This is a genomic window from Phyllobacterium sp. 1468, from assembly GCF_031455525.1.
Lineage (GTDB): Bacteria > Pseudomonadota > Alphaproteobacteria > Rhizobiales > Rhizobiaceae > Phyllobacterium.
In genome coordinates, this window is the sequence record NZ_JAVDSX010000003.1 from 460,964 (window position 1) to 516,521 (window position 55,558).

At 57.4% G+C, this 55,558-nt stretch carries 61 protein-coding genes (1 of these 61 only partly in view); 38 read left to right on the top strand and 23 right to left on the bottom strand.

The window, feature by feature from the left end; genetic code table 11:
- The first annotated feature begins 64 nt into the window (after positions 1 to 64).
- From J2X72_RS11360 to J2X72_RS11370, 3 genes are read left to right on the top strand one after another with little or no spacing between them, the layout of a single operon-like run.
- The gene (locus J2X72_RS11360) at positions 65 to 1,354 is read left to right on the top strand and encodes an RsmB/NOP family class I SAM-dependent RNA methyltransferase (protein ID WP_310072216.1); all 1,290 of its coding nucleotides are present in this window, start codon (positions 65 to 67) and stop codon (positions 1,352 to 1,354) included.
- 41 nt (positions 1,355 to 1,395) lie between these two features.
- Positions 1,396 to 1,851, top strand: coding sequence for a TspO/MBR family protein (locus J2X72_RS11365; protein WP_209997784.1), 456 nt, complete (start codon positions 1,396 to 1,398; stop codon positions 1,849 to 1,851).
- Between the two features lies 1 nt (position 1,852).
- Complete coding sequence (locus J2X72_RS11370) at positions 1,853 to 2,491, top strand: 5'-methylthioadenosine/S-adenosylhomocysteine nucleosidase (RefSeq protein ID WP_310072218.1); 639 nt, start codon at positions 1,853 to 1,855, stop codon at positions 2,489 to 2,491.
- Positions 2,492 to 2,527: 36 nt separating this feature from the next.
- On the opposite strand, the gene J2X72_RS11375 is transcribed toward J2X72_RS11370, so the two are convergent.
- A complete protein-coding gene (locus tag J2X72_RS11375; protein WP_310071940.1) occupies positions 2,528 to 3,157 on the bottom strand; it encodes a hypothetical protein in 630 nt (209 codons plus the stop codon).
- A gap of 3 nt (positions 3,158 to 3,160) precedes the next feature.
- Positions 3,161 to 3,385 carry a DUF2188 domain-containing protein gene (locus J2X72_RS11380; protein ID WP_310071943.1) on the bottom strand — a complete coding sequence of 75 codons (225 nt, stop codon included), beginning with the start codon at positions 3,383 to 3,385 and terminating at the stop codon, positions 3,161 to 3,163.
- 125 nt (positions 3,386 to 3,510) lie between these two features.
- On the opposite strand from J2X72_RS11380, the gene guaA reads away from it, so the two are divergent.
- Positions 3,511 to 5,073: a glutamine-hydrolyzing GMP synthase gene (guaA, locus tag J2X72_RS11385; RefSeq protein WP_209997783.1), complete on the top strand. Its 1,563-nt coding sequence runs from the start codon at positions 3,511 to 3,513 to the stop codon at positions 5,071 to 5,073.
- Between the two features lie 180 nt (positions 5,074 to 5,253).
- Here guaA and J2X72_RS11390 read toward each other — a convergent pair whose 3' ends face one another.
- Positions 5,254 to 5,853 (bottom strand): NAD(P)-binding domain-containing protein, encoded by a 600-nt coding sequence (locus J2X72_RS11390; RefSeq protein ID WP_310071948.1) that lies wholly within the window; start codon positions 5,851 to 5,853, stop codon positions 5,254 to 5,256.
- Between the two features lie 123 nt (positions 5,854 to 5,976).
- Positions 5,977 to 6,711 (bottom strand): SDR family oxidoreductase, encoded by a 735-nt coding sequence (locus J2X72_RS11395; RefSeq protein ID WP_310071950.1) that lies wholly within the window; start codon positions 6,709 to 6,711, stop codon positions 5,977 to 5,979.
- 277 nt (positions 6,712 to 6,988) lie between these two features.
- On the opposite strand from J2X72_RS11395, the gene J2X72_RS11400 reads away from it, so the two are divergent.
- Positions 6,989 to 7,885: a LysR family transcriptional regulator gene (locus J2X72_RS11400; RefSeq protein WP_310071952.1), complete on the top strand. Its 897-nt coding sequence runs from the start codon at positions 6,989 to 6,991 to the stop codon at positions 7,883 to 7,885.
- Here J2X72_RS11400 and J2X72_RS11405 read toward each other — a convergent pair.
- Entirely contained in the window at positions 7,843 to 8,565 is a 723-nt protein-coding gene (locus J2X72_RS11405; RefSeq protein WP_310071955.1) for a hypothetical protein, read from the bottom strand. The genes J2X72_RS11400 and J2X72_RS11405 overlap by 43 nt on opposite strands.
- 205 nt (positions 8,566 to 8,770) lie before the next feature.
- Here J2X72_RS11405 and J2X72_RS11410 point away from each other — a divergent pair, with 205 nt between their 5' ends.
- Positions 8,771 to 9,403 (top strand): DUF1326 domain-containing protein, encoded by a 633-nt coding sequence (locus J2X72_RS11410; protein WP_209997777.1) that lies wholly within the window; start codon positions 8,771 to 8,773, stop codon positions 9,401 to 9,403.
- Positions 9,404 to 9,411: 8 nt separating this feature from the next.
- Positions 9,412 to 10,272 carry a DUF2182 domain-containing protein gene (locus J2X72_RS11415; protein ID WP_310071960.1) on the top strand — a complete coding sequence of 287 codons (861 nt, stop codon included), beginning with the start codon at positions 9,412 to 9,414 and terminating at the stop codon, positions 10,270 to 10,272.
- Positions 10,273 to 10,319: 47 nt separating this feature from the next.
- Here the strand turns inward: J2X72_RS11415 and J2X72_RS11420 are convergent, their stop codons facing one another.
- A complete protein-coding gene (locus J2X72_RS11420) occupies positions 10,320 to 10,709 on the bottom strand; it encodes a nuclear transport factor 2 family protein (RefSeq protein WP_209997774.1) in 390 nt (129 codons plus the stop codon).
- A 61-nt stretch (positions 10,710 to 10,770) separates the two neighbouring features.
- The gene (locus tag J2X72_RS11425; RefSeq protein WP_209997773.1) at positions 10,771 to 10,956 is read right to left on the bottom strand and encodes a DUF3606 domain-containing protein; all 186 of its coding nucleotides are present in this window, start codon (positions 10,954 to 10,956) and stop codon (positions 10,771 to 10,773) included.
- A 414-nt stretch (positions 10,957 to 11,370) separates the two neighbouring features.
- Between J2X72_RS11425 and J2X72_RS25075 the strand changes: the two genes are divergently transcribed.
- Positions 11,371 to 11,691: a GCG_CRPN prefix-to-repeats domain-containing protein gene (locus J2X72_RS25075; protein ID WP_405044694.1), complete on the top strand. Its 321-nt coding sequence runs from the start codon at positions 11,371 to 11,373 to the stop codon at positions 11,689 to 11,691.
- A gap of 511 nt (positions 11,692 to 12,202) precedes the next feature.
- Positions 12,203 to 12,583, top strand: coding sequence for a nuclear transport factor 2 family protein (locus tag J2X72_RS11430; RefSeq protein WP_310071969.1), 381 nt, complete (start codon positions 12,203 to 12,205; stop codon positions 12,581 to 12,583).
- An 86-nt stretch (positions 12,584 to 12,669) separates the two neighbouring features.
- Here J2X72_RS11430 and J2X72_RS11435 read toward each other — a convergent pair whose 3' ends face one another.
- Positions 12,670 to 12,903: a hypothetical protein gene (locus J2X72_RS11435; RefSeq protein WP_209997771.1), complete on the bottom strand. Its 234-nt coding sequence runs from the start codon at positions 12,901 to 12,903 to the stop codon at positions 12,670 to 12,672.
- 285 nt (positions 12,904 to 13,188) lie between these two features.
- On the opposite strand from J2X72_RS11435, the gene J2X72_RS11440 reads away from it, so the two are divergent.
- The 4 genes from J2X72_RS11440 to sbmA all read left to right on the top strand — a co-directional run bounded on the left by J2X72_RS11440 (position 13,189) and on the right by sbmA (position 17,761).
- A complete protein-coding gene (locus tag J2X72_RS11440) occupies positions 13,189 to 14,205 on the top strand; it encodes a phosphoglycerate dehydrogenase (RefSeq protein WP_310071972.1) in 1,017 nt (338 codons plus the stop codon).
- A gap of 157 nt (positions 14,206 to 14,362) precedes the next feature.
- Complete coding sequence (locus tag J2X72_RS11445) at positions 14,363 to 14,953, top strand: SAM-dependent methyltransferase (RefSeq protein ID WP_310071975.1); 591 nt, start codon at positions 14,363 to 14,365, stop codon at positions 14,951 to 14,953.
- Positions 14,954 to 15,042: 89 nt separating this feature from the next.
- A complete protein-coding gene (locus J2X72_RS11450) occupies positions 15,043 to 16,203 on the top strand; it encodes a YbfB/YjiJ family MFS transporter (protein ID WP_310071977.1) in 1,161 nt (386 codons plus the stop codon).
- Between the two features lie 307 nt (positions 16,204 to 16,510).
- Positions 16,511 to 17,761, top strand: coding sequence for a peptide antibiotic transporter SbmA (sbmA, locus tag J2X72_RS11455; RefSeq protein WP_310071979.1), 1,251 nt, complete (start codon positions 16,511 to 16,513; stop codon positions 17,759 to 17,761).
- 35 nt (positions 17,762 to 17,796) lie between these two features.
- Here sbmA and J2X72_RS11460 read toward each other — a convergent pair whose 3' ends face one another.
- Positions 17,797 to 18,834, bottom strand: coding sequence for a polysaccharide deacetylase (locus tag J2X72_RS11460; RefSeq protein ID WP_209997763.1), 1,038 nt, complete (start codon positions 18,832 to 18,834; stop codon positions 17,797 to 17,799).
- A 149-nt stretch (positions 18,835 to 18,983) separates the two neighbouring features.
- On the opposite strand from J2X72_RS11460, the gene J2X72_RS11465 reads away from it, so the two are divergent.
- The 9 genes from J2X72_RS11465 (at position 18,984) to J2X72_RS11505 (ending at position 26,684) form a co-directional block, all read left to right on the top strand.
- A complete protein-coding gene (locus J2X72_RS11465) occupies positions 18,984 to 19,565 on the top strand; it encodes an NnrU family protein (protein ID WP_310071984.1) in 582 nt (193 codons plus the stop codon).
- Positions 19,566 to 19,708: 143 nt separating this feature from the next.
- Complete coding sequence (locus J2X72_RS11470; protein WP_310071987.1) at positions 19,709 to 20,389, top strand: tetratricopeptide repeat protein; 681 nt, start codon at positions 19,709 to 19,711, stop codon at positions 20,387 to 20,389.
- A 14-nt stretch (positions 20,390 to 20,403) separates the two neighbouring features.
- Positions 20,404 to 21,873: a ribosome biogenesis GTPase Der gene (der, locus tag J2X72_RS11475; protein WP_209997760.1), complete on the top strand. Its 1,470-nt coding sequence runs from the start codon at positions 20,404 to 20,406 to the stop codon at positions 21,871 to 21,873.
- Positions 21,874 to 22,105: 232 nt separating this feature from the next.
- Positions 22,106 to 23,164, top strand: a complete 1,059-nt coding sequence (locus tag J2X72_RS11480; protein ID WP_310072221.1) for a cell wall hydrolase — start codon at positions 22,106 to 22,108, stop codon at positions 23,162 to 23,164.
- Between the two features lie 607 nt (positions 23,165 to 23,771).
- On the top strand, positions 23,772 to 24,182 hold the full coding sequence (locus tag J2X72_RS11485) for an AtpZ/AtpI family protein (RefSeq protein WP_209997759.1): 411 nt from the start codon (positions 23,772 to 23,774) through the stop codon (positions 24,180 to 24,182).
- Positions 24,183 to 24,231: 49 nt separating this feature from the next.
- On the top strand, positions 24,232 to 24,984 hold the full coding sequence (locus J2X72_RS11490) for a F0F1 ATP synthase subunit A (protein ID WP_209997758.1): 753 nt from the start codon (positions 24,232 to 24,234) through the stop codon (positions 24,982 to 24,984).
- Positions 24,985 to 25,054: 70 nt separating this feature from the next.
- Entirely contained in the window at positions 25,055 to 25,282 is a 228-nt protein-coding gene (locus J2X72_RS11495; RefSeq protein WP_008125314.1) for a F0F1 ATP synthase subunit C, read from the top strand.
- Between the two features lie 266 nt (positions 25,283 to 25,548).
- A complete protein-coding gene (locus tag J2X72_RS11500) occupies positions 25,549 to 26,187 on the top strand; it encodes a F0F1 ATP synthase subunit B (RefSeq protein ID WP_310072001.1) in 639 nt (212 codons plus the stop codon).
- A gap of 11 nt (positions 26,188 to 26,198) precedes the next feature.
- Entirely contained in the window at positions 26,199 to 26,684 is a 486-nt protein-coding gene (locus J2X72_RS11505) for a F0F1 ATP synthase subunit B (protein WP_209997756.1), read from the top strand.
- Positions 26,685 to 26,884: 200 nt separating this feature from the next.
- On the opposite strand, the gene J2X72_RS11510 is transcribed toward J2X72_RS11505, so the two are convergent.
- Together J2X72_RS11510 and J2X72_RS11515 are read right to left on the bottom strand one after the other, a co-directional pair.
- Entirely contained in the window at positions 26,885 to 27,544 is a 660-nt protein-coding gene (locus J2X72_RS11510; RefSeq protein WP_310072005.1) for a ribonuclease HII, read from the bottom strand.
- Between the two features lie 164 nt (positions 27,545 to 27,708).
- Complete coding sequence (locus tag J2X72_RS11515) at positions 27,709 to 28,860, bottom strand: PA0069 family radical SAM protein (protein WP_209997754.1); 1,152 nt, start codon at positions 28,858 to 28,860, stop codon at positions 27,709 to 27,711.
- Positions 28,861 to 28,975: 115 nt separating this feature from the next.
- On the opposite strand from J2X72_RS11515, the gene J2X72_RS11520 reads away from it, so the two are divergent.
- On the top strand, positions 28,976 to 29,524 hold the full coding sequence (locus J2X72_RS11520) for a glycosyl transferase family 2 (protein ID WP_310072007.1): 549 nt from the start codon (positions 28,976 to 28,978) through the stop codon (positions 29,522 to 29,524).
- On the opposite strand, the gene moaB is transcribed toward J2X72_RS11520, so the two are convergent.
- From moaB to J2X72_RS11555, 7 genes are all read right to left on the bottom strand, one after another.
- Positions 29,521 to 30,072 carry a molybdenum cofactor biosynthesis protein B gene (gene moaB, locus J2X72_RS11525; RefSeq protein ID WP_310072009.1) on the bottom strand — a complete coding sequence of 184 codons (552 nt, stop codon included), beginning with the start codon at positions 30,070 to 30,072 and terminating at the stop codon, positions 29,521 to 29,523. The two genes, J2X72_RS11520 and moaB, sit on opposite strands and share 4 nt — an antisense overlap.
- Positions 30,056 to 30,958 carry a 4-(cytidine 5'-diphospho)-2-C-methyl-D-erythritol kinase gene (locus J2X72_RS11530; protein ID WP_405044698.1) on the bottom strand — a complete coding sequence of 301 codons (903 nt, stop codon included), beginning with the start codon at positions 30,956 to 30,958 and terminating at the stop codon, positions 30,056 to 30,058. The genes moaB and J2X72_RS11530 overlap by 17 nt, the downstream gene beginning before the upstream one ends.
- Before the next feature lie 61 nt (positions 30,959 to 31,019).
- Entirely contained in the window at positions 31,020 to 31,166 is a 147-nt protein-coding gene (locus J2X72_RS11535; RefSeq protein ID WP_310072012.1) for a hypothetical protein, read from the bottom strand.
- A 63-nt stretch (positions 31,167 to 31,229) separates the two neighbouring features.
- Positions 31,230 to 31,415 (bottom strand): hypothetical protein, encoded by a 186-nt coding sequence (locus J2X72_RS11540; RefSeq protein WP_112525800.1) that lies wholly within the window; start codon positions 31,413 to 31,415, stop codon positions 31,230 to 31,232.
- An 80-nt stretch (positions 31,416 to 31,495) separates the two neighbouring features.
- Positions 31,496 to 32,353: a S49 family peptidase gene (locus J2X72_RS11545; RefSeq protein WP_310072018.1), complete on the bottom strand. Its 858-nt coding sequence runs from the start codon at positions 32,351 to 32,353 to the stop codon at positions 31,496 to 31,498.
- 249 nt (positions 32,354 to 32,602) lie between these two features.
- Positions 32,603 to 33,373, bottom strand: coding sequence for a methyltransferase (locus J2X72_RS11550; protein WP_310072020.1), 771 nt, complete (start codon positions 33,371 to 33,373; stop codon positions 32,603 to 32,605).
- Positions 33,374 to 33,376: 3 nt separating this feature from the next.
- Positions 33,377 to 33,598, bottom strand: coding sequence for a DUF2007 domain-containing protein (locus J2X72_RS11555; protein ID WP_209997746.1), 222 nt, complete (start codon positions 33,596 to 33,598; stop codon positions 33,377 to 33,379).
- A gap of 180 nt (positions 33,599 to 33,778) precedes the next feature.
- Here J2X72_RS11555 and J2X72_RS11560 point away from each other — a divergent pair, with 180 nt between their 5' ends.
- The 4 genes from J2X72_RS11560 (at position 33,779) to glyS (ending at position 40,122) form a co-directional block, all read left to right on the top strand.
- Positions 33,779 to 34,795: a polyprenyl synthetase family protein gene (locus J2X72_RS11560; protein WP_209997745.1), complete on the top strand. Its 1,017-nt coding sequence runs from the start codon at positions 33,779 to 33,781 to the stop codon at positions 34,793 to 34,795.
- A gap of 133 nt (positions 34,796 to 34,928) precedes the next feature.
- Positions 34,929 to 36,731 carry a tetratricopeptide repeat protein gene (locus J2X72_RS11565; protein ID WP_310072022.1) on the top strand — a complete coding sequence of 601 codons (1,803 nt, stop codon included), beginning with the start codon at positions 34,929 to 34,931 and terminating at the stop codon, positions 36,729 to 36,731.
- 161 nt (positions 36,732 to 36,892) lie between these two features.
- Entirely contained in the window at positions 36,893 to 37,828 is a 936-nt protein-coding gene (locus tag J2X72_RS11570; RefSeq protein ID WP_405044699.1) for a glycine--tRNA ligase subunit alpha, read from the top strand.
- Entirely contained in the window at positions 37,828 to 40,122 is a 2,295-nt protein-coding gene (gene glyS / locus J2X72_RS11575) for a glycine--tRNA ligase subunit beta (RefSeq protein ID WP_310072026.1), read from the top strand. Before J2X72_RS11570 ends, glyS begins: the two co-directional genes overlap by 1 nt.
- Before the next feature lie 35 nt (positions 40,123 to 40,157).
- On the opposite strand, the gene J2X72_RS11580 is transcribed toward glyS, so the two are convergent.
- Positions 40,158 to 40,535: a hypothetical protein gene (locus J2X72_RS11580; RefSeq protein WP_310072027.1), complete on the bottom strand. Its 378-nt coding sequence runs from the start codon at positions 40,533 to 40,535 to the stop codon at positions 40,158 to 40,160.
- Between the two features lie 171 nt (positions 40,536 to 40,706).
- Here J2X72_RS11580 and J2X72_RS11585 point away from each other — a divergent pair, with 171 nt between their 5' ends.
- The 3 genes from J2X72_RS11585 to J2X72_RS11595 all read left to right on the top strand — a co-directional run bounded on the left by J2X72_RS11585 (position 40,707) and on the right by J2X72_RS11595 (position 43,900).
- A complete protein-coding gene (locus tag J2X72_RS11585) occupies positions 40,707 to 41,699 on the top strand; it encodes an L-threonylcarbamoyladenylate synthase (RefSeq protein WP_310072028.1) in 993 nt (330 codons plus the stop codon).
- Positions 41,696 to 43,111, top strand: a complete 1,416-nt coding sequence (locus J2X72_RS11590) for an FAD-binding oxidoreductase (protein WP_310072030.1) — start codon at positions 41,696 to 41,698, stop codon at positions 43,109 to 43,111. Before J2X72_RS11585 ends, J2X72_RS11590 begins: the two co-directional genes overlap by 4 nt.
- A 219-nt stretch (positions 43,112 to 43,330) precedes the next feature.
- Positions 43,331 to 43,900, top strand: a complete 570-nt coding sequence (locus J2X72_RS11595; RefSeq protein WP_310072032.1) for a DUF6101 family protein — start codon at positions 43,331 to 43,333, stop codon at positions 43,898 to 43,900.
- 160 nt (positions 43,901 to 44,060) lie between these two features.
- Here the strand turns inward: J2X72_RS11595 and ubiA are convergent, their stop codons facing one another.
- Entirely contained in the window at positions 44,061 to 45,056 is a 996-nt protein-coding gene (ubiA, locus tag J2X72_RS11600; protein WP_310072036.1) for a 4-hydroxybenzoate octaprenyltransferase, read from the bottom strand.
- A 136-nt stretch (positions 45,057 to 45,192) separates the two neighbouring features.
- Between ubiA and purD the strand changes: the two genes are divergently transcribed.
- Positions 45,193 to 46,473 (top strand): phosphoribosylamine--glycine ligase, encoded by a 1,281-nt coding sequence (gene purD, locus J2X72_RS11605; RefSeq protein ID WP_310072038.1) that lies wholly within the window; start codon positions 45,193 to 45,195, stop codon positions 46,471 to 46,473.
- On the opposite strand, the gene J2X72_RS11610 is transcribed toward purD, so the two are convergent.
- Positions 46,468 to 47,637 (bottom strand): GH25 family lysozyme, encoded by a 1,170-nt coding sequence (locus tag J2X72_RS11610; RefSeq protein WP_310072042.1) that lies wholly within the window; start codon positions 47,635 to 47,637, stop codon positions 46,468 to 46,470. The genes purD and J2X72_RS11610 overlap by 6 nt on opposite strands.
- 243 nt (positions 47,638 to 47,880) lie before the next feature.
- On the opposite strand from J2X72_RS11610, the gene J2X72_RS11615 reads away from it, so the two are divergent.
- Together J2X72_RS11615 and J2X72_RS11620 are read left to right on the top strand one after the other, a co-directional pair.
- The gene (locus tag J2X72_RS11615; RefSeq protein ID WP_310072044.1) at positions 47,881 to 49,656 is read left to right on the top strand and encodes an acyl-CoA dehydrogenase family protein; all 1,776 of its coding nucleotides are present in this window, start codon (positions 47,881 to 47,883) and stop codon (positions 49,654 to 49,656) included.
- 8 nt (positions 49,657 to 49,664) lie between these two features.
- Entirely contained in the window at positions 49,665 to 50,417 is a 753-nt protein-coding gene (locus tag J2X72_RS11620) for a crotonase/enoyl-CoA hydratase family protein (protein ID WP_310072047.1), read from the top strand.
- A gap of 3 nt (positions 50,418 to 50,420) precedes the next feature.
- Here J2X72_RS11620 and pdxH read toward each other — a convergent pair whose 3' ends face one another.
- Positions 50,421 to 51,032, bottom strand: coding sequence for a pyridoxamine 5'-phosphate oxidase (gene pdxH / locus J2X72_RS11625; protein WP_310072049.1), 612 nt, complete (start codon positions 51,030 to 51,032; stop codon positions 50,421 to 50,423).
- 50 nt (positions 51,033 to 51,082) lie between these two features.
- Between pdxH and J2X72_RS11630 the strand changes: the two genes are divergently transcribed.
- From J2X72_RS11630 to J2X72_RS11645, 4 genes are all read left to right on the top strand, one after another.
- The gene (locus J2X72_RS11630; RefSeq protein ID WP_310072225.1) at positions 51,083 to 51,553 is read left to right on the top strand and encodes an RT0821/Lpp0805 family surface protein; all 471 of its coding nucleotides are present in this window, start codon (positions 51,083 to 51,085) and stop codon (positions 51,551 to 51,553) included.
- A 126-nt stretch (positions 51,554 to 51,679) separates the two neighbouring features.
- Positions 51,680 to 52,603 carry a J domain-containing protein gene (locus J2X72_RS11635; RefSeq protein ID WP_310072052.1) on the top strand — a complete coding sequence of 308 codons (924 nt, stop codon included), beginning with the start codon at positions 51,680 to 51,682 and terminating at the stop codon, positions 52,601 to 52,603.
- A gap of 92 nt (positions 52,604 to 52,695) precedes the next feature.
- Entirely contained in the window at positions 52,696 to 53,514 is an 819-nt protein-coding gene (fabI, locus tag J2X72_RS11640; protein WP_114432770.1) for an enoyl-ACP reductase FabI, read from the top strand.
- Between the two features lie 13 nt (positions 53,515 to 53,527).
- Positions 53,528 to 54,118, top strand: a complete 591-nt coding sequence (locus J2X72_RS11645; protein ID WP_310072227.1) for a histidine phosphatase family protein — start codon at positions 53,528 to 53,530, stop codon at positions 54,116 to 54,118.
- Here the strand turns inward: J2X72_RS11645 and J2X72_RS11650 are convergent, their stop codons facing one another.
- The gene (locus J2X72_RS11650) at positions 54,119 to 54,373 is read right to left on the bottom strand and encodes a DUF1344 domain-containing protein (protein ID WP_209997721.1); all 255 of its coding nucleotides are present in this window, start codon (positions 54,371 to 54,373) and stop codon (positions 54,119 to 54,121) included.
- A 168-nt stretch (positions 54,374 to 54,541) separates the two neighbouring features.
- Here J2X72_RS11650 and aroC point away from each other — a divergent pair, with 168 nt between their 5' ends.
- Positions 54,542 to 55,558, top strand: partial view of a chorismate synthase gene (aroC, locus tag J2X72_RS11655; protein ID WP_310072056.1) — the 5' portion only. 78 nt of this gene lie beyond the right edge of the window; 1,017 of the gene's 1,095 nt are visible here — the first part of the coding sequence; it begins with the start codon at positions 54,542 to 54,544; its stop codon lies off the right edge, out of view.

A 55,558-nucleotide genomic window follows, 5' to 3' on the forward strand; every position in this document is an offset into this window, starting at 1 on the left:
CTCCGGCTTTCTTTTCTTGCCGAGCCCATGTATGCGACACTCTTGATTGAATAAAGGAATGCATATGCGACTTGGTGGGCGCCTGCAGGCGGCAATCGAAGTTCTGGACGATATTGAAAATCGCAAGCGGCCGGCTTCCGACGCGTTGAAGGATTGGGGATTATCACATCGCTTTGCCGGTGCGGGTGATCGCGCCGTCATCGGCAATATTGTTTATGATGCTCTCAGGCGGAAACTGTCGCTTGCCTGGCGCATGGATAGCGAGGCAGCGCGTCATATAGCCTTTGGTGTTCTGCTTTCCGATGCGGAACTCGACATCGAGGATATCAATGTCGCTCTCGAAGGCGATAAATTCGCGCCGGAACCGCTGGAAGCCGAACGCCTGGCAGTCTGGGCGAACCGCGATCTCAATTCCGCGCCGGATCATATTCGCGCCGACGTTCCGGAATGGTGCATTCCGCATTTCCAGGCAATCTTTGGCGACGGATGGGTCGAGGAAGCGGCGGCCCTCAGCGACCGCCCGCCGGTTGACTTGCGGGTCAATACGCTCAAAGCCGACCGCGACAAAGTCTTGAAGGAACTGGCGCGTGCGGGTGCCAATCCCGCACCCTTGCTGGAAACGGCCGTGCGCGTCCCACCTTTGCGCGCCATGGGTCGCCACCCGAACGTGCAGGCCGAACCTGCCTTCCAGCGCGGCCTGTTCGAGGTCCAGGATCTGGGCTCGCAGCTCGCAGCGAAACTCTCAAACGCCAAAGCTGGCGAACAAGTGCTCGATTACTGCGCCGGGGCGGGTGGCAAGACCTTGGCGCTTGCGGCAGAGATGGGCAACAAGGGGCAGATCCATGCCTATGATGCCGAGCGCGCCCGCCTTGCACCCATTTTCGACCGGCTGAAGCGGGCAGGGGTGCGTAACGCACAGGCTCATGCCAATGTTGGTGATCTTGCCCCGCTCGAGGGCCAGATGGATATGGTTCTGGTCGATGCGCCTTGCACGGGTTCTGGCACATGGCGGCGCAGGCCCGACGCCAAGTGGCGCCTCAGCGACCAGCAGCTCGAGCGCCGCGAAGTGGAGCAGCGCGAGGTGTTGGCTGCGGCGAAGGCTTACGTGAAACCAGGCGGCCGGCTCGTCTACATAACCTGTTCCCTGTTCGCGCCAGAAAACGGCGACCAGGTCGCAGCTTTTCTTGATGCCAACAGCGATTACAGTTTCGTCGATACGCAGCCGTTATGGGAGCAGGCAGTCTCCAAAGAGTCGGGGTTGAAGCCGCTGTTCAGAGACGGGACGGCCATCCTTTCCCCCTTATCCACGTCAACCGATGGCTTCTTCATTTCTGTTCTCAGGCGCGAAAAATAAAGCTACAAACGGCTGCGACCTTCGTTGAAGAGAGGATATGCATGTCCCGTTCCCAAGCGCTTCTGTTGTTTCTCGTACTGGTTATCGGCGGCGGTCTCGCCATTGGCTACATCACTCTTCCCGGCGAATGGTACGCCGGTCTCGCCAAGCCCTCCTTCAATCCGCCGAACTGGATTTTTGCGCCGGTGTGGACAATCCTTTACATCCTGATAGCCATCGCCGGATGGCGGGTGTGGGATCGTGGATTGAGCGTGCCCCAGGAGTTCTGGTGGGCGCAACTGGCGCTGAACTTCCTCTGGTCGCCGGCATTTTTCGGCTTCCAGCAGATGGGTCTTGCGCTCGTCGTCATCGTCCTTCTACTGATAACCATCATCGGCTTCATCAAGGTGACGTGGAGTTCTGAACCGGTATCGGCGCTTTTGTTCGTGCCTTACCTGTTGTGGGTGGCGTTCGCGTCGCTTCTCAATCTGTCGCTTTGGAGGCTGAATGCAGGCTGATATGTTTGAGGATGTAACGATGATTGGCGGGAAACGTGTCCTCTTTGTCATGGCCGTCGACGCGGAATACGGGCCGCATCTGCAGCGGCTTTTTACACCGCTGATCACCGGCGTGGGTCCGGTGGAGGCAGCTGTAAGCGTGTCGGCAACGCTGGCGAGCCTTGCGGCAAATGGTGCGCTGCCGGACCTCGTCGTGTCGCTCGGTTCAGCTGGTTCGCGCACGCTCGAACAGACTGAAGTTTACCAGGTCACCAGCGTTTCGTACCGCGACATGGATGCTTCCGCGCTTGGGTTCAAAAAGGGCGCAACTCCCTTTCTCAATTTGCCGATTACGGTCCCGCTTGGCTATCGCATACCCGGTGTGAAAGAGGCTTCGCTATCGACCGGCGCGAACATCGTCACCGGCAGCGCCTATGATCAGATCGATGCGGATATGGTGGAGATGGAAACCTTCGCCGTGCTGCGCGCATGCCAGCGCTTCGAGCTGCCGCTCATCGGACTGCGCGGCATTTCCGACGGCTCGGCAGACCTTCGTCATGTGGATGACTGGAAAGAATATCTGCACGTCATCGACGAGAACCTGGCGCGGGCGGTAGAGGCAATGGCGGTGGGCATCGAAACAGGCACGATCAGCATTTGATTTTTATTGAAAGGACAATGACGACTTCGCCTTGAGTTAAATCGGGTTGCCGGACGCCACCCAGCTTTTCATCGCATCCAAAAGCTCCTTCGTGGGATAGTCCTGGATGTCGTCTTCAGAAAAGCCTGCTGCAAGTTGCCGTTCGTAGTGCCACTCCTGAAAGTCGGTGTATGCGAACAGTATCTTGCGGGCTCCCTCGGCCACAATGTTTGCCTCGCTTACCAGCCAGTTGCGCACTTTCCTCACAGCAACTTGAAAATCGGCCGAATGTGCCTGGATATCGCAGCCGGCCAGATCCGATATTGCTGCCTGATAACGGTACGGTTTCTCTTCGAGGATTAGAATTCGCTTATCCTCCCGACCATTGCCGAAATACTGCCTGCAACCATAATCGATGCCCAGCTCAAACGGCATGTTCAGGCGATAGTGCTCGCCTCCTTTGGAAGCCTGGCATCTGCTCAAGTCATGGATGGAGAATTTCGAAATTTCGATGAGGCCGCGTATCTTTTCGAGGCGCATGTCTCCCGAATTATTGCTTTCGGTTGCGAGCCTTGGAGAAAACCCGAGATACACAACACTGAAAAGAATTGCTTGAAGGATGGGCGCGTAATCTGCATCGAATGGACAGTTTATGAAAATATTCTTTGCTGAAAATAATTCGGCCAATGGCTATCCCTTCGGTGGAAAAGGATCTTTTCCAAATGAATTTCGCTCCCGGATACGCCCATCCCGGCCGTGTATGTACAATTCGGTTTTTTGTGCGCGAGCCAAGTCCGACGCTCGGTCGATCGCCTCTTTTTGTGTGCTGAAGGTCCCGGACACCTTTGAGGCGCCCGCCCGCCTTACGCTCCACTTGTTTCCGTTAGGTACAACGTGCTGGCCCTTCTTTGACATTGCCGGCCTTTCCGATTCTCGCTATTTGGCGGCTATGATATCGCACGATCTTTAGGGCGCCAATGATACTTTGATTGAAGCACCAACCCATTGCGCCGACTCGACATTTGCTTTAAAGGCCCGCCATGAACACACCCACTCATCCCGATACAGTCCTCATCGTCGATTTCGGCAGTCAGGTGACACAGCTGATTGCACGGCGCGTGCGTGAAGCCGGCGTCTATTCCGAGATCGTTCCCTTCCAGTCCGCAGGCGAAGCCTTCCATCGCATCAATCCGAAAGCGGTCATCCTCTCGGGCAGTCCGCATTCCACTGTCGATATAGGCAGTCCACGCGCACCGCAGGAAGTCTTCGACGCCAATATCCCGGTTCTCGGTATCTGCTATGGCGAACAGACCATGTGCGCCCAGCTTGGTGGCAAGGTCGAGGCAGGCCATCACCGCGAATTCGGCCGCGCTTTTCTCGACATTCAGGAAGAATGCGCGCTGTTCGAGGGCGTGTGGGCAAAAGGCACACGCCATCAGGTATGGATGAGCCATGGCGACAAGGTTATGGAAATCCCCGATGGCTTCAAGGTCGTCGGCACTTCCACGGGCGCGCCCTTCGCGGCGATCGCCAACGAGGCCAAAAAATACTACGCCGTGCAGTTCCACCCGGAAGTGGTGCACACGCCGGATGGGGCGAAGCTTCTTGAAAACTTCGTCCATCGCATTGCCGGAATTGAAGGCGACTGGTCGATGTCGGCCTACCGCGAAAAGGCGGTCGATCTCATCCGCAAGCAGGTCGGCGGCAAGAAAGTCATCTGCGCATTGTCTGGCGGTGTCGACTCTTCGGTTGCGGCCTTGCTGATTCATGAAGCAGTAGGCGACCAGCTGACCTGCATCCTCGTCGATCATGGCCTGATGCGTAAGAACGAAGCCGCCGATGTCGTCCAGATGTTCCGCGAGCACTACAATCTGCCCTTGATTCTCGTCAACGCGCAGGATCGTTTCATCAACGCGCTCGAGGGCGAAGCCGACCCTGAAAAGAAGCGCAAGACGATTGGCAGGCTTTTCATCGAAGTCTTTGAAGAAGAAGCCAAAAAGCTTGGTGGTGCTGATTTCCTCGCACAGGGCACGCTCTACCCCGACGTCATCGAAAGCGTGTCCTTCACCGGCGGTCCTTCGGTCACCATCAAGTCGCATCACAATGTCGGGGGCCTTCCCGAACGTATGAACATGCAGCTGGTCGAGCCGCTGCGCGAACTCTTCAAGGATGAAGTGCGGGTGCTCGGCAAGGAGCTTGGCTTGCCGGACCATTTCATCGGCCGTCATCCCTTCCCGGGGCCTGGTCTCGCGATACGCTGCCCAGGCGGCATCACGCGTGAGAAGCTGGAAATCCTGCGCGAGGCCGATGCGGTTTATCTCGACGAGATTCGCAAGGCCGGTCTCTACGATGTCATCTGGCAAGCTTTCGCCGTGCTTCTGCCGGTGCAGACCGTCGGCGTCATGGGTGATGGCCGTACCTACGAGTTCGTCTGCGCCCTGCGTGCTGTGACCTCGGTCGATGGCATGACCGCCGATTTTTACCACTATGACATGAGTTTTCTTGGTCAGGCGGCAACGCGCATCATCAATGAAGTCAAGGGCATTAACCGCGTTGTCTACGACGTCACGTCCAAGCCGCCCGGGACGATCGAGTGGGAATGAAGCGGAGTACCGTGGAGTAGTATCGGGTAGCAGCGGGCGCTCGAGCGCTTGAGCCATCCATACGCCGTCAGGCCCACCCCAACCTTCGCGACTTTGTGGCCTTAAATATCCGGTCGCGCGCTGCTCGAGACGTTAGCGCGCGCGACCAGTTCTCGGCGTCGATCACACGTCGTAGATTGACTACTGCTCCTTCTTGAACAGATCCTGGAAGATGAGCGGGCCCCAAGTGCGGCCGCGTGCGTGCACCAACGCGCCACCCTCGTTGAGCTTTCCCAGCTTGACGGGTGCGAACCCGAGTCGTTTGGCCAAGGCAGCCACGGGAGCGATCGCGTCCTCGTCGTCGCTCGACAGAAAGACGACCCGGTGCCCGCCCTCGACGATCGGATCGGTAGCCAGGGTGGCCGCAACCAGGTGATTGAAACCCTTCACGAGCTTGGCGCCGGTGTACACCTTCGCGACGAAGGCGGAGGACGGGAGGCCGTCCAGCTCTTCAGGCTCTGGAAACGCGTTCGTCGCGTCGATGACAGTCTTGCCTTCCCAACGCGGCAGGGCCTTCGCAACCTCGCCATGCTCCCCGAACGGGACCGCCAGGAGGATGGTGTCGGCCCCGAGTGCATCCTGCAGCGACTTGGCGACAACCGTGGGTCCAATCGCCCGGGCCTGCGGCGCCAATTCCTCGGGCGGCCGGCGGCTCGCAACCGTCACGTTGATATTCCTACGGGCGAAGGCGTGGGCGAGAGCCTGGCCTATCTTACCGAATCCTACAATCGCATAGCTCATAATATCTTCTCCGATACGTGTTGATATTGAAGTCCGGCGCTCAACCGCGCTGGGTTATCCGTGCCTTGACCATGGACATGCTAGTTCCCGCCGAGCGGCCGCTTCCCGCGCTCCGGCCCGGTTTCAGATGGCCGAAAAGCCGCCGTCGACAGACAATTCCACCCCATTCACGAAGCTCGAATCGTCTGAAGCAAGAAACAGCGCGGCCGCTGCAATTTCTTCAGGACGCCCCATCTTTCCCCGCGGGATCAGGGATTCGAACATCTGCTTCGCCTCCTCGGTGAGGACTTGGTCTTGCATCGGTGTGGCGATCGGCCCCGGGTGCAACACGTTCACCCGGATAGTCCTGCTCTTCAGCTCATTGAGCCAACCACGTGCGAATGCGTGCAACGTCGCCTTGCTCGCCGCGTAAACGCTGTAGCCAGGAAAACCTTTGATCGAAGCAACTGACCCGGTCATGAAGATGGATCCGCCATCGTTGAACAGCGGCAACGCCTTCTGAACCGTAAACAGCGTGCCGCGCGCATTCAGGTTGAAGGTCGTATCGAAGTGCTGCTCGGTAATCTCGCCCAGTGGGACGGCTTCGCCCATGCCGGCGCTCGCGTACAGGATGTCGATCCTGCCCTTTTCCCGCTTGACCGTGTCGAACAGACGGTCGAGGTCTTCAAGATTAGCCGCGTCGCCGCGCACGCCGGTCACGTTCCGGCCAATCAGCTTGACCGCCTCGTCGAGCGCAACCTGCCTTCGACCCGTGATGAAAACATAGGCGCCTTCTTCAGCGAACCGCCTGGCGCTCGCCAGCGCCATACCGCTCGATCCGCCCGTGATGACTGCAACCTTACCTTCAAGCTTTCCCATGACTACTCCTGTCAAACTCTGTCTTTCGTCGATCGGGGAGGCCCCGAGAACCTCAACATAGGTTCGCCGGATTGAGGCGTTGAGTGCGGAAGAGCGCACATCGGTGGTGCAAAATCGATCCGGCTGGTCGACTGACGCCGGCCCCCGCGACGATCGGTCTTCGCCGTTCGGAATTGGGCGGCGCCCGTCGACATAAGCTATGATCACCGCGCGTACTGCTATACCATGTGTTGGATAGGGGCTTTGGAAGGCGCACCGCGCGGTGCTGGATTGCACCATGATCGACTGGGATGACATCCGCTACTTTCTTGCCGTGGCGCGCGGAGGTTCGGTGCGGGCTGCCGCCGAGCGCCTCGGGGTTTATCACTCGACAGTGCTGCGACGCATCGCTCAGCTCGAGGAACGCCTCGGTGCGCAGATGTTCGAAAAGCTGCCTTCGGGCTACCGCCTGACGGCCGGGGGCGAGGAGGTTCTCGAGCTCGCGAACCAGATGGAAGCGTCGTCGCACCAGCTGGAGACGCGCGTCTTCGGGCGCGACCAGAGCGTGCGCGGGCGTCTGCGGGTGACGTTGGCTCCGCCCCTCGCCACACACCTGCTCATGCCGGACTTCGTCGATTTCGCGCGTCTGCATCCTGACATCGAGATGGAAATCCTGTCGTCCGGCGATCTGGCAAACCTGACCAACCGCGAGGCCGATGTGGCGATCCGCGTCGTTTACGACCGCAAAACCCTGCCGCTCAATCTTCACGGACTGAAGGGGCCGGAGGTGTTCGGCGGCGTCTACATGTCCCGCGATCGGCTAGCCGCATGGCGTGCAGGCGTGCCTGATCCCATCCGATGGATTGTCATAAGCATTCATGGAATTCCGGATTGGGCCAGCGAGGGCGAGATTCGCACCACCGGGGTTCCATTCAGGGCCACGGACGGCGAGGCCCAGATCGTTGCTGTACGCCAAGGGCTCGGGATCACGACGCTGCCTTGCTTCGTCGGCGATGCCGACCCCCTGCTGGTGAGGGTGCCGGGCACCGGCCTGCACATGTACGGAACGCTCTGGCTTCTCACCCAGGGGGAGACACGCAAGACGAAGCGCGTGCGGCTCTTCACGGAGTTCGTATCCCGCAGGTTTGCCGCCTACGTTCCGCTTCTTGCGGGGTTGTCCATTTCGCGAGACTGACCCTGGGGACCACTCAGCATCTGATCCGCCAGGCTGTAGCAGTGGCTCGCCTGATAGGCGTTCCGCCCCCGGTTCATGTGCGTCAGGTTGAACGCCCGGATGGCCCGCAACGCATGGGGCGACGCGAGGAATTTGCTGATCGAGGAGCAGCCGCGGACCTTGATGGCGAAAATATCCTCGCCGCGCGGGAAGAAATAGCCGACGTCTTCCGGCGTCCCGACACAGCGCTCAAGCAACGCTTCGTCCACCTTGCCATGATCGAGTGAGTGGTCGGTGGTGAAATCGGAAAGGTGTACGAGGAATAGCGCGCGGATGCCTCCGCCGTCCGGATAGAGCGAGAAGAGCTCCATCCAGCTCGCATTGACGCGAACAAGCGCCTTTCCCGGAGTCGATGGCAGACAGGAGACCGACCAGTAGTGCCGCTCGGTCCGGCGCGGGATCGGGATGCAGTCGCGGCCGTAGCGCCCGAGAATTTCCAGGACCTCTCGCGCCTGCGGTCGCGTCAGCAACTTCTCAAACCGGGCGACGTATCTGAGACGCAGTTCCAGCGACTCCGAACGTTCGTCGGCATCGCGCAGGATCGTCCTGCCGTGCATCCAGTCACGCTGCTCCTGGAGATCCAGGAACCGGCGCAGACCAGTGGTGTTTGGGCGGCGAGCAGCGCTCGTTGCGGGTACCATGCCTGTTGATTTCCACCGAGAACCACCCCGGCATTCCACCGGGAATTTACCGCCTTTATGTATGTTCCGGTCGGGGCGGTGGTCAAGCTCCTGTTCTTCCAAATGCGCGTCGGCGGCTGTCTCCTCCATGGACGCGGCGGGATGGCGGCGCTGCCGGCACAGGTGTATGATGCCGGTTTAATACTTCGAGGTCAGGGAGGACAGCATGACTTCATGGGAGATCAAGGGACGCGAACTCGTTAATTGCACTTGCGAATATGGCTGCAACTGCCAATTCAATGCACTGCCCGACAAGGGCCATTGCCACGCCGTTGCGGGCATCCAGATCGATGAGGGTCATCATGGCGAGACCGTTCTCGATGGCCTCCGGCTTGCTGCAATTTTCAAATGGCCTGGCGCCATCCACGAAGGCAACGGCGAAGCCATCGCTTTCGTCGACGAGCGCGCAACCGACCGGCAGCGGGAAGCGCTGCTGCGCATCATGACCGGCCAGGACACCGACCCGTTCGCGACGATGTTCGCGGTCTACAGCTCAACCGTGACAAAAATGAATGACCCGGTTTTCACCAAGATCGACCTCGAACTCGACATCGACGGCCGCAGGGGCCGCATTTTCGTCAAGGACTACATCGAAACGGCCGGCGAACCGATCCGCAACAAGGTAACCGGTGCGGACTCGCGTGCTCAGATCGTGTTGCCGAACGGCTTCGAATATGCCGTTGCCGAGATCGGCAGTGCTTCGAGCAATACCACCGGGCCGGTCCAGGTGACCATGAAGGACAGCTACGGCCAGTTCGCGCGGCTGCATCTCAACAATCACGGTGTCGTACGAACCTGACGCGCCGCATGGACAGTGCGTCGCCACTTGAACGTTTGCTCAAACGCGACCGGCTCATCACGATCGCCGGTCTGGCAGTTCTTTGCCTGCTGGCCTGGCTTTATATAATCGCGGGTGCAGGACTCGGTATGAATGCGTGGGAGATGTCGAGGCTCGCGTTTTTCCCGCACTTGCAAACTGGCGACATGACCTCCGACATGCCCGGCATGGATATGAGCGGGATGGCCATGGAGGCCGAACCTCGCATTTGGGGGCTGGCACTATGGACGCTGATGATCGCCATGTGGTGGATCATGATGATCGCCATGATGTCGCCGAGCGCCACGCCGGCTGTCCTGCTTTATGCGCGCGTGCACCGTCAGGCGCTCACACAGGGTCAGATCCAGGACAAGCTGGCGCCTACTGGCGTGTTTGTGGCAGGCTACCTCCTGGTCTGGCTGGCATTCTCCATTGTGGCAGCTACCCTGCATTGGCTGCTCGAGCGCGAGGCATTCGTCTCATCGACGATGAGTTCGCAAAGCCGCTGGCTTTCGGGCATCGTCCTCATCGCCGCGGGCCTGTATCAGTTTTCGCCGCTCAAGAGCGCCTGCCTGTCGCATTGCCGGGCGCCGACGGCATTCCTTTCCAGCCACTGGCGTCCCAACGCGCTTGGCGCGCTGCGTCTGGGCGTACTGCACGGGACCTTTTGTGTCGGATGCTGCTGGATGCTGATGGCGTTGTTGTTCGTGGGTGGGGTGATGAATTTGGTGTGGATAGCCGCGCTTGCCATTCTGGTGCTGGCTGAAAAGGTGTTTCCTGCCGGCAAGTGGGTTGGTCGCGCCGCCGCACTCGCCTTGATCGCCTGGGGCAGCGCAACGCTTTTGATCTGACGACCAGAGCCGCCGCAACAGTATTGCGGGGCTCTAGTGACGATGTATCAATTTAAAAGTGTCTCGCTATGGGCGTGACACTCCCATCCATTCGAGCCGCGTATCCAGACGGAACTATCGGCTGCTTTCATATCTTGCGCCTTGCCGTCCATCTTGACGCGCTGCCGAACCGTGTATGCAATGAGCGCGATATCCGGGGAAGGCGTCGATACTTCGACATCTTCGAAGTCATAGGATTCGAGGCTCCATTTTCCTTCCTCGGTCATCTTGCCCATTTTCTCTTTCTCGATACGCATGACGCCTTGCGTGCCGGTGACGAGGGCAGTCTTTCCCGAGAGTTCTGAAGTACGGCGGCCGTCTTTCGCCTTCATCGCGTCCCAATAGGATTTCTCGAGGGCCACGATTTCGTCCTTTGTGGGTGTGGCATGAGCGTTCATCACGTCCTCCTAGGATGTTGTATCACTGGAAAACGCGCCACATCTCCCACAAGTTCCTAACCTAGATGTCGATGGCCTCCAGCTCTCTCTCGATTTCCCTGCGGCTGTGATTATGTTTGATGATCAGTTCGAGGGCCCGGTTCCTGCTCAAATCGTATTTGGTCATAAGGTACTGGACCTCATAGTCCTCGCTGGACGAGACTTTCGAGCGATCCCGATTATCCTGTTTTGATTTGTCGTCTGCCATTTGAGTACACCTCCATTGGCTGATGTGGGCAAAAACTGTGTTCGGCCATTTTCGTTCCATGCCCAGGGGAGGAAGGGTTACCCCGCCTGGTCGATTACGACGGTAGAAAGGAAAAACTCGCGGAGAGAAGCACAATAAGGATGATTGCAAACACAATGATTTCAAGAAGCCATGATCTGTTGTTGTTCATTACCATTTCTCGAGCCGCGCTTTCACCGCACGGCCCATTGCTAAAACCGTATAGTCTACCTTCTCGTGTTCCAGCGCATCTTAAAACTGTGGCCCTATCATCGAAGCAGTCCGTCGGGGTTCATGGCTTTCAACAAAGCGCGATCCCGGGCTCCTGTTCATTTCCCATTCATGTTGACGATTTATCTCTTGAGGGACGGGGCATGTTGAAAAGGAGGTATTTGCATGTCACTTAAATCAGGCCTTTCTGCGCTCGTCCTTATCGGTGGATTGTTCTCTTTCGGTGCACCAGCCATGGCGGCTCCGATACCACCTGCAGGCGGATCTCCGGAAGTATCCACTTCGGTCGAACAGGTTGGTTGGCGTTGTGGTCGCGGATGGCACGTGAACCGGTGGGGACGCTGTGTTCCCAACCGAAGAGTTATGCGGTGCGGCCCCGGCTGGCATCTGAACCGCTATGGAAATTGTGTACGCAATCGTCCCGTATACCGGGCATGTCCACGCGGATTTCACTTAACCCCACGCGGTTTCTGCGTCCCTAATTAACAGCATATCTGCCGGCGTTCTGATGAAGGGCGCTGGCTTTCGCCAGCGATCATAGAATTTCGGGGAACCATATTGTCGTTGATCGGTTCATCTTTCGTAGTGAAAGGATGGCGCAATGGTCAATAAACCTTCAGAATCCCCGGTCCGTGAAACAACGAATCAAGCGCGCCAGGGGCCACTTGGACGGCCGGTACTAAATGTGCTGATCGTAGCGCTCCTCCTTGCGCTTGTCGCATGGGGCGCGGCCGAACTGTATGGCGAGCGCGTTGACAACGCGGCAGGCGTTGGAAACACCGGTAGTACAGAGCAGAGCGCACCCCCGGCAGCACCGTCGGCAGATCAGCCTGTCACGAATGCTCCGGTCGACCCCAACCCCAAGCCTCAAACGGGCTCGGGAGGAGATACTCAAACGAACCCGGCTCCGGCAAATTAGTGACCCTCCGGTCCGGGTACGATGCTGATCTGCTGTGGGTGAGACGAAACGATCGCTTCGCTTGAGAAGGATTGATCGATGACGAAAGATATAGTCGGGATTGCCCGCGCCAGCTATGCGGCCTATGTCGCGAAGGATCGCGCGGCGATAGAGGCGCTGATTGCCGACGACTTCCACTTCACCAGTCCACTCGACAACCGGATTGACCGCGCCACCTATTTTGCGCGTTGCTGGCCGAATAGCGAGACGGTCGAGGGTTTCGAGTTCATTCATCTCTTGCCCTGCGGCGACAAGGTCTTCGTTACTTATGAAGGACGCAACACCGATGGCCATCGGTTTCGCAACACGGAGATCCTGGTGGTGCGCAATGGCCAAATCACCGATGCGGAAGTCTATTTCGGCTGGTCGATTCCGCATGACGCAAGGCCCGGGGGATTCATTGACGGCACGCAGGCGTGAGCACCTGTCAATGGAACAACCATCCTAAACCTGCCGCAAGCGCAACGCCGATAAGGAACACGGGGCCATAGACATGATATGACCAGTCATTGTGGCGCATCTCTTGCCGCTTCCCCCTTGATTGGCGCGTCGCGCATTCCGAACCCGTCATTTTGGCCGCTATCGGCAATAAAGGACGCCGCCGTCTGCAGCCAGGTTCCCAAGGTGCTGCCGCACATGCTGCAGTGGATGACCGTCGAATTCATTATGCCATGGGGTATGTGGAGATAGATTTCTCCGCAGTCGGGGCATGAAAGCTTGAAATTGGGTCTTTGGGGCATGTCCGTGCTCCCACCTGGCTGGAGCACATGGGCTCTCAATCGCCGGAATGCCGTTGATTGGTCCAGCGACGCAGCCATTAAAAAACTCATTTGCGCTCGCGTCAACTGCCCGTCTTGCAGCGGACCGTTGGTTGGGAGCAGAAGCGGCCGATCGACGGCGACGGATGGCGGAACCGCGAAATCGTCTTTCGGACCGATTTTTTCTTTGAAAGCAGCAGGAGTGGCGATAATGTCGAGGCCCTGCTGACCAGCAGGGTTCCAAATCCCCTCAATCGATATGAGATCATGAAGAGTTCGCCTAGACGCGTCATTGTTACCTCGCCTTTCTTTGATGAAGAGGCGCACGCCTACCTTAAACAGCATGGGTGCGAGGTTGATATCGTCCAATGGCAAAAGGGTGAGGGCGACGGCAGCCTGGCAACGCGGCAATTGGCCAGCCTGCTTGAAGGCGCCTCCGGCTGGATCGTCGGGCAGGCTTATGTCACACGCGAACTGCTGACCGCTCTGCCGGATCTGCAGGTTCTGGCCCGGCGCGGGGTGGGTTATGACCGGGTCGATGTCAATGCCGTCAGAGATCTCGGCCGTGTCCTCACCATCGGCGCCGGCGGGAACGATGCTTCGGTCGCCGACCATACGATCGGCCTGATGCTTGCCGTTGCCCGGCGCCTACGCGAATCGCAGAACCGTATGCTGGCGGGCAACTGGTCCATTCTGACAAGTTCCGACCTTTCCGGAAAAACCGTCGGCGTCATCGGTCTTGGCCGTATCGGCAAGAGCCTCGTGCAACGCCTGAAGGGTTTTGAGGTGCGCATTCTTGTCTGCCATCCGCGTCCTGACCGGGAATATGGCGAAGCCAACGGCATCACCTATGTCGATATGGAGACGCTGCTCCGGCAGAGTGATGTCGTGAGTGTGCACGCTCCGTTGTCGCCGGAAACCCGGTTTCTCATCGATGGCGCAGCACTTGCGCTCATGAAGCCTACGGCCATTCTGGTGAATACAGCGCGAGGCGGGCTTGTCGATGACCGGGACCTTCTGGATGCGTTGAAGAGTGGCCGGATCGCCGGGGCCGGGCTGGATGTCTATGTCAGCGAAGGCGATACCGCCTTCAAGCCGGTTTCGGACGAACTTGTCGCACTGCCCAATGTGATCGCAACGCCGCATTCCGCCGGCTCGTCCGTGGAGGCTCTCGCCCGAACCAACATGATTGCGGCAAAAACCGTCATTTCAGTCTTCGATGGTGAAAAGCTGCCTGAAGCCTGTGTCATAGCCGATGGGCGGAAACCCGCAGCAGCAGGGTGACGTCGACCGGGGGCGCCATGTTCGATTTGGAGATAATTGGGAAATTTTCTAACCTAATTTAAGTGCAGTTGCCAAAAGCCGTAATATTTGCGCAATTGGGGTCGCTGATGCCCGCACCGCTGGCCGAATCAGGCAGTGAGCATGGTGGAACAGTTTCATGACGACAAGCGATGTATGGACTTTTATTCGCGCCCTGATCACCAATCCATCGAGAGTCAGCGCGATCGCTCCCTCCAGTGCCGCTTTGGCAAGGCTCATCACCAGCGAAATCGGTGCTGCTTCCGGTCCCGTCCTGGAACTTGGCCCGGGCACAGGCGTCTTTACCGATGCCTTGCTGGCGCGCGGTGTCAGTCCCGGTAATCTGACGTTGATCGAATACGGCGCTGAATTCGCAAGATTGTTGCAGACGCGGTTCCCCGGCATGCGGATTCTGCAGATGGATGCCTCACAGATCGGCGGACAGGATTTGTTCAAGGCTGAACCAGCGGGTGCCGTCGTCAGCGGACTGCCGTTCCTGAGCATGCCTGACAAGGTGGCGGCTATTCTCGACGGGGCCTTCAGCAATCTGCGCAACGACGGCGCGTTTTACCAATTCACCTATGGCTTTCGCTGCCCTGTACCAGCAGCCGTTTTGAACGGACTTGACCTCGAGGCCGTGTGCATAGGCCGCGCTTTCTGCAATTTGCCCCCGGCAGCAGTCTACCGCATCACGCGCCGCGGTGTGGAGATCAAGCAAACGATTGGATAATGAACTGCTCCCCAACCGATCACACAAAATCACGTAACGATCAAATTTATTGGCTTGTCACCGGATGATGCGGCGATAATGTCCCGCCGATGATCCAACCTGCCGCATCTCCCGTTCGTTTCGCTCTTGGCGGCCTGGTGGCCATGGCGGTCGGCATGGGTATCGGCCGGTTCATCTTCACGCCGATCCTGCCCGGCATGATGAGTGAGCTCGGCCTGACACCGGGCGACGCGGGCCTTATCGCCTCTGCCAATTATTTCGGTTATCTGCTCGGCGCCATCATTGCCGGCTTCGGCTGGGCGTCGGGCATCGAGCGGCCTCTGGTCTATGTGTCTCTCGCCGCGAGCGCTGCGCTTTGTTTTGCCATGAGTGTCAGCGACGGAGTGATGCTCTTTTCCGTCATCCGTTTCTTTGCAGGCGTTGCCAGCGCCTTCATGCTGGTATTCACCGCAACGATTGTGTTCAGTCATCTCGCCGCTGCCAACCGGCAGGATTTGCAGGCGATGCATTTCGGCGGCGTTGGCACTGGCATAGCGATTTCCTCTCTGCTCGTTGCCGCAAGTTCCGCCAGCGGTCATGGCTGGCGGGAAGACTGGATCGGAGCGGCTGTCCTTTCCGCTCTCGGCCTCGTCGCCGTCTTCGCGCTGATACGGCAAGGCCCGGTGCGTAGCGGTTCGGCTGCAGCGGAGCCGCCCATCGTCTGGACGCCGGAATTCATCAAGATCAACATTGCCTATGGCCTGTTCGGTTTCGGCTACATTATTACCGCAACATTTATCATCGCCATCGTTCGCTCAAGCCATGGCAGCCCGTGGATGGAAGCGCTGGTCTGGTTCGTGACAGGCACTGCAGGGGCTATATCTGTCTGGCTCTGGACACCACTCTTGAGGCGTGCGGGTCCGTTTGTCGCGCTCGCTCTGGGGTGTGCTGTTCAGGCTGTCGGCGTCGCAGCAAGTGTCGTCCTGCCATCGCCGGTCGGGCCCTTGCTGGGCGGTCTTCTGCTGGGGCTGACCTTCATCGTCATCACCGCCTTCGGCTTTCAGGCGGGGCGGGTGCTTCTGCCGGACTCACAGCGCCGCGTCATGGCGGTGATGACCGCGGCATTCGGTATCGGTCAGATCATTGGACCGCTGATCGGCGGATATGTAGCCACCATCACCGGCGATTTCATCATTGCCACGCTTGCTGCGGCAGCGGGTCTGTTGATCGCTGCGCTTTTCGCGTTTTCAGCGGGCGCAAGCAAGCGCTGATAAGCAACTGATTGCTTGATTGCATTGACATTGTGCATGGTTCGACAGGCTTGGTTTGATTGCAGGAGCCAAGAGATTGCAGGCTGCAAATCATCGGGTCCTGCCGGCTATCTCTGCAACCACCAACCTCTTCATGGTCAGCCGTCGAACCACGCACAACTGTTGCGCGGCAATGTCAGCGCCAATATCTACAAATCATTACAGCAATTTAATTACCACGGTTCCCTCTTTGCCCTATTCATGCTGTTAAAGTCGTGCAACTCGTAACACCACAAAATTACAAGACTTTTCACTCGAGGAACCTGCCGTGTTTGTCTCATTTTTTCCCAGGCCAAAGCTCTTCTTCACTTCCGCGGTACTTTGGGCATTGGCGGCCATCTTCCTTTGGTACTTTGGTGGCCAGCAGTTTGGCGGCGTTTTTGGTCTGCCACCCGCTGCCCCGGGTACGCCGGCGATTGTCGGCGTTGCCCTCTTCGTGTCGAAACCTTTTCTCTGGTTCTACATTTACTACGCCGCCGCAACGTTGCTGTTCTACGCGTTCTGGGCCTTTTTCAGTCCGCACCCATGGCAAAATTGGTCCGTCCTCGGCTCCGCATTGATCATCTTTGCCACCTATTTTTCCGTTCAGGTTAGCGTCGCCTTCAATGCATGGTATGGGCCGTATTATGATCTTATTCAGGCGGCGCTCGCCAAGACCACGCCTGTCACCACTGAGCAATTGTATCTCGGCCTTGTCGATATTTCGGGTATCGCCTTTGTGGCGGTCACAATTGGTTCGATAAATTCCTTTTTCATCAGCCACTATATCTTCCGCTGGCGCACGGCGATGAACAATTTCTATATGCAGCATTGGGAACAACTTCGGCATATTGAAGGTGCCTCGCAGCGTGTTCAGGAAGATACGATGCGGTTCTCCACGACCGTGGAAGGCCTCGGCGTCAGTCTGGTTCGCTCTGTGATGACATTGATCGCTTTCTTGCCAGTGCTGTTCACCCTTTCCAAGGAAGTAACCGAACTTCCGATCATCGGCGAAGTACCCTATGCGCTGGTATGGGCCGCGGTAGGCTGGTCCCTGTTTGGAACTGTTTTTCTCGCTGTGGTCGGCTACAGATTGCCGGGGCTAGAGTTCCGCAATCAGCGTGTCGAGGCGGCATATCGTAAGGAGTTGGTCTACGGCGAGGACAATGAGAGCAGGGCGCAGCCCCCGACGATGGCCCAGCTGTTTTCGAATGTCAGGAAAAACTATTTCCGTTTGTACTTCAACTATCTGTATTTCAATGTCGCCCGCATCCTCTATCTCCAGGCCGACAACATCTTCTCGCTGCTGGTGCTCATTCCTTCGATCGCTGCGGGCAAACTTTCTCTCGGGCTGATGACGCAGATATCCAACGTGTTCGACCAGGTGCGCGAGTCGTTCCAGTACCTTGTAAATTCATGGTCTACAATCGTCGAATTGCTGTCGATCTACAAACGCCTCCGCGCGTTCGAATCGGTCATCTACGACGAACCCTTGCCTGAGATCGATCAGCATTTTCTGCAGACCCAATCCGAAGCGTGATGATCGCATAGTGGGCAGCTAGAGTAAGACTCGTTCTAGATCCCGCCGCTCACGGCCGGTTTCAAAAGGTCCGCGCCGGCGACTGGCATCGTTCCGCCAGTCTCCTTCAGATATTCGCTGTACGTCGTGCAGCGCACGTCCGCCTTGATGCAAACCTCGCTGGTAAAGCGCTCCAGCGCGCGCCAATAGGCATCGCCATTCATCAGCGTAAAGTGCAGGCCGATCTGGAACGGAATGCGCTTTCCCTCATACTGACGCTCGAAGGCACCCTTGAACGCGTCATAGGCACGGTTCTCGAATTCGTCGAGGTGATCGGGGCGCTCCACTGCTCCCGAATGGCGCACGAAGAGATTGTAGTCCATGGCGATGACCGGCTTGTTCTTTGGCCCCTCGTCGATCGTGGGGAGTCCGAACTGATAGAGACCGCCGGCATGCAGCGGCAGAGCCGGACCGCGCGATACACCGCTGCCGTCGAAGACATAGCCCTTGTCCCTCAACGCTGAAAGCAGTGCCGGACCTTCCGAAAGATAAGGCGCGCGGAACCCGCGTATTTCCGTATCGACAAAGTGTTTCCAGCCTTGCGGTTCGGGGTCGGTACCATATTTGCTCCAGGCATTGCCGAGCACCTGTTTATATGTCGTCAGTTCCTGTTCCCAGTCTGCCTTCGACCAGGTCCTCCCGTCGAAATGCCCGCAGGCATGGCTGGCGATCTCATTGCCCTCGTTGCGCGCCCGCCAGATATTGTCGAGGCGCTGGGCAATATCCTCCTTCGAAGTGGCAAAGCCGATGTTGGAGCGCCCAGCCGGTTCATTCGGCGCCTGGTAGGACTTCCGGTCATCGCGGTCGATCAGGAACACGCAGGAGAGGAAATAGGTGAATTTGGCGTTTGAACGCTGTGCCAATGCCCGGCTGCGGTCCCAAAGCGCGTTGCTGCCGGAATTGTCAAACGAGATCAGGACGTATTGCGGCTTGGCGCCAATCGAACCGCGCAGCTCCACCCCGCTTGTTGCCAGGGCGGGCACGGATAAGGAGAACGCGAGGGACGCGGCGAGAACGGTACAGATCGAACGCATGATGCGGGATACGCAGCTCCGGGGGAGGGATGTTCGTCGCTACAGGTGAAATGTGGCGATGATCGGACGCGGCGATCCACCGCAAGCAATACACCTTCTAACCCATGCCGCATGGGTCTATCTTCCCGCCAGCATTGAGGGAGGCGGTCATGCTGATACTGATTCTTGGGATCATCGTTTTTCTTGGAATTCATTCGGTACGCATCGTTGCGCCGGAATGGCGTCTCGCCAAGATGGAGCAGTGGGGCGAGAACACGTGGAAAGGCCTTTACTCGGTCATTTCGCTCGTCGGTTTCGTGCTTCTCGTGTGGGGCTATGGCCTGGCCCGGCCCGACGCTCCTGTGCTCTACGAGCCGCCAGTCTGGATGAAACACATCACCGCACTGCTGATGCTGTTCGCCTTCATTTTCCTCGGGCTTTTCATCGCAAAAGCCGGCCGCATGAAACCCACCCTGAAACATCCGATGCTGATCGCCATCAAGACCTGGGCGCTGGCGCATCTGCTCGCCAATGGCGATCTCGCATCGCTCATCCTGTTTCTGTCGTTCCTGGCCTGGGCTGTCGTTGACCGCATTGCCATCAAGCGGCAGGCGCGGGCAGGGCTCGCGGCGCCGTATATCGTTCCCGGCCCGGTCTCCAACGATGTGATCGGCATCGTCATTGGTCTCGTGCTCTACGTGCTCTTCGTATGGAAATTGCATGCGCTTTTGATTGGCGTATCGCCGATGTGAGCTGATCTAGGGGCTATTTTCAACTTAGCCCTTACATCGCGTCACTTTTCCGACTAAAAGCCCCTGAACTCCATGCGCGGACGGCGAGAGCTGCGCCGCGTTTTATCAATTGATCCGGTGGCGCAAGGCTACCCAGAGGCACCATGACTGACGACGGCTTTTTCCGTGAGGTAAATGAAGAACTGCGCTCCGACAAGGTGAAGGCATTCTGGAAGCGCTATGGCTCGCTCCTGATTGGCGCGGTTGTGGCGCTTGTTGTCGGCACGGGCGTCTTTGCCTTCTACGAATACTGGACGGAAAAGCAGGCTTCGCAATCCGGCGATCAGTTTCTCGCCGCGCTCAACCTTGTTCGCGACGGCAAGAACGACGAAGCGTTGAAGACCCTCGACCAGCTCGAAAAGGATGGTTACGGCGCCTATCCGGTGCTCGCCCGCATGCGTGCAGCCGGCGTCATCGCCCAGAAGGGCGATCTTGCCGGTGCGGTCGCCGCCTTCGACAAGGTGTCCGCCGACACGTCCATTCCGCAGGCCATCCGCGATCTTGCCAAGCTTCGCGCCGCCTTCATCCTCGTCGACACCGGCTCTTATGATGATGTGGCGTCGCGCGTCGAGCCTCTTTCATCTGACAGCAATCCGATGCGCCACTCCGCTCGCGAAGCGCTTGGTCTTGCCGCCTGGAAGGCCGGCCGCGGTGCGGATGCCACCAAGCTGTTCCAGCAGATATCCGATGATCAGGCTGCACCCGCCAATGTGCGCCAATTCGCCGATACCATGCTTGATCTCTTGAAGAGCACCGGCGCCACACCTGCCGCTGCCGCCGGCTGAAGAACAGGAATTCAATGAGCTTTACCGTCGCAATAATCGGCCGTCCGAATGTCGGTAAGTCCACGCTGTTCAACCGGCTTGTCGGCCGCAAGATTGCGCTCGTCGACGACCTTCCGGGCGTCACCCGCGATCGCCGCGTCCATGGCGCCAAGCTTTACGATCTGAAGTTCGATGTCATAGATACGGCAGGCCTCGAAGAGGTCGACAGCGAATCGCTCGAAGGCCGTATGCGCGCTCAGACCGAACTTGCCATCGGCGAAGCTGACCTCGTCCTCTTCCTCGTCGATGCCAAGGCCGGCATCACGCCGACCGACGTGACCTTCGCCGATCTCGTGCGGCGTGCAGGCAAAAAGGTTATTTTGGTCGCCAACAAGGCGGAGGCGCGCGGCGCCGAATCGGGCATGTACGATTCCTATGCGCTCGGTCTCGGCGAGCCGACACCGATTTCGGCCGAACACGGCCAGGGTTTCCCGGACCTGCGCGATGCCATTGTCGAGATCATGGGCGAAGAGCGCGTCTTTCCCGATGAGCACAAAAAGGATGATGCAGACGATAGCGTCGCCGTGACGATCCCTGCGGTTCCGCGTTCGCTCGATGAACTGATCGGCGATGATATCGATGATCCCGACGCCGATGACATTCCGGCTTATGATGCATCGAAGCCGTTGCGCATCGCGATTGTCGGCCGCCCCAACGCCGGCAAGTCCACTCTCGTCAATACCATGCTTGGCGAAGACCGGCTGCTGACCGGGCCCGAAGCCGGTATCACCCGTGATTCCATATCTGTCGATTGGGAATGGAACGGCCGCAAGATCAAGCTTTTCGACACCGCCGGCCTGCGCCGCAAGTCGCGTGTGCAGGGCAAGCTCGAAAAGCTTTCCGTCGGCGACGCGCTGCGCGCCATCCGCTTTGCCGAGGTCGTCATCATTGTGCTCGACGCGACGATCCCCTTCGAGAAGCAGGATCTCCAGATCGCGGATCTGATCATCCGGGAAGGCCGGGCACCGGTCATCGCGTTCAACAAATGGGACCTCGTCGAAAACCGTCAGATGGTTCTGGCTGACCTGCGCGAAAAGACCGAACGCCTGTTGCCGCAGATCCGGGGCATTCGCGCGGTACCGATCTCGGGTGAACGCAATCAGGGCATCGACAAGCTGATGGCCGCCGTTGCCTCGACGGACGAGATCTGGAATCGCCGCATCTCGACCGGCCGTCTAAATCGCTGGCTGGAAGGCGTCCTTGCGCATCATCCACCGCCCGCTGTCGCCGGACGGCGCCTCAAAATCAAGTATATCACGCAGGTGAAGACACGCCCGCCGGGCTTCGTCATTTCCTGCTCGCGTCCCGATGCATTTCCGACATCCTATGTGCGCTATCTCGCCAATGGGATACGCGAGACGTTCGATATTCATGGTGTTCCCATCCGTCTTGTGCTTCGCACCTCGGACAATCCCTTCGCCGGGCGGGCAAAGAAGAAGCGGTAGGGAAGCAGTTTCACTATCATTCTCCCGATCTCGTTAACCCTCCATCAAGGTTAATGCTTCATTTTTACGACCAGAATTGTTTGGTTGTGAGTGGGGTATCGGCGTGCGTTTCTCTGGATTGTTGCGGGCGTGTTCCCAGCTGAGTAACCGGACAGATCGGAATATCGTTGGTCCACTGGTCATCGGGGCGGCGATTTATTTGCTCTCCCCGACCGTCACCGCCTACCAGGACATGGCCAGCATGCTGTCCGGTTCTGAGTCCGGCCAGGGTCCCTGGACCTCCTATCTGGAGAAATCGCCGGCCGGCTCCATCCAGAAGGCCAACATGTCCTTCGTCGATGAAAAGGCGGTCACGTCCAGCATTCCCGCGAGTGGTATCAATGCTCCCGGCATTGGCCCGATCGTCATCAATGGCTCGCAGAAAGCACCCGGCGCGACACCCGATGAAGATCGGATCAACCGCTCTGAAAAACAGGGCCGCATTGTCACAATCAGTAAAAAAGCCCCACCCAAGGCGTTTAGCGCCGGTTCCATCCTGCAGCGCCAGAGCATGCTGATTCGTCCGGCGCATGGCGTTGAGGTCGAGATGGCCTTTGCCAAACCCAAGATCGCCGGCAAGGAATTCGAGATCGCGCTTGCATTCCACAACCGCGTTCCTGACAAACCCGAACCGGATTTGCCGCCGATGCTGGCAAACCTCGTCAACAACAATCAGCCGGATGTCCTGGCGCTCGGTTATGCGCCTGCAGCTCCGGATTATTCCAAAACCTCTCCGTTCGACACAATCTTGAACGAACCTAAGCTCCCGGGCCGCTTTATTCCGCAGCTCGGCGCCGGCGACCATGACTGGCTTGCGACGCCCTTGCCCCCCGTCGTATTCACCAAGGAAGAACAGAAGTGTCTGGCAACCGCCATTTATTTTGAAGCGAGGAGTGAAAGCGTCAAAGGCCAGGCGGCTGTCGCACAGGTCATTCTCAATCGCGTCCGCAATCCGGCCTATCCGAAAACCATTTGCAAGGTCGTCTACCAGAACGATGACTGGATCAACCGCTGCCAGTTTTCCTTCGCCTGCGAGGGACGCAAGCTCAACGTAACCGAGCCCAAGCAATGGCAAGTTGCGCAGGAAGTCGCCATGGCCGTCACGTCGGGCCGGATTTTTCTGCCCGAGATCGGCTCAGCCACGCATTATCATGCGGTCTATGTCCGGGCGATGTGGGCCCACACGATGAAGCGCATCGACAGGATCGGCCAGCACATCTTTTATCGCACCTATGGCGGCGGCTGGATTTGATCCCCGGACGCTTGGAAACAACGGGAAAGCTGCTATATTGAGAACTGGAGTGGGGAACGAGCTTTCGCCCGCCCCCCGTTCCTTATGTGAAGAATTGGACCCGGAGCGTGACTTGCCAGCCAGTCCGGGTCCTTTTCAACATAAGGGCGATGCTAAACGGAAATCTCCGCATAGTTCACCTCCAGATTTGAAGGCAGGGCCTTTGCCCAAAGGTCGAAGCGGCCATCCCTTCGATGCACCGGCTGGCTCGGTGCTTCCTGCTTTAGCCCTCAAATCCCCTGATGCTGTCCGCTTTTCATTTATGGTCGGATCAATGCACCCCGCAAGAAACGCAGGGTTGAACCAGACCGCGTGACATCTGAAAATGTCGCCGCTCGGCTCCGTCGGCGCGCTCCCCATCCGCATGATCGGCATGGATTCGGCCGCAAAACTTCGATCAAGAGGTGAGACATATAGTCATATTTGGCTAACATATTGAATTTCACTACGAAAATTACCCTTGAGAGTCTCGGCTATGCGCCTTGACTAGCGTGGACCGTAACAATATGTTGCGCGCGACTTCGAAGCGGGGGTGAAGCCTCGCATTCAGCGTGTAAAGGACATGCCATTGGCCACGGGTAAGGATCCCGATAAGTCAGGTTCTGTCGGCAGCACGCCGGGTGCCGGGAAGATGCTGACTTCGGAGGAACTGGAGAGCCGTCGCCGTGCTCTAGGGGCAAAACTTGCTTCCAGAGGTGCAGCGCGACAATCCGGTTCAGACGACAAGGGGACGGAAACCGCCTCCGGTGTCGCGCAGGCCATGAAGTTGTCGAGCGAGTTTATCGCCGGCGTTCTGGTTGGTGCGGGGTTGGGCTGGTTAGCTGACCGATTTTTGGGTACTTCACCTTGGGGGCTTATCATTCTGCTCCTCCTTGGTTTTTGTGCTGGAACGCTGAATATCCTGCGCTCTGCGGGACGTGTGGCGGAAAACCGTGGTCTGCAGTCCATCAGGGATGCCGAGCGCGACAAACCGGAATAGCCTTGCGGGCTGATGCTTGCGGGAATGATGCGAGAGAGACGAGGTTACAGTGTCCAACGATCCGATTCATCAATTCCATATCACCAAGTGGATTCCCATTGATCTGGGTGGAATCGATCTATCCTTCACCAATTCGTCTGCCTTCATGGTGGCGACGGTTGGCGTTGCATCGGCATTTCTCTATCTGACCTCCTCCAATCGCGGTCTCATTCCAACCCGCCTGCAATCCATTTCGGAAATGGCCTATGAGTTCGTCGCCTCGACCTTGCGCGAATCGGCGGGCAATGCCGGAATGAAGTTCTTCCCGTTCGTTTTCTCGCTGTTCATGTTCGTGCTCGTTGCCAATATGCTCGGCATGTTTCCTTATTTCTTCACAGTCACCAGCCAGATCATCGTCACCTTTGCGCTTGCTATTCTGGTGATTGGCACCGTGCTTGCCTATGGTTTTGCCAAGCATGGCTTCAAGTTTCTCGGCGTATTCATTCCGTCCGGCGTACCTGCGCCGCTGCTTTTGCTGGTGGTGCCGATCGAGATCATCTCGTTCCTTTCCCGTCCGATCAGCCTTTCGGTTCGTCTCTTCGCCAACATGCTTGCTGGCCACATTACGCTGAAAGTGTTTGCCGGTTTCGTCGCGTCCTTGAGCGCCCTCGGTGCGCTCGGTATAGGCGGCGCCGTGCTGCCGCTTGCGATGACAGTGGCGCTGACCGGTCTCGAATTTTTGGTGGCTTTCCTTCAGGCCTACGTCTTCACCGTGCTTACCTGCATGTATCTGAACGACGCAGTCCATCCCGGCGGTCACTAAAAAGACTTCACCGGCGGAGTTCCGCCAAACGCAATCTATCAATGATGAATCGATCTAAAAGGAGTTTAATATGGATCCGGTAGCAGCAAAGTACATCGGTGCAGGTCTTGCCTGTTTTGGTATGGCCGGAACGGCCCTCGGCCTCGGCAATATTTTCGGCAGCTATCTCTCCGGTGCATTGCGCAATCCATCAGCAGCTGATGGCCAGTTCGGCCGTCTGGTATTCGGCTTTGCCGTTACCGAAGCTTTGGGCATCTTCTCGCTGCTCATCGCTCTCCTGCTTCTCTTCGCTGTTTAAACTGAACGGCGCTTGATACTAGTGGAGCGGATTTGACATTCGCATCCCGCGTGACATCGGTCCCTCAAGCGAATGTCAAATCCAAAGCTCCACTAGCACGTTGAATTTGCTAGTGGTCTTTCGATTCCAACATTTGTGAGCGATTGGTTTAGAGGGATGCAAATGTTGGAATCGGACCACTAGCTGCGCTCTGCGTGGCCAGTTTCTTATCTGCAGCAAATTATGTTTGCTGATCTGGGAAACGCCCGACTTCAAGGGGATTTTATATGTTTGTGTCTTCGGCGAACGCCGCATCCACAACGGAAACAGTCGCTCAGACCGACACGCATGGTACACCCGAACCGGCTGTACCGGGCGCGACGCCTGACGCCCACGCAGCCGAGACGCACACTGAAACCGGTGTGCCGCATCAGCAAGGTGTTTTCCCACCCTTCGACTCCAGCCATTTTGCATCGCAGATCCTCTGGCTGGCGGTGACATTTGCCGCATTTTACCTGTTCCTGTCCCGCGTGGTTCTGCCGCGCATCGGCGGTATGATCGAAACCCGCCGTGATCGCATCGCGACCGATCTCGATCAGGCCGCTCGCATGAAGCAGGATTCGGATGAGGCCTTTGCAGCCTACGAGCAGGAGCTGGCCGACGCCAAGAAGAAGGCCGGTGGCATTGCCCAGACGGCCCGTGATGAAGCCAAGGCAAAAGCCGACGCCGAACAGGCCGACATTTCGGCAGCCCTCGAGAAGAAATTGAGCGACGCCGAAGCCAGCATTGCCGCCATCAAGGACAAGGCGATGAAGGAAGTCGGTACGATTGCGGAAGATACTGCAAGCGAGATCGTCAAGAAGATCCTCGGCGGTAGCATCGACAAGGCTAGCATATCCGCCGCGGTCAAAGCTGTTCGGAGCTGAGGAGAACCACAATGGAATTCGACGCAACATTCTATGCCCTGGTCGGTCTCGTCATCTTCCTGGCGCTGATGGTCTATCTGAAAGTTCCGGCAGTCGTTAACAAATCTCTCGACGGTCGCGCTGATAAGATTCGCGACGAGCTGGAAGAAGCCCGCCGCCTGCGCGAGGAAGCGCAATCCTTGCTTGCGGAATTCCAGCGCAAGCGTAAGGAAGCCGAAAAGGAAGCGGGCGAGATCGTCGCGGCTGCCGAGCGCGAAGCGCATGGCCTTCTCGAAGAAGCCAAACAGAAGACCGAAGAATATGTCGCGCGCCGCAAGAAGCTCGCCGAGCAAAAGATCGCCCAGGCCGAGACCGAAGCCGTCAACGAAGTTCGGTCTTCCGCCGTCGATATCGCGGTCGCGGCGGCCAGCCACATTCTTGGCAAGAAGGTGGACGCCAAGACCTCGGCGGACTTCTTCAAGTCATCGCTGAGCGAAGTAAAATCCCGCCTCAACTAAGCTAAGAACGCGAACGGCGAACGTTCACGAAGCCGCCGAAAGGCGGCTTTTTTCATTCTCACCTTGATCTGAATCCGTAGACAGTTTGCGCAGGAATTCCTGAATCTTGCACAAGAATTGGCGATTCTGGACAAGAAATGGCGAATCTGGCGCAAGAATTTCAACCCATGAGGGAAATTTGGTGGTGCCAAGTTGAAATACTAGATTTGACGCTCTTTCAGCGGCGAGAAGCTAAAGCGGTGGAGGCCGACCACCGGACCATGCGCCTCCATGGCATTGCGGTGGTACTCCGTCCCATATCCGGCGTGCATTTCCAGACCATAAAGCGGAAAGTATTTGCCGGTCTGTGACATCATCCGGTCGCGTGTCACCTTAGCGAGGATGGAGGCCGCCGCGATCGATACGGAACGTTGATCGCCCTTGATCAGCGCCGTCGCCGGGCAGGGAAGCCCCGGGGCCACGTCGCGCCCGTCGATGAGCGCATGACCCGGAATGATTGCCAAGCCGCATACAGCCCGGCGCATCGCCTCCAGTGCAGCTTTCAGAATATCGGTTGCGTCGATCACCGGCGCAGAAATGCTCGAAACAGCGCAAGCAAACGCCGTTTCCGTAATAATATCAAACAGTTCCTCGCGGCGCTGCGCCGTCAGCCGTTTCGAATCGTCAAGGCCTTTTGGTATTTTCTTGGGATTCAAAATGACCGCGGCGGCTACCACTGGTCCTGCCAGCGGACCGCGTCCAGCCTCGTCTATACCCGCGATAAGCTCGATCCCGCTGCGCATAAGCTTCCGTTCGCTGGCAAAATCCGGTTTGCCAGGTTCGATAGGAAGAAGCAGAGAATCAGAACGCGATCGAGCCATGTTGCGACGAGCCTCGCATTCGCTCTGATTCTCTGCAAGCCCTTGGATAGCTGATAGGGCGGGGCTACCCAAGGGTTACGCCGGGCTAGGGGGGAGCCAGACGCAATTAACCCATTGATTTCATTATTAATCCATCCAAAACTCTCGCGACTGCAGCTTAAAAATTATAACAGCGACAATTGTTCGCTTCCGGGTGTGGCCTCGAACAAATCCGTCCTCAGCCGGCGCTTGTCCACATTGATGCCAAGTCGCTTGGCTGCTATTTCAAATCGCCTACCGATCTGCCAGGCATAGGGTCCCTCACCGCGCATGCGTTTACCCCATTCCGCATCGTAATCCTTGCCACCTCGCATTGACCGGACAAGCGAGAGAACGTGGCGGTAGCGATCCGGATAGTTGCGTAGCAGCCAGTCTTTGAAGATCGGGCTGACCTCCAGCGGCAGGCGCAAAAGCACATAACCAGCCTCTCTGGCGCCCATGGCGTGGGCACTGTCGAGAATACGTTCGATCTCATGATCGTTGAGGCCGGGAATGACCGGGGCAACCATCACGCTCACCGGAATACCGGCATCCGAGAGACTGCGAAGCGCTTGCAGGCGCCTCGTCGGTGTCGAGGCGCGAGGCTCCATCGTCCGTGCAAGCTTGCCATCGAGTGACGTCACCGAAAGCGCAACCTTGGCGAGGCCTTTCTCGGCCATGCGTGCAAGAATGTCCTGATCTCGCACAACCAACGCGGATTTTGTAACGATTCCAACGGGGTGTTGATGCGCCTCCAGCACCTGCAAGATGTCCCGCATGATGCGCCATTTCTTTTCCACAGGCTGATACGGATCTGTGTTCGTGCCGATCGCAATCGTCTTTGCCGTATAGCCGGGTTTGGACAATTCCTTGTCCAGCATCTTCGCCGCATCGGGCTTGGCAAACAGCCTGGATTCAAAATCCAACCCTGCCGAAAGACCCATATAGGTGTGGGTAGGGCGGGCGAAACAATAGATGCACCCGTGCTCGCATCCGCGATAGGGATTGATCGAACGGTCGAAACTGATATCCGGCGAGTCGTTGCGGGTGATGATCGTGCGGGGCTTTTCCACCTGCACTTCGGTCTTGAAAGGTGGCAGATCCTCGATGGTTTCCCAGCCATCATCGTAAACATGGCGGGTTTCCGCTTCGAACCTGCCGGTTGGATTGATGCCGGCTCCGCGACCGCGCCGCCGTTGATGGTCAACCCTCAGGCCAGCTTCCTCGATCAACGCGTTCGCATGTTGTGCACGGCCCTGACCAAAGGCAGCCTTGTCTGCTTGCACCACAATGTTCATTTGCCTTGTCTCCTTCGGCAGGGAGCGGAACGAGTCGCTCTTCATGGCCGCAACATGAATCTATTCCTAGCAAACTTTGAGAACAAAGCAAGAACAATCTTCACCGAAAGGAGTGATGGAAATTCCTATAATAATACTATATTGGCTCCTGATGATTTCCGTCCTGATTGAAACCCAAAATTCGGATGAGGCTTTGGCGAGGACGCTTGGCGGACTGGTGGGCGGCGCCGTGGAAGGTATTTTGAGCGATGTGATCATTATCGATCAGGGCTCTATTGATCAGACCCATCGTGTTGCCGATGCCGCCGGATGCATCTTTCTGCAGGACCAGACTTTAATCGATGGCTTCAGGCGGGCGCGTAGCGAATGGTTCCTGTTTCTCGAGCCGGGCGCGCGACTTCTGGATGGTTGGATGGAGCCTACGGCAGTCCATGTGGAGCGGATGCAGGGTCCTGCTTGCTTTACCCGCTCCCACACTCATCGCAGGCCGTTTCTTAGCCGCGTATTCTCTCCGGGAAACCCGTTGGCTGATGGGCTGCTAATTTCGAAGCGCCAATCAATGGCATTGTTCAGCCCAGGAAAGAGGGCGGCCGATATTGCGCGCGGGCTTGCGATGAAACGGCTTAGGGCGGAGATTATTCCGGCCTCGTCAGCAAAAACCTAGCCCTTGCCGCTGCGCGTCAGATGTTCATCCAGCCGCGGCATGATCTCGACGAAATTGCACGGCATGTGCCGGTAATCCAGCTGATACTGCAGAATATTATCCCAAGCGTCTCTGCAGGCGCCGGGCGAACCGGGCAGAACGAAAATGAAGGTCGCGTTGATGACGCCGCCGGTTGCCCGCGATTGAATCGTCGAAGTGCCGATCTTGTCATAGGAAATGCGGTGGAACACTTCGGAAAAGCCGTCCATACGCTTTTCGAAGATTGCCTCAAGTGCTTCCGGGGTCACATCGCGGCCGGTAAAGCCGGTGCCGCCGGTGGTGATGATCACGTCGATTTGCGGGTCTTTTGACCATAGAAGCACGCGATCCCGAATTTTCTTGGCGTCATCGGTAACGATGGTGCGCTCTGCCAGTATATGACCTGCGGCGAGAAGCCTCTCCGTCAGAGTGGTCCCGGATTTGTCATCTTCGAGCGTGCGTGTATCGGAAACCGTCAGAACAGCGATCTTTACCGGCAGAAATGGTCGTGACTCATCGATCCGGGCCAAGATCATCTCCTCCCATAATATTGTGTGTGGCGACAATGAACCAACCCGGCTGAACCCGCTTGAGTGCCGCTGCCGCAGCCTCGGCCTCTCGGTCGTTGTCATAAATTGCAAAGCAGGTACCTCCGGAACCGGACATGCGCACCAGGAGAGGATCCGTATTGCGCAACGCCTTCATGGCATCGCCGATTGTCGTAGTGAGCTTTTCAGCTGCCGGATAGAGATGGTTGTCCGTCTTCCCCAGATAGAGGCAGACATCGCGCACGCTGGAGAGCTCGGGCAGCCCGGGAAGAGGCTGGTTGTCGCGGTTTACAAGCGCCGAAAAAACTTGAGGAGTTGAGGTTGCTACACCACCATTGACGAGGACCATCGGCAAATGCGGAAAGTCGCCGATGCCTTCGATCTCCTCGCCGATGCCTCGTGCAATCAATGGCTGGCCATACAGGCACATTGGGACATCCGCGCCCAAGGTCAGGCCGATTGCGGCCAGTTCGTTCGTTTCGACGCCCCAGAGCGCTGCCAGCGCCTGCAAAGTGGCTGCGGCATCACTCGAACCGCCGCCAATACCCGAAGCGACCGGAAGGTGCTTTTCAAGATGAATGGCAACAGGAGCGGCCTTTTCGGGATACCAGGCGCGCAGAGCATTCCTTGCCCTGAGTACGAGGTTGGTATCGTCATCGGGCAAGCCGCGTCCGAAAGGGCCTGACACTTCGAAGGTGTCGAATGGCGCCGGTTTTACGCTCACCTTGTCGCCGACACGCGCAAATACAACGAGGCTGTCGAGCAGGTGATAGCCGTCATCCCTGCGCCCGGTCACATGCAGGGCAAGATTGATCTTGGCCGGGGCGATCAAGCTGATCGTACGCTCTGGTGCCTCGGGCGATAATATAGGCGCAGTTCTGTTTCCCGGTTGCCGAGACAATCCACGCGAAAGGTTGCGAGGCCGAGGTTCAATCATAGGACGAAGCGACCTGACAAAGTGGTTGGCCGTCAGTCGGCAACCCGAAGGGCCGGGTGACTTCGAGCCCAATCCATCGGGCTTCGGCATCGTCCGATGCAAAGGCATCGGCCTTTTCAAATCCCTTGACCCTGTCCACGAATTCCCTCCGGGAGAACGCGTCAATATTGTCGCCCGAGGCTCTACTATCCAGCATTTGAAATCAGTCTTTGCGCAAACGGTATTCGCCCGTCTCGGGATCCTGCACCAATGTTCCTTGCGCACGATTCTGCACTTCTTTTTCCGCCTCGCGCACCCGCTCCGAAACGCGCTGCGCCTCTTTCTTGAACGAGCGATAGCCGTAAAAGGCCGCACAGCCGACCAGAGCGAAAAAGATCAATTGTGGCATCGTCCCAACCTCGAAAACCAGATGTTCTGAGTATTAATAGCACGCCGCCGCGCGCTTGCCAAAAATTCGCGGCGCTCAGATCATAGCCCAAATCGCGACCAAAGCGCCCGTTCCTCGGCTGCACTGATCACCCCGTTGGCCAGATTGGCTCCAAGCGCCTCAATTCTGGTTTCGGTAGAAGGAATCTTGCGTCCGAACATGCCGCGTGGCTGCGTGATCAATTTTAGCCGGGTCTTGGGGCCGTATTGTGACTGCAGATAAGATCTTATATCACCAAGCCCATCGACAAGTCCAAGTTCGAGGCCCCGCGTTCCCGTCCAGAAGAGGCCCGTGAACAGGTCGGAATTATCGCTCAGTTTCTCGCCCCGCCGTTCTTTGACGAGATTGATGAAAGTCTCGTGGATTTCGAGCTGAAGCGCCTTCAAATGCTCGATATCTTCCTTGTTTTCGGGCCGGAACGGATCAAGCGTTGCTTTGTTCTTTCCCGCGGTATGTACCCGGCGCTCAACGCCAATTTTCTTGATGAGTTCGGTGAATCCAAAACTTGCCGAGACGACGCCAATGGAACCGACGATGGAGGAGGGGTCGGCTATGATTTCATCCCCGGCTGCAGCGATCATATAGCCTCCCGAGGCGGCGACATCCTCGACGAACATATAAACTTTCTTGTTCTTTTCCGTAGCCAGATCGCGAATGCGCCGGTAGATCAGACGCGATTGAACTGGCGATCCACCCGGGGAATTGATGGAGATTGCGACAGCGGGTGCGACTTTTTCTGCAAAAGCCTTCTCCAGGACAGCGGCCGTCGATGCAAGCGAGAGATTTTGCCGGAAGGGGCCACCGCCAGACATGATCACGCCGTGCAGGCGAACAACCGGAATTTCCTGATAGTCGGGGCGCCAGCGACGGGGCAATAGTTTCCGGATAAATCGAGCCAAGCGTGTCTCCTGTGGCTATGCGTTGTCAGAACCATGTAAGCCGCGTGCAGAAAATCACAATGGTGCTAGGGAGAGATTCGATCATATTGAACCAGTTCTGTTTCACGGATGGCGGGACGATCCACGCGAAAGTGGGCGCGGCGGCTGTCTGTCCATCTTGCGATGCCGCCTGACAAAGTGGTTAGCCGCCAGCCGGAAGCCCCAAGAGCTCTCCGGCAGACGGTGCAATATGGTCGAATCTCGCTCAGTCTAAAAAAGCGATGCCAATCCATTATTGATGGCAATTGCCCGCTCGGTGAATGCATTTCCGGTTTCATGGTGCAAGACAAGGGCAGGATAGAGTGATAGCCCCGCGCGGCTTCCCCTGATACCTTTAATGACAACGCGAATGGCGGCGTCCTGCGGTCTTGGCTGTACGGGAACGATGATCAGCCCGCCAAAGCGTCCCTCAAGCGCATCGAGCAAATCCGTTATCGAGGTTGGCCGCGCGATGATCCCGATCGATCCGCCGGGCTTCACGATGGCAGCCGCGGTCCTCACCCATTTTTCCATCATGTCTTTGGTCATGACATGTGCCTCCGCCTTTACCGGGTCGGGCGTGGCGCGGTCGCTAGGCTGATTGAAGGGTGGGTTCATTATGGCGAAGTCAAAGCTGTTGTCGGCAAGTCCGGCGGCAACGCGGGCCTTGCCTGTCAATGTTACGTCTGTCTGCATCACCTCGGCGCGCGCGGAAAATGCGTTGTTTTCAGGCAGTGCCAGCGAACTGCGTGCAAAGTCAGCCATGAAGTCCGATCGTTCTATCAAAACCGCTGTTGAGCCCTTGCAGCGGGAGAGCACCGCAAGGCCTGCGGCACCGGCACCTGCGCCAAGATCTGCGACCCGTCCGGCAAAATCAGTCGGCACCATGCTGGCGAGGATCATCGCGTCCACACCGGAACGGTGCCCCTTTGCCGCGGGCTGCAACAGGTAAAATCTGCCGCGATGAAACGCATCCTTCGTCTGTGGGGCGTCGGCAAGCATAAATCAGTCGCGAAGCTCCTGTTCGATACCCGCGTCTATGAGCAATTGTCGCACTTCTTGTTCGCGGTCGCCATCAACCATGATGCGGCGCCCGAGAATACCAAGCGAACCCTCAAGAACGCTCATGTTCGAATCGGCGACGAAGTGGTTTATCTTCGCTTCCTTCAGCAGTGATTCGACAAAAGAGATTAAAACCGGATCATTTGTGCGCAGTATTTCAATCATTTTGACTACCGTTGCAGGGTAGCGCAAAGCGCGTTGCCCTGATTGTATGAAGCAGTGCATGGCCTTATCACGAATTTGTCACCCTTATGCAAATTTTGCGCGCCAATTCGCCGCTTGCGGGTTACAGGCTGTCAAAATAAGGTGTCGCCGCATCAGGCCAGAACCGCAGGGAGTTTCGTTTTGGGCGTCGTTGTCAGTCTTGGCGATAAGAAAAACACTACCGGATCGGTACAGCCGCTGATCGATTTGACGAGCGCCGATATGGCCCGCGTCAACGAACTTATCCTGTCGAAAGCCGGCTCTGACGTCGAGATGATTCCGGAGGTTGCGAACCATTTGATCTCTTCGGGAGGCAAGCGTTTGCGCCCGATGATCACACTCGCTGCAGCCCGCATGTTCGGCTACCACGGCGACGGCCATGTCAAGCTTGCGACCAGCGTCGAATTCATGCACACGGCGACATTGCTGCATGACGATGTTGTCGATGAAAGTGATCTGCGCCGGGGAAAGCGCACGGCGCGCATGATCTGGGGCAACCAGGCGAGTGTTCTGGTTGGTGATTTCCTCTTGGGTCAAGCTTTCAAAATGATGGTTGATGTCGGCTCGCTGGACGCCCTTGACGTGCTCGCGACCTCGGCGTCGGTGATTGCCGAAGGGGAAGTCATGCAGCTTGCAGCTGCAAAAAATCTCGAAACCACTGAAGACGAATACCTTGCCGTCATCAAGGCGAAGACGGCAGCGCTTTTCTCTGCGGCCGCCGAAGTCGGACCGATCATCGCTGGCGCGTCGCGGACCGACCGTCAGGCGCTGCGATCCTATGGGCTCAATCTCGGGCTCGCCTTCCAACTTGTCGATGATGCTCTGGATTATGGCGGCAACGCCAAGGATCTTGGCAAGAACACTGGCGATGATTTTCGTGAGGGTAAAATTACCCTGCCGGTCGTCCTCACCTACCGGCGAGGAACCGCGGAAGAGCGGCTTTTCTGGAAACAGGCCCTGGAAAACGGTGCAAATGACGACAAGGGACTGGAAAAAGCCAAAGGATTGATGACGCGCTATGGTGCATTGAGTGATACAATACAGCGCGCCCGGCATTTTGGCGGCATCGCCCGGGATGCACTCGCTCCGCTCGATCAGTCGCCGCAGAAGGATGCGCTTCTAGAAGTCATCGACTTCTGCATCAGCCGGGTCAATTGATGGGGTCTAGCGCTGCGTAGAGGCCCAAAACTCGGAACATTCGATCGACCTTGAGCGAAAACCGTAAAAAGGCCATGGTTTCCTTGAGGATTCGGACAATCATCTCAATTCGGGAACACAAAGAGGTTTTGTTATGCAGCGTAGTAAATTGCTTGGCTCGGTCATGGGCGCAACGCTCGCTGCGTTAACGGTGGGAGCTGCGTCCGCTCAGGCCGCGACCAACAACACTCCGACATTGAATGCCGGCACTCTTTCCGGCGCGTTCCTTTCCGCGCGTACCGCAGAACGCAGCAATGATTTCGACAGCGCCATCTCTTTCTATCGGCAAGCGCTGGCATATGATCCGAAGAACACGGAGCTGCGCCAGAGCCTGATGCTGGTGCTGTTGACCAATGGACAGTTCAAGCAAGCGTTGCCGCTGGCAGAGGAACTGAAAGCCGTTCCGGAAATCGAACGGTTTTCGCGGCTGGCTCTCGGAATCGATGCCCTCAACCGGAAACAATACCGGCAGGTCGACACCCTGATGATGCTGTCGCTCCAGTCCGATCTTGACCGCATGATAACCGGCCTGGTCGCGGCTTGGGCCAAGGCGGGTGCTGGCAAGCCGAACGAAGCGCTTTCGATGATCGACAAGTTGCAGGGGCCGGAAGGTTTCACACTGTTCAAGACGTACAATTCCGCGCTGATCGCTGACATGGCGGGCCAGAAGGACAAGGCTGCGGCGTTCTACCAGAGCGCAATCGACGACAAGACAAATGTTGCGGCAGCACCCGATACCTATGAACGTCTCGTCGAGGCCTTTGCGTCATTCAAGATGCGCTCGGCCGACAAGGACGGTGCGCAAGCCTTGGTCAAGGAAGCCTCGGAGGTGCTTTCCGGCCGCATGGTACTCGCTGAATTCGGCAAGCAGATTGCTGATGGGAAGACGGTAAAACCACTCATACAAACGCCGCAACAGGGTGCGGCCGAAGTGCTTTATACGGTGGCGACAGCCATCAATCGAAACGGCGGCGAAGCTTTCTCCAAGCTCTATTTGCAGATGTCCTTGCCACTTCGTCCCGATCATGACGCGACCTTGTACCAGCTCGGCGACATCAGTGCCAAACTTGAACAGTCAGACAAGGCGATCGACTATTTCGGCAAGATTTCTCCGGATTCTCCCTATAGCCGCGATGCCGAGATGCAACTCGCCATCAATCTGGCGATCCTGAAGCGCAATGACGAGGCCATCCAGCACCTCAATGGCCTGCTCAAGAGCCAACCCGAAGACATGCGTACCTATCTCGCGATTGGGAGCATCTATTCGCAGGACAAGAATTATCAGAAGGCTGCGGAAACCTACGATCAGGCTGTCGCAGCGCTGAAGGAGCCGACACGTACCGACTGGACGATTTTCTACCAGCGCGGAATCGCTTACGAGCGCCTGAAGCAATGGGACAAGGCCGAGCCGAATTTCCTCAAGGCGCTAGAACTTTATCCGGACCAGCCGCAGGTATTGAACTATCTCGGTTATTCGTGGATCGACATGAATACCAAACTCGAGCAGGGTCTTGATCTGATCAAGAAGGCCGTCGCAGCTCGACCACAGGATGGTTACATCGTTGATTCCCTTGGCTGGGCCTATTACCGCCTTGGCCGCTACGATGATGCGGTCACCCAGCTTGAACAGGCCGTGAAGTTGCGGGCGGAAGATGCAACGATCAACGACCATCTGGGTGACGCCTACTGGCGGGCCGGGCGCAAGTTGGAAGCGACGTTCCAATGGGCGCACGCTCGGGATTCTAAGCCCGAGCCGGAAGACCTGGTCAAGATTGAGGAAAAGCTGAAGAACGGCCTTCCCGATGACAAGAATCCGGGCGTCGCCAAGAATGGCCCCGATGCACCGAAGCCGCCTGTCGCGCCGGCGCCGGTAGCGGCTCCCGACAAGAAGGGCTGACTGCTTGGTTCTACTTGACCGGCTGGAGTGCAGGTCTTAGAGCATGGTCCCGAAAAGTTGCTCGACTTTTCGGATAAGATCATGCTTCCAAACAAAAATATGCACTTTATTCCTTGTCGTCATAGAAGGCCTGTCCGGTGACCGCTTCACTTCCCGATCATATGCAGCCAACCCGCTCGTTTCAGGGTCTGATACTCACGCTTCACAATTACTGGGCGGAGAATGGCTGCCTCATCTTGCAACCCTATGACATGGAGGTCGGCGCCGGCACGTTCCATCCGGCAACGACCCTGCGCTCGCTTGGACCAAAGCCATGGAAGGCAGCCTATGTGCAGCCTTCGCGCCGCCCCAAGGACGGCCGCTACGGTGAAAACCCGAACCGGTTGCAGCATTATTACCAGTACCAGGTAATCATGAAGCCATCGCCGCCCAATCTGCAGGAGCTCTATCTCGGTTCTCTGCGGGCGATTGGCCTTGATCCGCTGCTGCACGATATCCGTTTTGTCGAAGACGACTGGGAGAGCCCGACCCTCGGTGCCTGGGGGCTTGGCTGGGAATGCTGGTGCGACGGCATGGAAGTCTCGCAGTTCACCTATTTCCAGCAGGTCTGCGGTATCGAATGCGCACCGGTTTCCGGCGAGTTGACCTATGGTCTCGAACGGCTAGCCATGTATGTGCAGGGTGTCGACAATGTCTACGACCTGAACTTCAATGGCCTCGAAGGCGATGAAAAAGTCACCTATGGCGATGTTTTCCTGCAGGCCGAGCAAGAATATTCGCGGCACAATTTCGAGCACGCGAACACTGCGATTCTGCTGCGGCATTTCGAGGATGCCGAAGCCGAGTGCGTGGCACTCCTGCGCGCTGGCGCACCCAAGGCGGGTGAGAACAGCCCGCTACACAAAATGGTGTTGCCCGCTTACGATCAGTGCATCAAGGCCTCGCACGCCTTCAATCTTCTCGACGCGCGCGGCGTCATTTCGGTGACCGAGCGCCAGAGTTATATCCTTCGGGTCCGCAACCTCGCCAAGGCATGCGGCGAGGCCTTCTTGCTGACGGAAGCCGGCGGCGCCCATTTTAAAAGCGAGTCCGTGTAATGCCTGATCTTTTGCTCGAACTCCGCTCGGAAGAAATACCGGCGCGCATGCAGCGCAAAGCCGCGGGCGACCTGAAAAAGCTCGTGACCGACGCTTTGGTCGAGGCGGGTCTCACCTATGAAGCCGCAGGCGATTACTGGACGCCGCGCCGCCTGACACTGGACATACGTGGGCTCACGGCGCGTTCCAAGGACGTGCATGAGGATCGCAAAGGACCGAGTGTCACCGCCCCCGAGCAGGCGATTGCAGGCTTTCTGCGCTCTGCGGGCCTTGCCGATATATCCGAGGCGCACGTCCATACCGATCCGAAGAAGGGCGATTTCTACGTCGCCCATCTGACCAAGCCCGGCCGCGGCGCTGAGGAGATCATCGCGGAAATCATGCCGAAGATCATCGCCGCGTTTCCCTGGCCCAAATCCATGCGTTGGGGCAAAGCGTCGTCAAAGCCAGGGAGCCTCCGATGGGTGCGCCCGCTGCAGTCGATCGTCTGCACCTTCGGCCCCGAAACCGAAGAGCCCGTCGTCGTCGACTTCGAGATCGATGGTTTACGCGCCGGCAATGTCACCTATGGCCACAGGTTTTTGAGCGACGGCCAACCGATCTCCGTTCGCCGTTTCGACGACTACGTCGCCAAGCTTGAAAAAGCCAAGGTCGTTCTGGACGCCGACCGCCGCAAGGAAATCATCCTGTCGGACGCACAGAATATCGCCTTCGCGTCCGGTCTTGAGCTGGTCGAAGATGATGCGCTTCTTGAAGAAGTGTCGGGCCTGGTTGAATGGCCGGTTGTGCTGATGGGTGAATTTGAGGAAGAATTCCTCGCCATTCCGCCAGAAGTCATCCGCCTGACGATCAAGACGAACCAGAAATGCTTCGTCACGCGCAAACAGGGCGAAAGCGACAGGCTCTCCAACAAGTTCATTCTCGTCTCCAATATCGAGGCGACAGATGGCGGGCGTGAGATCGCCCACGGCAATGGCAAAGTCGTGCGTGCGCGCCTGTCCGATGCGCTGTATTTCTGGAACACCGATCAGCACGATTTGCCGGATATGCACACGCTCGCCCCGGCTGCAATCAAGTTCGATCTTGATCTCAAGAAGCCGCTGGACCAGCGCATGGCGCGGCTCGATGCGCTGAATGTCACCTTCCATGCCAAGCTCGGTACACAGGGCGAACGTGTTACGCGGATCAAGAATCTTGCACGTGAAATCGCCCCGCTGGTTGGCGCTGATCCAGCGCTTGCAATGCGCGCCGCTGTTCTAGCAAAGGCCGATCTGACGACCGAAATCGTCGGCGAATTCCCCGAGCTTCAGGGCGGCATGGGCCGCAAATATGCGTTGCTGCAGAAGGAGCATCCTTCCGTCGCAGCTGCAATCGAGGAACACTACAAGCCGCAAGGTCCGTCGGATTTTGTGCCGGCCGATCCTGTTTCGATCGCGGTCGCGCTTGCCGACAAGCTCGACACACTCGTCGGATTCTGGTCCATCGACGAAAAGCCGACAGGCTCGAAGGATCCTTTCGCGCTGCGACGTGCCGCGCTCGGCGTCATACGGCTCCTCCTTTCCAGTGAATGGAAAATCGAACTGTTGCCATTGTTTCAATCGGCCTTCATTCAGCTGCGCGAAGAAAAGATCGAACAGCGCATCCAGCATTTCGAGGAGGATCAGGCGGATCAGAATACTGGCGACGTCGACGGTGAGGAGGATGTCACCAACGCCATCTCCGGCTTCGAGAAGCGTATACGCGGCCAGCTCTCCGAGCGGTCCCAACCCATTCTCCTCGACCTGCTGAGCTTCTTCCATGAACGGCTGAAAGTGCATCTGCGCGAACTCGGTGCCCGTCACGATCTGATCGACGCGGTACTGACCGAAGGCGCTGACAATCTGTTGCTGATCGCGCGCCGGGTCGAAGCGCTGGTTGTCTTTCTCAATACGGAAGACGGCAAGAACCTTCTTGCCGGCACCAAGCGCGCCGCCAATATCTTAAGCGCTGAGGAAAAGAAGGGAACGCCGATTTCCCCGGTGGTCGACGCCGCGCTTTTCACCCTGGAAGAGGAGCGGGAGCTTTCAGCGGCGGTGAATCAGGCTGAGAGCCAGGCGGCGCAAGCGATTCAAAACGAAGACTTTTCCGGCGCCATGATTGCACTTAGCGCTTTACGTGAACCAGTTGATTCATTCTTTGAGAAAGTGCTGGTTAACGACGACAATCCCGACATCCGCGCAAACCGTCTGGCGTTGCTCTCCCGCATCAGGACAGCGACGAACACCGTAGCGGATTTCTCAAAAATAACGGGATAACAGCAAGATAGGCGCCGCTGTTAGCGCGCGCCTGTCTATTGCACGCCGGCGCGCAGCGGCGTTTCACCAACATCGGCAATGACCTTTTGAGGTGCCGGCTGGCCGGGTTGCACGAGCGGTGCTGCATTGGCGGCCATCATCGAGTCGGATCCGGTGCCGTTGCCCTGCAGACGCGCCATATACTGGCGCGAACGTTCGCGCCGTTCGGCATAAGCTTTCAGCTTGGCTGCCTCTTTTGCTTTTTGCGCCTGGCAAGGTGAGCAGATAGGATTGCCGTTGGCGTCGAAACTGTCATAGCCGACATACGAGACGGAGTTTGGCTTAGCCGACCCGCTGACCTCGTCGATCGAGCCAGCTTGGGCGGATGCCGAGAATAGCGCAATGGTCGTTGCGGCAATGATTTGGCGAAGCATGGCAAACCCGTCCCTGTTCTTTTCTTGGCCGACTGTTAACAGGGATTTATTGCCAAGCCTTGTTCAGGATGGATTCAATTTTATGCATGATGTCATTCGGCGTGTTCATCAGCATACACTTGCAGCAGGTGTTCCCCATCGTGTAGGCAATGCACGCGATCGGAGACAGCTTTGGCACTCATCCTTGCGGCGGACGAACAAGCAATCGAGACGGCAGCTTCCACGCTTGCCGAAGGCAAGCTCGTCGCTATTCCCACCGAGACCGTCTATGGGCTCGCGGCCGACGCGACCAATGGCGACGCTGTGGCCAGAATATTCGAAGCCAAGGGCAGGCCGCATTTCAACCCTCTGATCTGCCACGTTTCCGATGTCGCCATGGCGGAACGCTACGCCCTGATCGATCCTCTGTCGCGACGCTTGATCGATGCATTCTGGCCAGGTCCGCTCACCCTGGTCCTTCCCCTCAAGCCGGATGCCGGAATTCACCCCCTTGTGGCCGCAGGTCTGGATAGCATAGCCCTGCGGATGCCGCGTGGGATTGCCGGAACTATCATCGCGAAGCTCGGTAGGCCCCTTGCGGCTCCGAGCGCCAATACGTCTGGAAAGATCAGCGGCACGAGCGCCGAAGCCGTCGCCCACGATCTTGGTCAAAAAATTGCGTTCATCCTTGATGCAGGGCCATCGGAAGTCGGACTGGAATCGACGATTGTCAAAGTGCAAGGCGATGCGATCCTGTTATTGCGTCCGGGCGGGCTTGCTGCCGAAGACATAGAGGCGGTTATCGGCAGAAAGCTGGAACGCCTGGATCAGCGTGCCGCGATTCAGGCGCCTGGCATGATGACGTCGCATTATGCGCCGTCGGCGAGCGTCCGGCTCAATGTGCACGAGGTCCGGGAAGGCGAGTGCTTGCTTGCTTTCGGTCCGCTGCGTGCCATGGGCGCGGAACTTGCTGCGGCCAGCCTCAACCTGAGCGAGACCGGCAATTTGCGTGAGGCCGCTGCTAACCTCTTCGATTTCATGAAACGCCTCGATAGCTTCGGCGGTGCGGTGATTGCCGTTGAACCTATACCCTTCAACGGCCTGGGCGAAGCCATCAATGACCGGCTCGTCCGTGCCGCCGCGCCCCGCCTGCTTTCGACTGACGAGATGGAACAGATAAAATGAGCCTGACACTGGAATTGATCGAACGCTTTACTGCGATTGTCGGTGAGAAGTATGCGCTGCGCGATAAACAGGACATTGAACCTTATCTCGTAGAGCCACGTGACAAGTTTGGTGGCAAGACATCACTGGTGTTGCGTCCCGCGCAGGTTGGAGAAGTTTCGGCCATTCTCAAACTGGCAACTGAGACCGGCACGGCCATTATTCCTCAAGGCGGCAATACGGGCCTTGTGGGGGGACAGGTACCTGATGAAAGCGGCGACCAGATCATCCTGTCGCTATCCCGGTTAAACGCAATTCGTTCCATCGATACATCGGGCAACCTTGCCATCGTCGAGGCTGGCGTTGTCCTGCAGAAGCTCCAGGAAGCGGCTGAACAGGCTGGCCGCTTATTTCCGCTATCACTCGGCTCGGAGGGCTCGTGCCAGATTGGCGGCAACCTCTCGTCCAATGCGGGTGGAACCGCAGTACTCGCCTACGGAAATACGCGCGAACTCTGTCTTGGGGTGGAGGTTGTGCTTCCCACGGGCGAAATCCTGAACGATCTTCGAACCGTCAAGAAAGACAATACCGGCTATGATCTGAAAGATCTTTTCGTCGGCGCGGAAGGTACGCTCGGCGTGATCACCGCTGCCGTCATGAAGCTCTTCCCGCTGCCGAGGGGCAAGGGCGTCGCTTATGCCGGTCTTGCCAGTCCGGAAGATGCTCTAAAGCTTTTGAGCCTCGCGCAAACCCATGCAGGATCATCCTTGACCGGCTTCGAACTGATGCCACGTATCGGCGTCGAGTTTTCAGTCGCTCATACCGATGGCGTCCGCGACCCGCTGCAACAGCCGCATAACTGGTATGTGCTGATCGATATTTCCTCGTCGCGTTCGGCTGAGGATGCCCGCGAGACCATCGAAGCGATCCTGACCGAAGCGTTCGAAGCCGGGCTCGTAGAAGATGCGACGATTGCGGAAAGTACGGCCCAGGAGAAGTCATTCTGGCATATGAGGGAGGCAATGTCCGAAGCTCAAAAACCGGAAGGCGGTTCAATCAAGCACGACATTTCCATTCCGGTTGCCCGTATCCCTGACTTTATCGCCGAGGCTGACGCCGCCGTTCTCCATGTCATCCCGGGCGCTCGCATCGTTTCCTTCGGTCACATGGGTGATGGCAATTTGCACTATAATATTTCCCAGCCGGTAGGCGCCGACAAGCAGGCGTTTCTCGATCGCTGGGTCGAAGTCAACAAGAGTGTGCACGATATCGTCCGTGCCTATGAAGGTTCGATCTCGGCAGAGCATGGTATCGGGCAATTGAAGCGCAAGGAGCTTTCCGAGACGAAATCCCCGGTAGCGCTCGATCTCATGCGCCGGATCAAAAAATCCTTCGACCCGGCGGGTATCATGAACCCCGGAAAAGTGATCTGATTCCGTCAATCATCTGTTCACACCCCTTACCGGAATCTTGGCGCCGGTTGGGTTTCGATAACCATTCCACCTAATCAGAAAGAGTTAACCCCGTTCGTTAAGCGGGATTGGCAAGGTTGCCGCCTATTGTTGCCCTAACGAGACCGGAAAATGGTCCGCACTACAGGGAAATACAGAGAAGACCGGAAACAGGCTCTCAGGATCGACAGAAGGCGTCACATGAAGAAAACCGGAGCCAAGCCGGTTTGGGCAGGTCGGGAATTCCGGCTTGACCCATTCCATCTGCCACAGACGGTCACGTACGCCACGCGCGACGACCGTGACGATATCACTTTCACACTGCACGAACGCGGCGCGGTGGTGAAGCGGTTGCTGCCGGCAAGCCATTTGCCTGTTTCGCTCGCCTTGCCAGCCTGTGCCTTTCTCGGTGTGACGGCGCGCGCCGCCGAAGACGAGATTGGGGATATCACGGTAACTTTGGAACTGATGCACACTGACCCGCATCTCTCTGTGCCGTTGCTGGTTGCGCATGATCTTACCGATATCGCTGCGGATTGGCGTGCCTGGTCGGCTCTGTTCAAACTGCCGATGATGCTGGTCGAGGAAGACGGTGTCGCACGGCAGCTGGAACAGAGCATCGGGCCGGTTGCCGTTGCAGCGCCAAAAGAGCGCCGTCAGGGCCGCGAGCCGCGCCGCCGTCCACGCTTTCTTGCCCGTCGCAAGATGGGTGATCTAGGTCTGCGGCTCGTGATCGGCGGTGAGGAGATCATCGTTCAGGGCGGGAAATAGCCGAAAATCGCCGGACGGGCGGTCTTCGAATCGCCTTTTATTCTCCAAGGACGTGCTTCGACGACCGCCCGCCCGTCTTCCCGCAACGCAGGCAATGGCGAGACCCGGGATGAGGGCGCCAAGGGGAAGCACACCCGGTTTTTTGAAATCTTGATGAAGTTCAGAACAGCGGCTTGACCACAGTCCACAGCCCACCGAACACAAGGCCGAGAAAGATCAACCAGCCAACCACTGTGTTCGATTTGAACAGCCTTAGGCATTCGTTTGGATTATCGATGTCAAGTGTCATGATCTGGCGATACATATGTGCGCCCGCAGCCAATAGTCCGGCAACCGCGGGCATCGGAACCTCCGCCACGGCAAAGGCTCCAAGAAAGAGGGCCAATGCGCCGCCATAAAGCACCATCAGTGCTTCTCGCGTGCGGCTGCCGAACAGCCTGGCGGTGGAATGCACACCAACCAGCGTGTCATCTTCCTTGTCCTGGTGGGCGTAGATCGTGTCATAGCCGATGACCCACAGGATCGATCCTGCGTAAAGCAGGATGGCTGGCCAGTCGAGCGAACCAAAGTGCGCGGACCATCCCACGAGCGCGCCCCAGGAAAAGGCAAGTCCCAGAACGAGTTGCGGCCAGTTGGTGATTCGTTTCATGAAAGGATAGATCGCAACGATAAACAGCGATCCGATGGCAAGGAATACCGTGAACAGGTTGAACTGCACGACGACTGCCAACCCCGCGAGTGCCTGCAGAACCAGGAAAATCTTGGCCTGTCTACGGGTCACCTGACCCGACGGAAGCGGCCGCGAACGCGTTCGTGCAACTTTGTTGTCGATATCTTCGTCGGCTAGGTCATTATAGGTGCACCCCGCGCCCCGCATGGCGATAGCGCCAACCAGAAAGAGCACCAAATGATAAGGTGAAGGCAGCACCGACCAAAGCGGAGCACCAACTTTTGCACCGGCAGCTGCGGCGAGGGCGGTCGCCCACCAGCATGGCCATAGCAGAAGCCACCAACCGATTGGCCTGTCCCAACGTGCCAGCTGCGCATAAGGCCAAAGCCAATTCGGCAATATCCGGTAGACCCAATGACCCGACGGTGCATCGAAAACCCTGCCGCGGGCCTGCGTAGACTGGATGATGTCTTTTTCTGAACTCATGCTTTGACCTTGCAGCGCCGGGCGATACAGTCAAGCGGTTTAGGCGGTTTTTCCGGGCAAATCCGTGGTGTGCGCTTGACCCTGAGAGCATCACACCATACCGAGACGACAGTTTTCAAAGCGGAGCTCAAATTCGATGAACGTCTTGCTGATAGGGTCGGGTGGCCGCGAACACGCCTTGGCCTGGAAGATCGCTGCCTCGCCGGTCTTGTCGACGCTCTATTGCGTGCCCGGCAATCCTGGCATTGCAAGCGTTGCAGAATGCGTTGCGCTCGATCCTGGAGACCACGAAGCGATCGTCAGCTTCTGTCAGCAGAAGTCGATTGATTTTGTTGTAGTTGGTCCGGAGGCGCCCTTGGTTGCCGGGATCGCCGACGATCTGCGCGCCGCCAGAATTCCTGTTTTCGGTCCTTCAAAGGCTGCCGCACGTCTCGAAGGTTCCAAAGGCTTTACCAAGGACCTTTGCGCCCAATTCGATATTCCAACGGGCAAGTATCAGCGTTTCACTCAGACTGAAGCGGCCAAGGCGTATATCCGGCAGGAGGGCGTCCCAATCGTGGTCAAGGCGGACGGGCTCGCGGCCGGCAAGGGCGTCGTCGTCGCCTTTGAACTTCAGGAAGCGCTCGATGCTGTGGATGCCTGCTTCGATGGAGCATTTGGCGGAGCTGGTGCAGAAGTCGTCGTGGAAGAATATCTTGAGGGCGAAGAGGCCAGTTTCTTTTGCCTGTGCGATGGCAAGACAGCGCTGCCATTCGGCACCGCCCAGGATCACAAGCGTGTTGGCGATGGCGATACCGGCGCCAATACTGGCGGCATGGGGGCCTATTCGCCCGCGCCGGTGATGACGCAGGCGATCATCGACCTTACCATGCGCGACCTGATCGATCCGACGATGCGCGGTATGGCCGCGATCGGCGCGCCCTTCAGCGGTGTCTTGTTTGCTGGCCTGATGATCACCAGCCATGGACCGAAACTGATTGAATACAACACGCGATTTGGCGATCCGGAGACACAGGTGCTGATGCTGCGTCTGAAAGATGATCTATTGTTGCTGCTGAAGGCCGCCGCCGACGGCGCACTCGATCAGATGTCCGTTCGCTGGAACAGTGATCCGGCGCTGACCGTGGTCATGGCCGCCAAAGGCTACCCGGCGGCACCGGAAAAAGGCAGCGTGATCAGAGGTGTTGAGGCAGCCGGCGATGACGAAAACGTCGAGATTTTCCACGCGGGAACTGCGGACAAGAATGGCGAACTGATCGCCAATGGCGGCCGGGTTCTAAACATTACAGCTACCGGCAAAACGGTTCAGGAAGCGCAGAAGGCAGCTTATGCCGCGATTGCCAAGATCGATTGGCCGGAGGGTTTTTACCGCCACGACATTGGCTGGCGCGCCATCGAACGTGAAAGGGCGCTATAGGAAAGGCGTCAGGGCGGGGTAGCGGATACGATCGGGCGCATCGGCTGCCATGCTGGTTCTCTTCAAACATGCGGCCGTGGTCGCGAAGGGCAGGGTCTCATAGAAGTGATCGAACTGACGCGAGACCGACTGGCTGAGTGCGAGAGACAACGCGTCTACGGTGAGAGTTCGGGCCCTTAGTCGGCCCGTAGGCTTCACTACCACCGAAGCCGTTATTGTACCGTCGACCGCCCCCTTGACCGGAGGCAGCAAAGGCTCGGCAGAAGCGACCAGTATGGGTTGCTGGTATGGTGGCTTGTCGCGGGGCGTTGGCAGATTGTCCGGTGGGATAGCATCGACCAGACCACCGAAGGGCCACGTCCTTTTCAGCTCGGTCACCGTCATATCGGCTATGTTGACGTCGATGTCGCGGCTGGTCCCGGGCGGGCGATAGGGGCAGCGGCGCTCGGTGCAATTGTTCTGCGAAGTGAACTGCCAAAGCACATAATCCTGCCAGTTGCCCTTAGGGAAATGCGGAGCGATGTCAGATTGATAACGCGCGTACCAGAGCGGCAAACGTGACAGGATGGGGAGCTCGAGACGGTGGTCAGCGATATATCGCGCTGTTATTCCGTTCGTGTACAGAACCGGATAGCGCCCGGTTCGGAACTTGATATGCTCTGCAAAAATCTGCGCATCCTGCAATGACATGAACTTGTCAGGGTCGTTATCCTCAATATCGATCGCCATCAACTCATCGTCAGCCGGTTCGGTGTAATCGATGAAGTGATTCGCCTGCTCGATTGGATTGCCCGGACGGCCGAGATGGTAGGCTCCCCATTTGAGCCCCAATGCTTTGGCAAGCTGGCGGCGCGTCTGGTATAACTCCCGTGAGACGGAATAATTGCGCCATATGCGTTTGCATAACTCCTGTTGCATCGCATCGACGATACGGTTGCAATGATAATTGGCGGGCATGCCATCGGATCCTTTGTGGATGAAGGCGGCAACGCGCGCGTCCTTGGCGATTTCCATCAGGTTGAAGGAGTTATGTTCGTATCCGTCGAGTATGATCGCGCGCTCCTTGTTTGCCCAAGGCGAGCGGAACTCCGACTCCGCATGGACGAGGCCGCCAGACATGAGGGCGGTAAGGAACACGGCAAAAGCACGTACGCGGATTGTCAAATGGGCGTCCCCTTGCACCTCGCGAACAAGTCTCAAAATCGAATAGTACCCAATGATGGTCGCCGCATCGCGGTTAATAAACGGTTAGCCACCGTTAATTGAGTTCAATGGCTTCTCTGGAACGGGATTCCGAAGTCACAATCCAATATCTTACGTTTACGTAAAAATAAGCTTGCCTCGAGCATGCACGAAGTTGCAATGTGCAGTCCGTAACGAGCATCACCGGATGAGGAGAAACGATCGATGTACCGCGCGCCCGTCGATGAGATCGCCCATACACTGAAGACAATCGCTGGACTTGACGAGGTCATCGCACAAGGACGTTTTGCTGATTTGTCGGATGATCTGGTAGACGCCATTCTTGAAGAAGCCGGTAAATTTGCATCAACCCGTGTGGCACCGCAGCTTGAGGTTGGTGACAAGCATGGTACTCCGCTTAAGGATTCAGTGGTGACCATGCCGCCGGGCTGGAAAGACGTTTACGAGGAATGGATCGCGGGCGGCTGGAATGCCTTGACCGGCAAGGCGGAATTTGGCGGGCAGGGCCTGCCGATGATGTTGGCGATCGCGACTTTTGAAATGTGGAATTCCGGCTCGATGGCCTTCGGCATCGGACCCACATTGACACTCGGCGCCATCGAAGCGCTTGAAGCGCATGCTACCGACGAGTTGAAGCGCACCTATCTGCCAAAGCTCATATCCGGCGAGTGGATGGGAACGATGAACCTCACCGAGCCGCAGGCTGGTTCCGACGTTGGCGCCCTGCGCACCAGAGCCGAACGCGTCGATGATGGTACCTATCGCATTTTCGGCACGAAGATATTCATCACCTACGGCGAACACGACCTCACAGAAAATATCATTCATATGGTATTGGCACGCCTGCCCGATGCACCGGTGGGCACCAAGGGTATTTCATTGTTTCTCGTGCCGAAACTTCTGGTCAACGAGGATGGCTCGCTTGGCCCTCGCAACGACGTCTTTTGTGGTGGCATCGAGCACAAGATGGGCATTCACGGCTCTCCCACCTGCACAATGATCTACGGCGATGGTTTCACCAAGGATAAGGAGCCGGGCGCCATTGGCTGGCTTATCGGCGAGGAAAATCGAGGGCTTGCCTGCATGTTTACCATGATGAACAATGCGCGCCTCGCAGTCGGCATTCAGGGTGTGGCCGTGGCGGAGGCGGCCTACCAGAAGGCATTGGGCTATGCGCAAGAGCGCCGCCAGATGCGCGCGCCGGGCTGGACGGGCGAGGGTATGAGCCCTATCATCGAACACCCGGATGTGCAGCGTAACCTTTTGACGATGAAGGGCTTAACGGGGGCCGCACGGTCCATTGCCTATGCCTGCGCCCACGCGATCGACATGGCAAAAGCAGCATTGGATGACGATGCGCAGCACTGGGCAGATCGCGCAAACTTGCTGACGCCGGTCGCCAAGGCATTTTCCACCGATATTGGTGTCGATGTGGCGTCGATCGGCATCCAGGTACATGGCGGCATGGGTTATATCGAAGAGACCGGCGCTGCACAGTTCCTGCGGGATGCACGCATCGCACCCATTTACGAAGGCACCAACGGTATCCAGGCCATTGATCTCGTCCAGCGCAAATTACAGTTGGGCGAGGGCGAGCATGTCAGAACCTATATCGCTGAACTTCGCGTAGTAGCAGAGGCCGTGGCGGCATCGAACAGTGTAGATTTCGGACAGACAGGACAACGTCTGCTGGCGGGTCTGGATGATCTGGAGGCGGCGAGCCTTTGGCTGCAGCAGGCGCTGGCCCGCGGTGAGATGAGCGCGGCTTTCGCCGGAGCGACACCCTATCTGCGGCTTTTCGGTCTCGCCGCCGGAGCGACTTACCTCGCAAAAGGCGCACTGGGCGGCGGGCATCCTGGACGCACGGCGTTGGCGCGCTTCTTTGCTGAAAATCTACTGTCCGAAACCAGTACTCTAAAAGACCGCGTCATTCATGGTGCGGCCAGTTTGCTCGGCGCGCGTTCGGCCCTCGCTTCATAAGGAAATCCATGTCAGACCATATTCAAATCGAGCGCCACGGCGCTGTCCAGATCATCCGCATGAACCGGCCGGACAAAAAGAACGCTCTTACGCGCGCAATGTATGCGACGATGACCAAGGCGATCGAGGAGGGTGACGCCGATGCTTCAATTCGCGCCCACGTGTTCTTTGGTGTTCCAGGAGCCTTTTCCTCCGGCAATGACCTGCAGGATTTTATGGCGTTTGCCACTACTGGCAACATGGGCAACGAAGTCATTGATTTTCTGCTTTCGCTGGTTAACGCTAAAAAGCCGCTTCTGGCAGGCGTGGACGGCCTTGCGATTGGCGTCGGCAGCACGATTCATTTCCATTGCGATCTGACGTTCGCTACGCCGCAATCCTATTTCAAGACACCCTTTGTCGATCTCGGATTGGTACCGGAAGCGGGATCCAGTTTGCTGGGTCCGGCGTTGATGGGTCAGCAAAGGGCTTTTGCTTTTCTGGCCATGGGCGAAGGACTGCACGCGGTTGAAGCCAAAGAAGCGGGGCTGGTCTACAAGCTCGTCGACACGGAGGAACTGGAGAGCACTGTCTTGAATGTGGCGACGGAGATTGCGGCCAAGCCGCCGGAAGCCATGCAGATTTCGCGTGATCTTCTGCGCATGCCACGGGAAGCCACGGTGGAGCGTATCAAGCTCGAGGCAAAACTTTTCGCCGAGCGCCTCCAATCGGAGGAGGCACGCAATGCATTGATGGCCTTTCTCACGCGTAAGAAGGCCTGAGGTTTAAGGGTAAAGCCTAGTCTTGCCCCAGTCACCTTCCGGCGTAGAACGGCTGAACACCACCCGGTCATGCAAGCGGAACGGCCGGTCATGCCAAAACTCGATCGACGTTGGACGAATGCGAAACCCCGACCAATAGTCGGGCCTGGGAATTTCACCGATAGGGTAACGAGCGGTATATTCGGCTACGGCCTTTTCCAGCGCAAACCGGCTTTCAAGGGGGCGAGATTGTTTTGACGCCCAGGCGCCAATACGACTTCCGCGAGGGCGCGTTGCATAGTAAGCGTCGGCCTCTTCTCTGCTGACGATCTCGACGGGCCCGCGGATGCGCACTTGACGACGAAGAGATTTCCAGTGAAAGCACATCGCGGCCTTCATGGAGCCCAAGATTTCCTGGCCTTTCTGGCTCTCGAAATTTGTATAGAAAACAAAGCCTTGGCTATCGAAGCCCTTAAGGAGTACCATGCGAACATCTGGCAATCCTTCATTGTCCACCGTTGCCAGCGCTACAGCATTGGGGTCATTGGGCTCGGTCGTGCCTGCCTCCGCCAGCCATTCATCGAAAAGCGCGAACGGCTCGGATTTCTCGGTGAAGTCACCTGTTGTTAACTTCATTTAATCCATAGTCCCATAGTCATTTCGGATTGACCTTGTTAAAGAGAGATATGTGTTTGGCGTTTCTACGATCTGATAGCAAGAAATTTGGTGCAAAAAAACAGCATTCGCACGGGCTTTATCCAGGCCTTGCCGCTGGCGTCGCGCTATGCTTGTTGTCCGGCTGCGCCATGAAGGATTTCAGCATCGAGAAGGCCGCTCCCGACCAGGCAACGGTAACAGGGTCGGTCGCTCCTGCACAACCTGTCGATACCAAAGGCTCGTCGGATCAATTGACAGTGCGCAACATCGTTTCGGCGTTGAATTTCACCCAGTGGGGCAACAAGCCGGTTCCTTGGTCGAATCCCGAGACGGGTAGCCAAGGTACGATAACGACCATTGCTGAAAAGAAAGACGACGCCGGTCTTTGCCGCGAATTCCAGACTTCGCGCGAGTCATTTGACGGGGTCATGATTTACAAGGGCGAGACCTGCATGCAAAATGGCGGGCAGTGGACGTTGAAATCCTTCGCGCCTATGTAGCACATTGAAGAATCTGGGCCATTTTTCAACTTTTTCGTCTCAAATATCTGGAATTTCTTCCTATTCGTGAGCATATAGCAGCGGAATCCCAAGACATCTCGCTCCGTTGCGAAGAAAGGCAGACACATGCGCGATCCCTATAGCGTGTTGGGCGTCGCCAAGACGGCGAAGCCCGAGGAAATTAAATCGGCGTTTCGCAAACTCGCCAAGAAATATCATCCCGACCAGAATCAGGATGACCCGAAGGCGCAGGCAAATTTCTCCGAAATCAATCAGGCATACGAAATCGTCGGTGACAAGGAACGTCGCGGCCAGTTTGACCGGGGAGAGATCGATGCCGAAGGCAAGCAGCGCGCCCCGCAAGGGTTTGAAGGTTACTCGAGCGCCGGCGGTGACCCGTTTGCGGGTTTTGGCGGCGGGCGCCGTCCTGGCGGTTTCGAGTTCCGTAGCGGCGGTGCTTCTGGCCTTGGTGCCGAAGACATATTAAGCAGCCTGTTTGGCGAGACAGGCGGCATGGGCGGTTTTGGCGGGGCCACGCGTCGCGCCGGGCCACGCAAAGGTGCCGACCTGCAGGCAACGATAGATATCAGCCTTGAGCAGGCAGCGGGCGCCGAAAAGGTCGAAGCAATATTTCCCAACGGCAAAAGGCTTGCGATCAAACTGCCCGCACAGGTGGAAAACGGTCAAACGATTCGCTTGAAAGGGCAGGGAGAAGCTGTTCCTGGGGGCACTGCAGGTGATGCTTTAGTCACAGTGCGGTTCAAACCGCATCCGAAATTTCGGGTCGAGGGAAGGGATCTGCATGTCGAACTTCCGGTTTCGTTGAGAGACGCTGCCCTGGGTTCGCGGCAGGAAGTCGAAACCCTCAATGGCCGTGTAGCGGTCAAAGTCGCGCCGTGGACCAGTTCCGACAGGGTTTTACGCCTGAAAGGCAAGGGTTTGCCAAAGAAGCCGGATGGCCATGGCGATCTGTTCGCTCACGTTCGCATCATGTTGCCGGAACATGGGGATCCAGCTTTGGAAGCCTTTTTACGCGATTCCAGCCGTTGAAAATCCAAAACCAGATTAGATACCGCGCTTGAAGCCCGGCGCGGGCTGTGCGATACCCCACATCAATCATAAGTCTCATGAAGGGTTGGTATATGACCGCCAAAACTGGTTTGATGCAGGGTAAACGCGGCCTTATAATGGGTGTCGCCAACAATCGGTCGATTGCCTGGGGCATTGCCAAGGCAGCGCACGACGCAGGTGCCGAACTCGCATTTACCTATCAGGGCGATGCTTTGAAAAAGCGCGTCGAGCCCCTAGCACAGGAACTCGGCGCTTTTTTATGCGGACATTGTGATGTTTCCGATGCGTCGACCATCGACGCATGCTTTGCTGCGCTCGAGCAGCATTGGGGCAAGATCGATTTCCTGGTTCATGCGATCGGTTTCTCCGACAAGGATGAACTTACAGGTCGCTACGTCGACACATCGGAAGCCAATTTTACGAAGACGATGCTGATTTCCGTCTTTTCGCTCACAGCGGTTGCCAAGCGGGCGGAAAAGCTGATGACGGATGGCGGCTCCATCCTCACTCTGACCTACTACGGTGCAGAAAAGGTCATGCCGAACTACAATGTCATGGGCGTTGCCAAGGCAGCGCTTGAGGCGAGTGTCAAATATCTGGCTGTCGACCTCGGCCCGGACAATATTCGGGTCAACGCGATTTCCGCGGGTCCGATCAAAACCCTTGCCGCATCCGGCATCGGTGATTTTCGCTACATCCTGAAATGGAACGAGTACAACGCACCGTTGCGGCGTACCGTGACGATCGAGGAAGTTGGCGACGCGGGCCTCTATTTCCTTTCCGACTTATCGCGTTCCGTCACGGGCGAGATCCATCACGCTGATAGCGGGTATCATGTCGTAGGAATGAAAGCAGTCGACGCACCGGATATTTCTGTCGTCAAGGATTGAAGTTCAAGTGATTCTGCCCGGCTCGGTGATCTACTTTTCGCGTCATGGCGAGACGGACTGGAACGTCGCCGAACGAATTCAGGGTCAGGCAGATGTCGATATGAATGTGCGCGGCCGTGCCCAGGCCGATCGCAATGGCGATCTGCTGAAATCATTGATCGGCGATGGGGCAGGCTTCGAATTCGTTGCCAGTCCTTTGCGTCGCACGCGCGATACGATGGAGCGAATCCGTACCCGCATGGGTCTCGATCCCAAAGACTACCATACCGATCCACGCCTGATGGAGGTGAGTTTCGGAGATTGGCAGGGCTTCATGATTGAAGATATCGCGGCCAAGACGCCCGAGCTTGTCGAAGAACGGGGGCGGGACAAGTGGAATTTCGTCCCACCGGGACATAGCGCCGAAAGCTATGCGGCATTGAGCGTCCGTGTTGCGAGTTGGTTAGCCGAGGTAAAGGGACCCACGGTTTGCGTAACCCATGGCGGTTGCCTGAGAACGATATTCCGTATGGTCGAGAAACTCGACGGCCACGATGCTGCCAATCTTCCAATCACCCAGGATCAGCTTCTGCGCCTCGAGAATGGTCACCTTACCTGGCTGTAGCTATTCAGTAGTCTCTTCGATGTCGGTGATGTAGCGTTCTTTGTTGACCACGTCGAACATCAACGTAACCTTCATACCCTGCTCGATGACGCTCAGGTCGAATTCGCCGGGCAATTTATAGACTTTGCCATCGTCGAGGGTAATAGTCGAATTGTCTTCATCGATCTTGGTGATTGTACCTTGCGCATCGTCCGCAAGAGCGCCAACCGGAAGCAGAGAGGCGATGAACATGAACGTTGCTACGATGAAGCGCATTTGAATTCCCCGTTATCAAATCTGTATGCCGGTCAATGACGCAAGTTAGAGCTTCCATTTGTGGCAAAACAATTGCTTTTTTCGTGTGGGATAAAGGAATTTCAACGGCGGGTTTGACCACAGGAGTAAACGCTCATAAAACCCCCTGACAAAACGTCGGGTACGCCTATGTCGCACAATACTTTCGGTCATCTTTTTCGCGTCACCACATGGGGTGAAAGCCATGGAATTGCGCTTGGATGCGTGGTCGATGGCTGCCCTCCGGGTATTTCCTTTACGGAAGCGGAAATCCAGTCGTATCTCGATAAGCGCAAGCCCGGGCAGTCGAAATACACGACGCAACGCCGTGAGCCTGATCAGGTCCGCGTGCTTTCCGGCGTTATGCTGCAAGATGACGGCCTCACCATGATCTCGACCGGGACGCCGATCTCGATGATGATCGAGAACACGGATCAACGCTCGAAGGATTACGGCGATATCGCGCGCCAGTACCGTCCGGGTCACGCCGATTACACCTATGACGTCAAATATGGGATCCGCGACTATCGGGGCGGGGGGCGTTCTTCGGCACGTGAAACGGCTGCGCGCGTTGCCGCCGGCGCCATAGCGCGCAAGGTGGTGCCCGGTCTCGTTGTGCGTGGAGCGCTGGTGGGGATGGGAATACATGCCATAGACCGGGGCCGCTGGGATTGGGATGAGGTAAACAACAATCCATTCTTCACACCGGATCCGGGATCGGTCGACATATTCGCGGAGTATCTGGACGGCATTCGCAAGGCAGGGTCTTCCATTGGTGCTATTGTTGAAGTCGTGGCCGAGAACGTTCCTGCAGGTCTCGGTGCTCCGGTCTACGGGAAGCTTGATCAGGATATCGCCAGCTACCTCATGTCGATCAATGCCGTGAAAGGCGTAGAGATTGGCGATGGTTTCGACACCGCCAAACTGACCGGTGAAGAAAACGCTGACGAAATGCGCATGGGCAACGACGGAAAGCCAATTTTTCTGTCCAACCATGCCGGTGGAATTCTGGGCGGCATTTCCAGTGGCGCACCGGTCGTCGCGCGTTTTGCGGTCAAGCCGACGTCATCGATTTTGACGCCGCGCCGGAGCATTGATGCGGATGGAAATCAGGTCGATATCATGACCAAGGGCAGACATGACCCCTGTGTCGGTATCCGTGCCGTG

Coding starts and splice junctions, on each gene's coding strand:
- J2X72_RS11405 (WP_310071955.1), bottom strand. CDS start 8,565: ATGGTACCCGCAACGAGCGCTGCTCGCCGCCCAAACACCACTGGTCTG.
- J2X72_RS11615 (WP_310072044.1), top strand. CDS start 47,881: ATGTACCGCGCGCCCGTCGATGAGATCGCCCATACACTGAAGACAATC.
- J2X72_RS11435 (WP_209997771.1), bottom strand. CDS start 12,903: ATGCCCCAAAGACCCAATTTCAAGCTTTCATGCCCCGACTGCGGAGAA.
- J2X72_RS11520 (WP_310072007.1), top strand. CDS start 28,976: ATGGAAATTCCTATAATAATACTATATTGGCTCCTGATGATTTCCGTC.
- J2X72_RS11550 (WP_310072020.1), bottom strand. CDS start 33,373: ATGCTTGCCGACGCCCCACAGACGAAGGATGCGTTTCATCGCGGCAGA.
- J2X72_RS25075 (WP_405044694.1), top strand. CDS start 11,371: ATGTCACTTAAATCAGGCCTTTCTGCGCTCGTCCTTATCGGTGGATTG.
- J2X72_RS11430 (WP_310071969.1), top strand. CDS start 12,203: ATGACGAAAGATATAGTCGGGATTGCCCGCGCCAGCTATGCGGCCTAT.
- J2X72_RS11460 (WP_209997763.1), bottom strand. CDS start 18,834: ATGCGTTCGATCTGTACCGTTCTCGCCGCGTCCCTCGCGTTCTCCTTA.
- J2X72_RS11425 (WP_209997773.1), bottom strand. CDS start 10,956: ATGGCAGACGACAAATCAAAACAGGATAATCGGGATCGCTCGAAAGTC.
- J2X72_RS11395 (WP_310071950.1), bottom strand. CDS start 6,711: ATGGGAAAGCTTGAAGGTAAGGTTGCAGTCATCACGGGCGGATCGAGC.
- J2X72_RS11445 (WP_310071975.1), top strand. CDS start 14,363: ATGACGACAAGCGATGTATGGACTTTTATTCGCGCCCTGATCACCAAT.
- guaA (WP_209997783.1), top strand. CDS start 3,511: ATGAACACACCCACTCATCCCGATACAGTCCTCATCGTCGATTTCGGC.
- J2X72_RS11540 (WP_112525800.1), bottom strand. CDS start 31,415: ATGCCACAATTGATCTTTTTCGCTCTGGTCGGCTGTGCGGCCTTTTAC.
- J2X72_RS11515 (WP_209997754.1), bottom strand. CDS start 28,860: ATGAACATTGTGGTGCAAGCAGACAAGGCTGCCTTTGGTCAGGGCCGT.
- J2X72_RS11590 (WP_310072030.1), top strand. CDS start 41,696: ATGAGCCTGACACTGGAATTGATCGAACGCTTTACTGCGATTGTCGGT.
- J2X72_RS11465 (WP_310071984.1), top strand. CDS start 18,984: ATGCTGATACTGATTCTTGGGATCATCGTTTTTCTTGGAATTCATTCG.
- J2X72_RS11505 (WP_209997756.1), top strand. CDS start 26,199: ATGGAATTCGACGCAACATTCTATGCCCTGGTCGGTCTCGTCATCTTC.
- J2X72_RS11510 (WP_310072005.1), bottom strand. CDS start 27,544: ATGGCTCGATCGCGTTCTGATTCTCTGCTTCTTCCTATCGAACCTGGC.
- J2X72_RS11480 (WP_310072221.1), top strand. CDS start 22,106: ATGGCCAGCATGCTGTCCGGTTCTGAGTCCGGCCAGGGTCCCTGGACC.
- J2X72_RS11415 (WP_310071960.1), top strand. CDS start 9,412: ATGGACAGTGCGTCGCCACTTGAACGTTTGCTCAAACGCGACCGGCTC.
- J2X72_RS11630 (WP_310072225.1), top strand. CDS start 51,083: ATGTGTTTGGCGTTTCTACGATCTGATAGCAAGAAATTTGGTGCAAAA.
- J2X72_RS11390 (WP_310071948.1), bottom strand. CDS start 5,853: ATGAGCTATGCGATTGTAGGATTCGGTAAGATAGGCCAGGCTCTCGCC.
- fabI (WP_114432770.1), top strand. CDS start 52,696: ATGACCGCCAAAACTGGTTTGATGCAGGGTAAACGCGGCCTTATAATG.
- J2X72_RS11495 (WP_008125314.1), top strand. CDS start 25,055: ATGGATCCGGTAGCAGCAAAGTACATCGGTGCAGGTCTTGCCTGTTTT.
- ubiA (WP_310072036.1), bottom strand. CDS start 45,056: ATGAGTTCAGAAAAAGACATCATCCAGTCTACGCAGGCCCGCGGCAGG.
- J2X72_RS11440 (WP_310071972.1), top strand. CDS start 13,189: ATGAAGAGTTCGCCTAGACGCGTCATTGTTACCTCGCCTTTCTTTGAT.
- J2X72_RS11650 (WP_209997721.1), bottom strand. CDS start 54,373: ATGCGCTTCATCGTAGCAACGTTCATGTTCATCGCCTCTCTGCTTCCG.
- J2X72_RS11595 (WP_310072032.1), top strand. CDS start 43,331: ATGAAGAAAACCGGAGCCAAGCCGGTTTGGGCAGGTCGGGAATTCCGG.
- J2X72_RS11635 (WP_310072052.1), top strand. CDS start 51,680: ATGCGCGATCCCTATAGCGTGTTGGGCGTCGCCAAGACGGCGAAGCCC.
- J2X72_RS11380 (WP_310071943.1), bottom strand. CDS start 3,385: ATGTCAAAGAAGGGCCAGCACGTTGTACCTAACGGAAACAAGTGGAGC.
- J2X72_RS11470 (WP_310071987.1), top strand. CDS start 19,709: ATGACTGACGACGGCTTTTTCCGTGAGGTAAATGAAGAACTGCGCTCC.
- J2X72_RS11570 (WP_405044699.1), top strand. CDS start 36,893: ATGCAGCCAACCCGCTCGTTTCAGGGTCTGATACTCACGCTTCACAAT.
- J2X72_RS11410 (WP_209997777.1), top strand. CDS start 8,771: ATGACTTCATGGGAGATCAAGGGACGCGAACTCGTTAATTGCACTTGC.
- J2X72_RS11370 (WP_310072218.1), top strand. CDS start 1,853: ATGTTTGAGGATGTAACGATGATTGGCGGGAAACGTGTCCTCTTTGTC.
- J2X72_RS11565 (WP_310072022.1), top strand. CDS start 34,929: ATGCAGCGTAGTAAATTGCTTGGCTCGGTCATGGGCGCAACGCTCGCT.
- J2X72_RS11555 (WP_209997746.1), bottom strand. CDS start 33,598: ATGATTGAAATACTGCGCACAAATGATCCGGTTTTAATCTCTTTTGTC.
- J2X72_RS11450 (WP_310071977.1), top strand. CDS start 15,043: ATGATCCAACCTGCCGCATCTCCCGTTCGTTTCGCTCTTGGCGGCCTG.
- J2X72_RS11400 (WP_310071952.1), top strand. CDS start 6,989: ATGATCGACTGGGATGACATCCGCTACTTTCTTGCCGTGGCGCGCGGA.
- J2X72_RS11420 (WP_209997774.1), bottom strand. CDS start 10,709: ATGAACGCTCATGCCACACCCACAAAGGACGAAATCGTGGCCCTCGAG.
- pdxH (WP_310072049.1), bottom strand. CDS start 51,032: ATGAAGTTAACAACAGGTGACTTCACCGAGAAATCCGAGCCGTTCGCG.
- glyS (WP_310072026.1), top strand. CDS start 37,828: ATGCCTGATCTTTTGCTCGAACTCCGCTCGGAAGAAATACCGGCGCGC.
- J2X72_RS11500 (WP_310072001.1), top strand. CDS start 25,549: ATGTTTGTGTCTTCGGCGAACGCCGCATCCACAACGGAAACAGTCGCT.
- der (WP_209997760.1), top strand. CDS start 20,404: ATGAGCTTTACCGTCGCAATAATCGGCCGTCCGAATGTCGGTAAGTCC.
- J2X72_RS11580 (WP_310072027.1), bottom strand. CDS start 40,535: ATGCTTCGCCAAATCATTGCCGCAACGACCATTGCGCTATTCTCGGCA.
- J2X72_RS11365 (WP_209997784.1), top strand. CDS start 1,396: ATGTCCCGTTCCCAAGCGCTTCTGTTGTTTCTCGTACTGGTTATCGGC.
- purD (WP_310072038.1), top strand. CDS start 45,193: ATGAACGTCTTGCTGATAGGGTCGGGTGGCCGCGAACACGCCTTGGCC.
- J2X72_RS11360 (WP_310072216.1), top strand. CDS start 65: ATGCGACTTGGTGGGCGCCTGCAGGCGGCAATCGAAGTTCTGGACGAT.
- J2X72_RS11620 (WP_310072047.1), top strand. CDS start 49,665: ATGTCAGACCATATTCAAATCGAGCGCCACGGCGCTGTCCAGATCATC.